The organism is Pseudomonas sp. HMSC063H08 (assembly GCF_001813645.1).
Classification (GTDB): Bacteria; Pseudomonadota; Gammaproteobacteria; order Pseudomonadales; family Pseudomonadaceae; genus Pseudomonas; species Pseudomonas aeruginosa.
Genome location: NZ_KV813388.1, coordinates 1 through 57,671, shown reverse-complemented (window position 1 = coordinate 57,671; position 57,671 = coordinate 1). Strand labels below are relative to the sequence as shown.

Genomic DNA, 57,671 nt, shown 5'->3' with positions numbered 1-57,671 from the left:
CGTTGGGGACCAGGTAGTCCACCAGCGGCAGCCAGTCCGCCGGCACGTCGCGGGTGGCCGGCGCCGGGTTGAGGATCACCGTCTTGCCCAGCGCATGGGCCCGGCGCAGCACATGGCCAACCGTCTCCAGCGGGCTTTCCAGCTGGCAGACCACCACCTGCGCCTGCTCCAGCAAGTGTTCGTGGCGCGCCAGCACGGCCGGCGACAGGTGGCCGTTGCCGCCGGCGACGATGACGATGGCGTTCTGGCTGCTGTCGTCGACCACGATCAGCGCCACCCCGCTGGACTCCCCGGCCACCCGCTCGACACCCTGGCAGTCGATGCCCTCGGCCTGCAGCGCGCGGTACAGCTGGTCGCCGTAGGCATCGTCGCCAAGGCAGCCGATCATCGCCACCCCAGCGCCGAGACGCGCCGCGGCGACCGCCTGGTTGGCGCCCTTGCCGCCGGGAATGGTGGTGAAGGACTGCCCGGCGAGGGTCTCGCCGCCCCGTGGCAGGCGCGGCGCGCGCACCACCAGGTCCATGTTCAGGCTGCCCACCACCAGTACTTTCGCTTGCATCGTTGCGTCCTTGTTCCAGCCTCTCTCTAGCGAGGGCGCCCCCGGCGCCCGGTTCAGACCCGCACCAGCGGCGGCGCGGTGGATTCGCGCAGGACCAGCGCCGGCGCCACCACCCGCCGCTGCATCGGCTCCTCGCGCTCGGCGATGCGTTGCAGCAGCAGTTGCGCGGCGATCTCGCCGAGCAGGCGGATCGACTGGCCCACGGTGGTCAAGGCGGGAAACACGAAGCGGCTCAGCTCGATATCGTCGAAGCCGATCACCGACAGTTCGTGCGGCACCCTGATATTCAGCTCGGCCGCGGCGCGCAGCACGCCGATGCCGATCATGTCGTTGCCGGCGACGATCGCCGTCGGTCGCTCGCCCTCGCCGCCCAGCAGGCCGAGCGCCGCGTGGTAGCCGCCGGGGCTGCTGAACTCGCTTTCCAGCAGCCACTGCGGGCGCACCTCCAGGCCGGCCTTGGCCATCGCCCGCCGGTAGCCCTCGACCCGCAGCGTCGAGACCTTGGTCGACAGCGGCCCGCCGATGCAGGCGATGTCGCGATGGCCCAGTTCGAGCAGGTGGCGGGTCGCCAGGTAGGCGCCCATCTCATGGTCGATCTGCACCCGGTCGGCTTCCACGCCTTCCACCTCGCGGTCGACGATCACGGTCGGCGTGCGCATGTTCGCCAGCCCCTTGGCCAGCGCGCCGTCGCCGCCGGCGGACGCCAGGACCAGGCCGTCGATGCGTTTCTCCTGGAGCACGCGCAGGTAGTTGGCCTGCTTCTGCGGGTTGTCGTCGGAGTTGCAGAGGATCACGCAGTAGCCGTTGCGCTCGCAGCAATCCTCGATGCCCCGCGACAGCTCGGCGAAATACGGGTTGGTGCTGTTCGGCACCAGCAGGCCGATGATCGAGGTGGTGCGCACCTTCAGCGAGCGCGCCACCGCGCTGGGCACGTAGTGCAGCTGCGCGATGGCGTCCTCGACCTTCTTGCGCACCGCGTCGCTGACCGGCCGCGTCCTGTTCACCACATGCGATACGGTGGTGAAGGAAACCCCCGCCATCGCCGCCACGTCCTTCATTGTCGCCATCGTTCAGCCCTGTCTGCGGGCGCGATGGCTGCGGTAGGTATCCAGCACCACCGCTACCACGATCACCGCCCCGGTAATGATTCGTTTGGTCGGCTCCGACGCACCGATCTGCGCCAGCCCCGCCGCCAATACGGAAATGATCAGCACGCCGAAGAAGGTGCTGACCACCGAACCTCGCCCGCCCATCAGGCTGGTGCCGCCGATCACCACCGCGGCGATGACCTGGAGTTCCAGGCCGACCCCGGCGTTGGGATCGGCCGCTTCCAGACGCGAGATCTGGAACAGCGCGGCCAACCCGGCGAGCAGCCCCATCAGGGCGAATACTGCAATCTTATAGGGTTTCGGGTTCACACCGGCCAATCGCACCGCTTCTTCGTTGGTACCGATGCCGATCAGGTAGCGGCCGAACACCGTGCGGGTGAGCACCGCCTGGGCGGCGAACATCACCAGCAGGGCGATCACGAAGGCCGGCGAGATGCCGAACGCCAGCGGATTGGACAGCCAGGCATAGGCGTCGCCGATATAGGCCGTGCGCGAGTCGGTCATCTGGTAGGCCAGCCCACGGGCCATCTCCAGCACCCCGAGGGACACGATGAACGAGGGAATCCGCCAGGCCACCGTGATCGAACCGGTGACGCAGCCGGCCAGGGTCGCGCAGGCCATCCCGAGCATCGCCGCCGGCAGCACGCCCCAGCCCCAGCCGAGCGTCGCCAGGCTTACCGCCGAGGCCGCCAGGGCCAGCACCGAACCTACCGAGAGATCGATGCCGCCGACGATCAGGATGAAGGTCATGCCCACCGCCAGCACCACCAGGTCGGGGATCTGGTTGGCGATGGCGAGGAAGGTGCCATAGCTGAGGAAGTGGCTGCTCAGCGCCGAGAACAGCGCGATCATCGCCAGCAGCGCGCCGGCCAGGCCGAGGTAGGTGCCCAGGCCGAAATAGTTGCCGCGTCGCAGGGTTGGCGCTGCGGCGGCGGTAGCGGAAGACGTCGGGTCGCTCATTTCTGGTTCCTTGCGTTGCGTATTCACGACGTCGCCAGCAGCGCGTCGCGTTTCTTGTAACCGGCGAAGGCCGCCGCCAGCAGCGCGTCCTGGGTCCAGGCATCGCGCTCGAAGGTGTCCACCATACGTCCCGCCGAGAGCACGCCGATGCGATCGCAGATCAGCATCAGCTCGCGCAGGTCGCTGGACACCACCACCAGCGCCTTGCCCCGGCGGGTCAGTTCGGCGAGCAAGGCATAGATGTCGAACTTGGCGCCGACGTCGATGCCCCGGGTCGGCTCGTCGAACAGCAGCACCTGGCAGTCGCGTTCCAGCCAGCGGCCGATCACCACCTTCTGCTGGTTGCCGCCGGACAGTTCGCCCACCGCCTGCGCGGTGTCCGCGCAGCGCACCCGCAGCGCCTCCACCTGGCGCCGCGCCAGGGCCTCCTCGCGGCGCCGGTCGATCACCCCGTGGCGCGCCAGCGCCGGCAGGTTGCCCAGGGCCAGGTTGGCGCTGATCGACTGGTCCAGCAGCAGGCCCTCGCCCTTGCGGTCCTCGGTGATCAGCGCCACCCCCTGGCGCACCGAGTCGGCCGGCGAACGCAGGCTCAGGCGCTGCGGCGGATCACCAAGCAGGACCTGACCGCCGTCGGCACGGTCGGCGCCGTAGATCAGGCGCAACAATTCGGTGCGCCCGGAGCCGATCAGTCCGGAAATGCCGAAGATCTCCCCCGCGCGCACCTCGAACGACACCTCATGCACCTTGCCGCGCCGGCTCAGCCGCTCCACCCGCAGCAGCGGCGCACCGGTCTGCCGTGGGCCCAGGTCGAAGCGCTCACCCAGGTCACGGCCGACCATCAGGGTCACCAGTTGGTCGGCGTCGTAGCGCTCGATCGGCTCGACGCAGACCAGGCGGCCATCGCGCAACACCGCGATGCGCTGCGAAATCCGCGCCAGCTCTTCCAGGCGATGGGAGATGTAGACGATCGCCACGCCGCGTTCGCGCAGCCGCTCGACCTGCTCGAAGAGCATGTCCACTTCGCGCGCGGTAAGCATCGCCGTGGGTTCGTCGAGGATCAGCAAGCGGCAGTCGCCGATCAGGTTGCGGGCGATCTCGACCATCTGCTGGTGGCCGATGCCGAGGTCGCCGACCAGCGTGTCGGGATCGATCGCCTCCAGGCCGACCTGGGCCATCGCCTCGCGGGCCGCCGCGCGCAGGCGCCGACGGTCGATCCAGCCGGCGCGCCGGGGCAGGTCGTGGAGGAACAGGTTCTCCGCCACCGACAGGGTCGGCAGCAGGTTCAGTTCCTGCATCACCATGCGCACGCCCAGCGCCTCGGCCTCGCGGCGGCTGCCGGGGGCGTAGGGCCGGCCGAGGAGTTCCAGGCTGCCGGCGCCGGGACGCTCCAGGCCGCCGACGATCTTCGACAGGGTGCTCTTGCCGGCGCCGTTCTCGCCGGTCAGGGCCAGCACCTCGCCGCCGAACAGTTGCAGGTCGATCTCCGCCAGCACCGGCTGCGCGTAGGTCTTGCCGACCCCGCGGATGCTCAGCAGCGGCAATGCGTCGCTAGACATGGGAAGGCTCCATCGGACGGCTCAGGGCGCGGTCACCAACTCGACAGGCGTCTCGACCACGCCGTCCTTCTCATGTTCCGGGGCTTGCCCAGCAAGCAGCTTGAGCGCGGTCTGGATACCGAACACCGCCTGCTTCGCGGCGAACTGGTCGGCAGTGGCCAGCACCCGGCCATCCTTGAGCATCGGCTTGATCGCCTGGATATTGTCGTAGCCGACCACCTTCACCTGCCCGGCGCGGCCCGCCGCGCGCACCGCCGATACCGCGCCGAGGGCCATGCTGTCGTTGCCGGCGAGCAGCGCCTTGAGGTCCGGATGCTCGTTGAGCATCGCCGAAGCCACCGCGTTGCCCTTCTCGATTTCCCAGTTGCCCGACTGCAAGGAGACGATCTTCATCCCCGCCGCGTCCATCGCATCCTTGAAGCCGGCGGTGCGCTGCTGGGCATTGGTGGTCGTGGAGACCCCTTCGATGATGCCGACCTCGTCACCGGCCTTCAGTCGCTTCGCCAGGTACTCGCCGACCAGCCGCGCGCCCTTGCGGTTGTCGGGTCCGACGAAGGGCACGCCGATCTTCTTCGCCTGCAGCACCTGCGGGTCGAAGCGGTTGTCGATGTTGACCACCACGATGCCGGCGTCCAGCGCTTTCTTCACCACCGGCACCAGCGCCTTGGAATCGGCCGGCGCGATCACCAGTGCGTCGACCCCGGAAACGATCATCTGCTCGACGATGCGGATCTGGCTGGAGGTATCGGTCTCGTCCTTGATGCCGTTGGAAACCAGTTCGAACCGGTCGGCATGCTCCTTCTGGTAGGCCTTGGCGCCGTCCTCCATGGTCAGGAAGAACTCGTTCGCCAGCGACTTCATCACCAGCGCGATCCTGGGCTTCTCGGGAGTTTCCGCGTGGACGGCGGACAGGGGCAGGAACGAGGAACAGGCAGTCAGCACAACGGCAGCCAACAGGCGCCGGGAAGCGACCCGCTTCATGGTGTATCCTCCAGCTTTTCTTATCGTTGTATTGAGGCTTTTCCAGGAGATTATCCAGACGCAAACGTTTGCGTTAGGTGAATATGCGTCGATCTGACAGATTCTGTCAATCGCCATGAGCAACTGTCGCGAACCGGTCGGGATCGGTTGGATTCTAGTTCGCTACGGCTGGGAAACGCAGGATATTTTGCTTGGCCGGCAGATCTCCCGCCGGCCGCTCAGCGCAACCGGTGCTTGTGCAACAGGCGGTAGAAGGTCGGCCGCGACACCCCGAGCATCCGCGCGGCCACGCTGAGGTTGTCGCCGTAACGGGCCAGCGCGTCGCACATCGCCTGGCGCTCGGCGCAGAGCTTGTAGACCTCCAGGCTGGACAACGGCGGGCCGTCGCCGCGCGCGCACTCCAGGCCGAGGTCCTGGGCCTCGATCTGCCGCCCCTCCGCCAGGACCAACCCGCGACGCACCCGGTTGGCCAGTTCGCGGACATTGCCCGGCCAGGCGTGCATCGCCATCGCCGCCAGCGCGTCCTCGCTGAAGCGGCGCGGGCGGCGGCCGGTCTCCAGGCTGTAGAGCCGGGAGAAATGATTGGCCAGCAGCGGCAGGTCCTCGCTCCGTTCGCGCAACGGCGCGGTGCCGACCTGCAGGACATTGAGCCGGTAGTAGAGGTCCTCGCGGAACGTCCCGGCGTCGATCGCCGCCTCCAGGTCGACATGGGTCGCCGCCAGCACCCGCACGTCCACCTCGACCGGCCGGTTACCGCCGACCCGCTCGATCTGCTGTTCCTGGAGAAAGCGCAACAGGTTGGCCTGCAACTCCAGCGGCAGGTCGCCGATCTCGTCGAGGAACAGAGTGCCGCCGTCGGCCGCCTCGATCCGTCCGACCTTGCGCTGGTGCGCGCCGGTGAAGGCGCCCTTCTCGTGGCCGAACAGCTCGGACTGGATCAGGTGCTCGGGAATCGCCCCGCAGTTGATCGCGACGAACGGCTTGTCCACGCGCCGCGACTGCCGGTGCAGGGTACGCGCGACCAGTTCCTTGCCGGTGCCGCTCTCGCCCCGGATCAGTACCGGCGAGTCGGTCGGCGCCAGCTTCGCCAGCAGCCGGCGCAGGTCGCGTACGGCCAGGCTCTCGCCGAGCAGTTCGTGCTCGCCCTCGGCATCGCCGGGCACCGTGCCGCGCCCGCGCAGGCGGGCCATGCCAAAGGCGCGGCCGAGGGTCACCTGCACCCGCGCCATGTCGAACGGCAAGGTATGGAAGTCGAAGAACCATTCGCAGACGAAATCGCCGACGCCATTCAGCGGCAAGGTGTCCGGGCTGAGCACGGCGATCCACTCGGTGCCGCTGCGGCTGATCAGGTCCTTCACCGTCTCCGGCCGCTCCAGGTGGAACGGCCGCAGGCGCAGCAGGCCGACGTCGCAAGCGCGTTCGCGCGCCGTTTCCAGCGCGCAGCTGTCCACTGCCCAACCCGCCTCGCGAAGGCCCGGCAACAGGCGCCGGCAATCGTCGCACGGGTCCACCACCAGCAGACGGCGGAGGTTCGATGCATCTAACATGTGTGCTCCTTTGCGGCGCCAATTCTTTGAACCGTCATAAAAACGGCATGTTGGCGCTCTGAAAGGAAAATCTAGCAATTTTTTGACGCGCGAAAGTGAATCTTTGTTTATATCGCCAATGCCGAAATCGTCTTATCAGTCGTAGCCGCGACGCTTGACTTCCAGGCGCCGGACGAACTCCTCCAGGACCAGCTTGTAGAGGTCGTCGCCGAGGTAGACATCCTCCACCCCGCAGTCGATGTTCGGGTTGTCGTTCACCTCGATCACCACCACCTTGTCGCCGGCCTGCTTCAGGTCCACCCCGTAGAGGCCGTCGCCGATCAGGTTGGCGGTCTTCACCGCCAGCTCCACCACCTTGCGCGGCGCCTCGTGCACGGGCATGGTGCGGAAATCGCCGCTGACCTCCTCGGCGTCCGGGCTGTGGTCGTAGATCTGCCAGTGGCCCTTGGACATGAAGTACTGGCAGGCGAAGATCGGCTTGCGGTTGAGCACGCCGATACGCCAGTCGTACTCGGTATAGAAGAACTCCTGGGCAAGGATCAGCACCGAGCGCTCGAACAGCTCGGCGCTGGCCGCCAGCAACTGCTCCTGGTCCTCCACCTTGATCACCCCGCGCGAGAAGCTGCCGTCGGGAATCTTCAGCACCAGCGGGAAGCCCAGGCGCTCGCCGACCTTCTCCAGTTCCTGCGGGTTCTCCTTGTAGAGAATCTCCGTGGCCGGCATGCCCAGCTTGTGGCTGCGCAGCAGGTCGGCCAGGTACACCTTGTTGGTGCAGCGCAGGATCGACACCGGGTCGTCCATCACCACCAACCCTTCGCTCTCGGCCTTCTTGGCGAAACGGTAGGTGTGGTCGGCGACATTGGTGGTCTCGCGGATGAACAGCGCGTCGTACTCGGCGATCCGCGAATAGTCCTTGCGCTCGATCAGGTCGACGTCGATGCCGAGGCTGCGGCCGACCCGCACGAAGTTCTTCAGCGCTTTGGCATCGGACGGCGGGAACGCCTCGCCGGGGTCGTGGAGGATCGCCAGGTCGTAGCGGAACGGCTTGCGCGAACGCGGCTTGCGCCAGATCTGCCGGCTGAAGCTGTCCAGGGCGTTGGCGAAGAGGTCCTCCTGATCCTCGCGCAGCTTGTGGATGGCGCCGGGCTTGATGCCCTCGATGTGCCAGGTGCGGTTGCGCTTGAACTCCACCAGCAGCAACGGGCAGGGAAACGCCTCGAACAACTGTCGCGCCAGGTCCTGCAACGGCTCGATGTCGGTACGGCCGAAATACAGGGTCAGGGTGAAACCATCGGTGCTGCCGTAGGGGTGCGCGGCCAGGGCCTTGTCCAGGGTGCGGTCGAGGTCCTCCAGGACCAGGCTGTACAGCGACTTCCTGGCCAGCTCGCTGATCGTCCGCACCGAGGGGATCACCTTGTGCCCGCGCGCCTCGGCGAGCAGCGAGCAGTAGTAGCCATGGCGCAGGTACTTGTAGTGCCGGCACAGGTTGATCACCTGGACCCGCTTGCCAGTGTCGTCGTCGATGGGCAGTTCCAGGTATTCCTGGGCGGTGACCACATCCTCGCTGGGGTAATAGGACGTCCAGTCTTCCTTGCGTTCCACGATGATGAACAGCTTGCTCACGACACCTCCCGGGGGGACAGCGAAACCACGGCGCATTCGGAACCGGCTTGCCGGCGCACGCATCCCGGCCAATACTCGGCGGGAATCCCTTGCGAAACCGCTCTATGGCGCCTGCCAGCAAACCGAAGCGTACAGCACCCATTACAGCACGCCCGCGCGGAAGTTCCCGCCCGCGGCCGTGGAGACCGCTATGAACCTGACCCTCCGCCCGGCCGGCGCGGACGACCTGTCCGCCCTGGTCGAGCTGGAAAACCGCTGCTTCGACTACGATCGCCTGTCCCGCCGCAACTTCCAGTGGATGCTCACCCGCGCCCACGCCAGCCTGACGGTAGCCGAGGGCGACGGCGGCGTGCTCGGCTACGCCCTGGTGCTGTTCCACGAAGGCACCTCGCTGGCCCGCCTCTACTCCATCGCCATCGACCCGCGCGCCCGCGGCATCGGCCTCGGCCAGAAGCTGCTGGAAGCCGCCGAGCAGGCCGCGCGGGACAACGACCGCGCCTACATGCGCCTGGAAGTGCGCCCGGACAACCGTGGCGCCATCGCCCTCTACGAGCGCAACGGCTACCGTCCCTTCGCCACCGTGCGCGACTACTACGAGGACCACAGCGAAGCGCTGCGCTTCGAGAAACGCATCCGCAACCCCGGCCACGACCAGCGCCGCCACGTGCCCTTCTACCGGCAGACCACCGATTTCACCTGCGGCCCGGCCTGCCTGCTGATGGCCATGGGCGCGCTGCAACCGGAGCGCCAGTTGACCCGCCGCGAGGAACTGCGCCTGTGGCGCGAGGCGACCACCATCTACATGACCGCCGGGCACGGCGGCTGTAGCCCCCAGGGCCTGGCGCTGGCCGCCTGGCGGCGCGGCTTCCGGGTCAAGCTGGTGCTGTCCGCCAGCGGCCCGCTGTTCCTCGACGGCGTACGCAACGAAGACAAGAAGGCGGTGATGCGCCTGGTCCACGAGGACTTCTGCGAGGAACTGGACGCCTCGGGCGTCGAGCAGAAGCGCTCGGCCAGGCTCGACATCCCGCGCCAGCTGGCCCGGGGCGGCCAGCCGCTGGTGCTGATCAGCAGCTACCGCCTGACCCGCTCCAAGGCTCCGCACTGGGTGCTGGTCACCCACTACGACGAGGACTTCGTCTACCTCCACGATCCCGACGTCGACCACAGCCAGCACCGCCAGCCGCTGGACTGCCAGCACATCCCGGTAAGCCACGCCGAGTTCGACAAGATGAGCCGCTTCGGCCGCAGCAAGCTGCGCGCGGCGGTGATCCTGTTCAACCCGGAATGATCCGCATCGCCCCGCCTTCCGGCGGGGAGATGTTCTCGCCTATCAATCAATTCCATCGATAGTGGCTAGTGAGACTATCCATTTTTCATTCGCCAACGCCGATGTTTACATAGTCGCCAGATCCCCGAATAACCAGAACGGAACTGGAGACGACACCATGAGCTACTCCGCCAAATCCTTCTCGGCCCTGATCAATGCCATGCGCGCCGACGGCATCACCCGCCTGGAACAACTGGCCCGCCAGCCCTTCCGCAACGCCCAGGGCTTCTGGAGCGCGGAGGCGAAGAAATGAAAGCCCTGCTCGACCGCCGTACCGATCCCACCTGGATGCTCTACGCCGCAATCATCGCCTGGCTGGCCTTCTCCGGTCTCTGACCGGCAGGCCACCGGCGCCTCGCCCTGCCGTTCCACGACGCTCCGGCGTCCACCTTTCTCCGGTGAAATACCGAGCTTTCGTCGCCAACATCGCCAGGCGAGGCCTGCGCAAACGTTTCACCCGTTCGCTGTCAAGAAAACCTTGTCAAAAAAGCTGATAGCAGCTTGCCAATATGCCAACGCCTTGGCATAACGGTGCCCAAAAAAGGCCTACAAGGACGTTCCTGATGCGCACCGTGAAAAAGGCTCTGCTGGTTGTCGGCGTGATCGTGCTGGCGGTCGTCGGGGTGGTGGTCTACTACGTCGCCAATCCCAACCTGCCCCACTACCAGGCGCCGAGCGAGGTACGCTACCTGCCGCAATGGAAGGACGAGGCCCGCCAGCGCTTCTACTACACGCCCCAGGGCACCCTGGTGAAGGGCCTGCACTACGACTGGTTCACCGCCCTCGAACTGCCCTTCTCCGAAGAACCCTTCGCCGCCCCCGAATACCTCGCCCGCTTCGGCTTCCTCGTCGATCCGCAGCAGAAGGCCAGCGACCTCAACCCCGGCAACCTGCCGGTGGGCTTCAGCCAGCACCGCGACGAGAAGACCGGCACCCGCTACCTGGACATCACCTGCGCCGCCTGCCACACCGGCGAACTGCGCTACCAGGGCAAGTCGCTGCGCATCGACGGCGGCGCCGCCATGCACTCCATCGCCGCCACCGTGCCGACCCTGCGCGGCGGCGCCTTCGGCCAGGCGCTCGGCGCGAGCATGGCCGCCACCTACTACAACCCGTTCAAGTTCAACCGCTTCGCCAGGAAAGTCCTCGGCGAACGCTACGAACAGGACAAGTCGCAACTGCGCGCCGACTTCAAGGCCGTGCTCGACACCCTCCTGCGCACCGCCTGGAACGACACCCGCCGCCACCTCTACCCCACCGAGGAAGGCCCCGGCCGCACCGACGCCTTCGGGCGCATCGCCAACAGCGTCTTCGGCGATGCCATCGACCCGGGCAACTATCGCGTCGCCAACGCCCCGGTGAGCTATCCGCAGGTCTGGGACATCTGGAAATTCGACTGGGTGCAATGGAACGGCTCGGCCATGCAGCCGATGGCGCGCAACATCGGCGAGGCCCTCGGCGTCGGCGCGCGCCTGCAGATCTTCGACGAGCACGGTCAGCCGCTGCGGGGCGAGCAGCGCTACGCCTCCAGCGTACGCCTGCATGACCTGCACGCCCTGGAAGAAACCCTGCAACAGCTGAAACCGCCGACCTGGCCGGAAGACCTCTTCGGCCGCATCGACCTGCAACGCGCCTCCCAGGGCCGCGCCCTGTTCGAAGCCAACTGCGCCTTCTGCCATGCGCCCAAGGTGCAACCGGCGGAATACGCCGCCCCCGGACGCAATCCCGAGTGGCGCATGCACATGGTGCCGACCGAGGTGATCGGCACCGACCCGACCACCGCCGACAACATCGCCGACCACCGCTACGACCTGCGCAAGCTCGGCTGGAGCGTCGACGAACTGGCGCGGATGAACGTCCAGCTGATCGGCGCCGATCCGCAGCAACTCGACCTCTCGCAACTGTCCTCGGCCAAGGGCCTGGCCTACATCACCGCCTTCGTCGAGCAGCGCGCCTACCGGGACGCCGGCATCCCGCCGGAACAGCAGAAGACCATGAACGGCTTTGACCTGCCGATCGGTGTACAGGAACTGCGCGCCTACAAGGCCCGCCCGCTGGACGGCGTCTGGGCGACCCCGCCATTCCTGCACAACGGCTCGGTGCCCAACCTGTTCCAACTGCTCTCCCCGGCCGCCGAACGCTCGCCGCAGTTCTACGTCGGCACCTTCGAATTCGATCCGAAATTCGTCGGATTCCGCACCGAGAAATTCCCCGGCGGCTTCCTCCTCGACACCCGTCTCACCGGCAACCGCAACAGCGGCCACGAATTCCGCGACGGCTGCCGGCAGAACGGCGTGATCGGCCGCGCCCTCAGCCCGGAAGAACGCTGGGCGCTGGTGGAATACCTGAAGGTGCTCGGCAACCCCGAATTCGAGCGCCGCCTGGTCCCGGCCCAGACCCCACCCTGGACGCCCGGCCCGAAATGCCCGGCGCCGGAGCAACGGACCGCGCAACGCTGAACCTGGGAAATGGAGAAGCGCGAGGCATGGCGCCGCCGCCCCTCTCCACCCCGAGCAGCCCCTCTCCCTTCAGGGGGGACGCCTAGCCAGAGGACGGGGAGAAGCAATCGTGGCGCACTCCCCGCCCAAGAAGAATAAAAGCCCACAGCCAACGCACACCACCAAGGACACCCACTCCATGCGCGCACTCCTCACCCACGCCTGGCTGTTCCTCGGCAAATGGCTCGGCCGCCTGCTCCTCCTGCTGCTGGCCGTCGGCCTCGGCGGCTGGGCCATCGGCAGCCTCTACTACGCCTGGAAATTCTCCGGCCCGGTGTCCGCGGAAGAGCAGATCGCCCCGGACGAAGCCCGCATCACCCAAGCGATCATCCAGGACGCCATCCGCGTGGTCGAACAGCACCGCGACAACACCCGCGTCCTGCGCGATGCCCACGCCAAGGCCCACGGCTGCGTGAAGGCCGAGTTCAAGGTACGCGCCGACCTCGACCCGACCCTGCGTCGCGGCGTGTTCGCCGAAGCGGGCAAGAGCTGGAACGCCTGGGTGCGCTTCTCCAACGGCAACGCCTACCCGCAGTTCGACAGCAAGAACGACGCGCGCGGCATGGCCATCAAGCTGCTCGACGTGCCCGGCGAAAAACTCCTGCCCGGCCGCGGCCATGACGGCGAGCAGGACTTCGTCATGTTCAACCAGCCGGTGTTCTTCATCCGCGACATCGCCGAATACCGGCAGAACTTCGCCGCCCAGGCCGACGGCAAGAAAGCCCTGGCCTTCTTCCCCAACTGGAACCCCGCCAGCTGGGAACTGCGCCACCTGCTGATCGCCCTGCGCACCCTCGCCCCCGCCCCGGACAGCCCGCTGCACGCCGGCTACAACGGCATCTCGCCGTACAAGCTGGGCGAACACAACATCAAGTTCCGCGTCGTCCCCGCCCCGGAGAAATGCCCGGCCTACCAGCTACCGAAGCAGAACCAGGACCTGCCCAACTTCCTCCGCGCCGCCCTGTACCAGCAACTCTCTATCGACCGCACCCCCGCCTGCTACGCCTTCCAGGTGCAGCGCCAGGACCCGGCCAAGTACATGCCCATCGAAGACACCAGCGTCGAATGGAAGGAGTCGGACGCGCCCTTCGCTACCATAGCTGACATCATTGTGCCAGCTCAGGATTTTGATAGCCGGGAACAGAACCTGTTCTGTGACAACCTCTCGTTCAACCCCTGGCACGCGCTGCCGGAGCATCGGCCGATCGGCGGGATCAACCGGTTGCGGAAGGCGGTTTACGAGGCGGTCAGTGGGTATAGGTTGGGGAGAAATGGGTGAGGGGTTGGGTGGAAGGTAGCTGCGTATGGAGGCTCTTATTGGTATGGATTTCGCCAATCTGGACTGGCAGAAAACGGCCAGAAGCGGCCGTTCGGAACAGACTTCTTACTACCCATAGTTGCCGGTCATTTACGTCTACAGAGTCAAGGGAGATATAGAGTTAGGATTGAGGAAATATAGATTCGCGTACAATATTCGATTGATAACTGGGTGCTCTGTCTGACGGAAAAATGAGGTGAGCGCATCAATTTCCTCAGAAATAATGTCATTTTTTATTGCGCCGCCTCGGCAGCTGAGGCAGATTGCCATCAGCAGCAGGTCGCGGGACAACTCTGTATACTGCACCACTTCATTTATAAATAGTAAGGAGTGCGGCAGTAATATTTTGGAATGGAGAGACACATGAGCGGCTTCAAGGTTATCGAACAAAAGAATATATCAGATTCGCTTGTTTCGAGTATTGAGACTCGCGATGTTGCTCTCTGGATCAGAGAGCTAGGCGATATTGAATCTACTGATCCGATAATTGCCTTTGCAAGCTTGCCGTGGCGCGCGATCTTTATTGAGAATTACAATGCTAATTTAGTTAGCGCGCTAGAAAACGCTTCCGATTTTGATTCTATAGAAACAAGAAGGCGAGGATTTGTACAGATAATCGATAACGATCCAACGGCCTCTCAATTGCCTCATCGTTGCCTGCCGGTATATCTGCTGAACGGCAAAAATGAAGCTAACGCAACCGATTTCAAAAGTAGACTGCGACACCTGTCCATGCTGAACGTCTTACAAGAGTCTCAAGTAAGAAGTGTCGTCGTGATAGGTGACGGTGAAGATATCATACCTCCGTCACTTACAGAGCTTTGGAAAGCTGGTTTCCAGTCTTACTTAACTGTTTGCAGTCAGCGCCAAGACGCAACTGATTTACTTACAAAATGGGTGGAAAGTCACTCGCGTGCAAAAGTCGTAAACTTATTATCTTTAGATATAACTAGCGCAGCCATCGAAACCGTCTCCAAGTATCGGCAGACGTATCCTGAGCATGCAACAATTGTAAGAATGAAAGATAGGAGGGGGGATTTCAAAAATATCGACCTATCATTTGTCGATGATTTGCAACGTCCAATTACAGAAAACTATAAATTAATTCAGCTTCAAGATCTCTCCCCGTTGCTCCCGGAAGAGCTAGCTGAAAAAGATTTTATCGAATTTTTTCAAAATACAGACTCTTCATGGAGACCGTACAGAGCCGGTTTACCGTGGATCAAGGATAAAACTTCAGGAAAAAAACTTCTTTCTTTAGTTAGCCGGCTTGATACCGTTGGGGCTGATGAAAACTGCATCGCTTATATAACAGCAGAATCAGGAGCCGGCGGGACTACATGTGCTCACGCTCTCGGCTGGGAGTTGGCTAGCAAAGGTTATCCTGTCCTTGTCGCTAAGCAATTTCCGTTTATTCCAGATGCACTTAGTATCTCAAATTTTTTAACGAGGGCTCATCAAGCTTTTTCTGCAGATCATGGAGAAGAGTCTGAGCCAATTGGGATAGAGTCTTCAAAAGGGTCAGGGTCAAAAAAATATGAAACACCTTGGATCATAATTTTTGACGTTATTCATTGGCAAGGGCGCGACGGAGAACTATTAAGATTCAATCAAGAATTGATCAAGTCTGGCAGACCAGTATGCACGCTCATAGTAAGTAGCCCTGTGGTTGGATTGGCATTCTATACCTCTCCTACATTTAAGCGTATAGCTGAACTGAATCATGCACTCGATGAACGAAGCACGCTTGAACTTGGTCAGCACTTAAATCGCTATCTTAAAGTTTACGGGAAAGCTAGAAGTCAAAGCCAGTGGAATAGTTTCTACCGAGCTCACAGCATTGAGAATCTGGAAGGTCTTGCATCATTCTGGGTCATACTTTCCTTCTGGATTCAAGGAGAATATGACTTAAACGAGTCGATCCAATCATGGATGTTCAGAAAATTCTGTGAGAATACTGAAAGTAAAAATATCCGCCTGGCAGTGTTAGAAATTGCAGCACTGAGTTCTGAAAGAATACCGATGCCTGAGGGCTTGCTACTAAAATCCGATAGTGAATGGCCAATGTCACATCTTCTAGAGGACCGAAGAACAGAATTGGCGTCGCTAGGGCTAGTAAAGGTTGCAGCTAATGGAGAGCGCTATTGGGCATTAATTCATGACATATTGGGTCGTTATTTAATTAATGCTCTTTTTTTTGATAACGAAAAGCGCAATGATCTGGGCTTTTCCGAAGCCCGCGATGCAGAGCATTTAAGATTCTTACTACTGGAAAGAGTTTCTAAGAAGCCTCAACTTGGAGAGATTCGCTATCGAGCCGTGGGCGAAGATTTCGCAAAATCGATATTTAAAATTGACCCTGCACATGGCCGCGCAAATTTTATGTTTTTTTGGCGATCAGTTCTCAAAGCCTTAGACAATATGCCAGCGGGCCTTAAGAATACAAGTCGTGTATTTCGTCACCATAGCGCCATCTCACGTCGGCGTATTGCGAAGTTTGACGAAAAAGCAAATCTTGTCACTCCGAACGAACGAAAGTCGTTGCTCAATGCGGCCATCGTAGATATCCGCTACGCATTAGAATTTATTCAATTTGAATCAGGATCTGAGCCTGACATTAATCTTTATAACTCTTTAGCAAACGCTTACTTAGATTTTGCCAAGATTGAAGCTGCGCAAGGTGCATCTAGAGATATAGTTCTTGAGTATATGCAAGCGGCAAGCCAGGCAACTCGAAAGGCATACGAACAAAATCCGAGCAGTCCCTTTGTTATGGAAACTTATGTTAAGCACTTGCTGGAGGAAACATCATTAGAAGCTCCAGATAAAGCAATCGCTCACTGCATCGAAGTGTTGGGGGTCATATTTTCCGCGCTCACATCTAATGCGCACACTGCTCGAAACATGCAATGGCAAGGCCTTGCCGATGAAGCAATAAAAAAATTATTTAACCTCACACCTCTAGACTCCCTTTCGGCTGATCCCGTAAACAGTACAGACTTACTAATAAATGCATGGAAACTCTTGGCCGGCGGAAGCGAAAGCGGCCAATTGGACTTGGCGAATGCGAGTACCACCCAACAAAATGCCGCGCTTAAAATGTTGGACCATCCTATAGGAAGAGGTAACATTCAAGTTTTACGATTAAAGTACGAGCTTGTATGCATTACATCTCCGTTTGATTTCAAAAAACAACTAGAGCTAGTTGAGGAGGTGGTCTTATCTACATATCAAGAGCCTTTGCAGATAAGGCTAGAGTATGCCATTCTTTTATTTCAAGAAAATAGACCTGTCGAAGCTGATAAAATATTCCGTGGCTTACGGCAACTTTGGAGAACTACTGAGCATTATGTCCAAGTGCCATCGAGACTCAGGTGGCTCCGTGTACCAGGAACTGAAAATCTTCAAGTGGTCCATGCCGTCGCAGGATCCGATTACGAGCGTCGCGGGCTAGCTACTGTTAAGGAATTTGTCAATATAGGCGTGCCTTTTAGGGTTGAGGAGTTCGGATATCGGCAGCTCCGCCCCGGGATGCAGTTTGTTGCTCAGGTATCGTTTGGACATAATGGTCCGTTTTTACGTCCTGTTTTGGTAGCAAACTCTCAAGAAGAGCTCGGGATATGAGTGATGATATCGCGAGCTATGCAGGTAAACTCGGGATGCAAATAAAACGTCGCAACGTTTTAGTTGAGGGCACATCAGACGTCGCTTTAATACATCTCGTTGGCCAGCTTGAAAAGCAGCGCTCCGGATTGGATTTTTTGGAGGACCTAGCATTTCTAGCTGCTGGAGAAAGAGAACAGGGTGGAGTGGACGGGCTTCTTAGAGAGTTGATAACTTTTAGAAGCCTAGGTCGAAACGTGATGGACGCCAATGGGAAGCAGATCTATAGATTCGTAGGGCTATTTGATAATGATCATGCTGGTCGGAGGGCAATCGCGACAGCAAAAAGTGTAGGTGGTTTGTTAGAGTATAGAGATGTATTCCGGCTTATGCCTATTATGCCACTACCCGGGAATCTAGACCAAAAAACAGTCGAAGCTGCATTTAAAAAGAATAATGAATCTTACAGGGGGATGGATTGGGAGATTGAAGATTTAATATCCGAAGAGCTAGCACTTGCATTTATTGAAGAATTTGGGGGAGCGGTAAAAACCAACATAGCGAAAGCAGATAAAACACATCGCGAATTTACCAAAGATGGAAAGGCTAAATTTCATCGGTACATTAAGGAAAATGCTATACGACAGGATTTAGAAGAGGTTTTGAAATTGATTTCTGCGTTGCGGTACTACTTCAATTTGCCTATTCCTAATTCCCACCATACCTAAATGGCTCGTTAGGCTGAGATTAAAATTTTAACCGTGAGCAAGGAACCTAGGCTCGGTTCCTGTAGCGGTGTGTAAAAAGGCGTTTCCAACGGTCAGTATGTGGGCATTTTGGCAGGACCGAATTCTTCAACAGAACCGGCCGAAAGCACCCCTAGATTTAGCGTCTGCTTCTGGCCGTATACAGCCGTTCCCTCCCTAAGCCATAGCATCTCCCATACCTGGTCGGCACACCTATTGCCACCCGCAAAACCACAACCTCCCCCGCTGCTAACCGCAATAGCTGCGGCTTGAGTGTCGCGGATCGGTTTTTGAAATGTGGTGTTGGCGGCCCTCACCCCAACCCTCTCCCGCACACGGGAGAGAGGGCCGGGCGTGCCTTGTGGGTCGAGCGCCTCGCTCGGGCGCAGCCTGGAGCGATGTCTACCCTCCCCTAGCCCCGGGCATCTGGAAACTGGAATTCGGCCCCCAGCCCAGGCAACCAGAAGCACCGGAAACGCGCCCTGAATGATTTCAGATTCGCGCCGAAACCTTCGAAAGCCGTTTCCTCGCACCCGAAAGCCGCCGAGGCTGCCCTGCGGCTTTCGCTGCGCAACGGCTAGTCGCCTACTTGCACCGGTCGCTCAGCCTGACCAGCGATGCGCCGTACACCGCGTCGTCTTCGGAGGCGAAGATCGCGTCGCCTTCGACGGTGGCCCCCGGCTTGAGGGTCTCGGCGGTGAGTTCCTCGTCCACGGTATCCAGCCTGAAGGACTGGCCGGCGGCGGACTGCGCCACCAGGCAGCTGTTCTTCAGGCTGATCTCGCTCTTCGCCGCATTCACCAGGCGGACCTTGAAGGCCTGGGTGCGGAAGTGCTTGTCGCCGACGGACACGCTGCCCTTGTCGCCCTGGCGGGCGAAGACCATCACTGCGTCCGGCGCGGCGGCGAAGCCGAGGGAAGGAGCGGCCAGCAGGCCGGCCAGGGTCAGGGCCATTGCGTTCTTCATACTGATTTCCTTTGGCAAAGACTGAACGACCCGGTGATTTTCCGTGGGTCTTTTCGCCGCGATCAAGCGCAGTGCCAAGGAATGCGGGGCGCCTCGTGTTCTGCAAGTCGGAGGGTTTCCAGCGGAACTTTTCCCGCAACCGTGCTTCCAGGCGAAAACCGCTCGCTACGCGGAACGCCGGTCTTCGAACCCGCACGATCCTCGCGCCCGCCAGGCTGCCCTCGAACGCTTGCAACCACAGGCCGGACGCTCGGCCCAGGCGATGGCCCAATGGGCGCCGGGCAGGTTCGCTTCGGCGTGGCCGCGATGCAACAAGTGCGCCTGGACCGGCATCGCGGTAGCGCTCGGCGAGGGCGTCACCGAGGCTGTCGGCGGCATGTCGTGTTCGACTCCGTTGCGGGTGGCGAGCGGGGCCTGCGATCTTCCCCTTGGGGGAGAGTCAAGCCCGGCGACCCGGCGGGTGGCCGCCAAGCTGCTTGCGCAGGCTGCCGGGCTCAGCCGAGCAACTTGTCGACGGTCAGCGGGAAGTCGCGCAGGCGGCGGCCGGTGGCGTGGTACACGGCATTCGCCACTGCGGCGGCGACGCCGACGATACCTATTTCGCCGACGCCCTTGGAGCCCAGTTCGTTAACGATATCGTCGGGTTCGTCGACGAAGATCACCTCGATATCGCCAATATCGGCGTTAACCGGGATGTGGTACTCGGCGAGGTTGTGGTTCATGCAGCGGCCCAGCGCATGGTCGACCTGGGTTTCCTCCTGCAAGGCCATGCCCAGGCCCCAGACCACCCCGCCGAGTATCTGGCTGCGAGCGGTCTTCGGGTTGATCACCCGCCCCGCCGCGACCGCGCTGACCACCCGGCTCACACGCAGGGTACCGAGGGCTTCATCGATCCGCACCTCGACGAATACCGCCGAATGGGTCGCGGTGGCGTAGCCTTTGCGCCGCGCCGAGGGTTCAGCTTCCACCTCCACCTGCAACGCGTCTTCCGGCAGCCCTTGCAGCAGGTCGGCCAGGGCGTATCGCGTATCGCCCGCTTCCAGATGGCCACGGCATATGCGGAAGCGCTCTTCGGCGGCGCCGGCCAGCTCCGGATGGCGGGCCCTGGCATGGGCGACCAGGGCCTGGCGCAGGCGCAGGCAGGCCAGGCGGACGGCGGAACCGACCGACGAGACGGTGAACGAGCCGCCCTGCAATGGAGCCTTGGGCAACGCACTGTCGCCAAGCTGGAAGCGCACCTCTTCCGGCGCCATGCCAGCGGCGTCGGCGGCGATCTGGGTCATCACCGTGTAGGTGCCGGTGCCGATATCCGTGGTCGCGCTGGCCACCCGCAGCAGGCCGTCCGCCTCCAGCCGCGCCCTCGCGCTGGCCTTGCTCTGCATGGCCTCCCAGACGCCGCCGGCCATGCCCCAGCCGAGCAACTGGCGCCCTTCGCTCATGCTCCGTGGCCGTGGGTCGCGGGCCTGCCAACCGAAGCGCCGGGCGCCCTCCTCGTAGCAGGCCAGCAGCGCCTTGCTGGAGTACGGCTTGTCCTCGTTGCCGTTGCGCTCGGCGAAGTTGAACCGGCGCAGCGCGATGGGGTCCATGCCGAGCCGCACCGCCAGTTCGTCCATCGCGCATTCCAGCCCGATCAGCCCCAGCGCCGCGCCGGGGGCGCGCATGTCCAGCGGGGTATAGACGTCCAGCGGCACCAGACGGTAGGCCAGGGAAAGGTTCTCGCAGCGATAGAGCATGCCGCTCCACTCCACCACGTGCTCGGTGAAGTCTTCGAAGCGCGAGGTCTGCGCTGTCGCCTGGTGGCCCAGCGCAAGCAGGCGCCCCTCGGCATCGGCGCCCAGTTGCAGGCGCTGCAGGGTGCGCGGCCGGTAGCCGAAGGTGAACATCTGCTGGCGGGTCAGCACTACGCGCACCGACCGCCGCAGTTGCAGCGCCGCCATCACCGCCAGGGCCAACTGGTATTGCGGACGCAGGCCGGAGCCGAAGGCGCCGCCGACGTAGGCGGCACAGACCCTTACCTTGTCGGCGGGCAGGCCGAAGACCTTTTGCAGGTAGGCCTGGCTGTTCTGCGTCCCCTGGGTCTTGTCGTGCACCAGCAGGCTGCCGTCGGGCTGGACGATGACCGTGGACGCGTGCGGTTCCATGGGATTGTGGTGCTCGATCGGCGTGCTGTAGCTGGCCTCGACCCGAATCGGCGCGGCGCGGTAGGCGGTGTAGAAATCGCCGCGCTCGGCGGGCAGTTCGGCGGGAGCCTCATGGGCCTGGTCGAGGGCGGCCAGCAGGTCGGTCTGGTGCGGCTCGGGCTCGATATCGATGCGCAGCAGCGAGCCCGCGTAGCGGGCCAGTTCCAGGCTCCGTGCCAGGACCAGGGCAAGGGGCTGGCCGCTGTACAGGACGCGGTCGTCGAACAGCGGGCGGAAGGGTTCGCCTTCGGCGGCATCGGCGTCCTTGTAGGGCTCGTCGTCGCCCGCCATCGGCGGCCGGTTCAGGTGATGCAGTACCGCGACCACCCCGGGTACCGCCAGGGCCGCCGCACAGTCGATGCCGCGCACCCGGCCGCGGGCGACGTCGCTGCTGACCACGCTGCCGTGGAGCAGGTCGGCGGCAGGATATTCGGCGGCGTAGCGAGCCTGGCCGGTGACCTTGGCTTGCCCGTCGACGCGATCCAGGGCTTGCCCGGTGCTGTGTGGCAGGCTGCTCATTGGCCGATCCCTCCCGAGTGGGCTTCTTCCAGTGCGCGAACGATGGCGTTGCGCGCCAATCCGATCTTGAAGGCGTTGTGGGCCAGCGGCCTGGCGTCACGCAGCAGCGCTTCGGCGAAGCGGACATAGCTGTCCCGGTTCGCCGGGTGGCCCCTGAAACGTTCCTCCAGCTCTGCGACGCGCCATGGCTTGTGGGCCACGCCGCCGAGCGCCAGGCGCAGTTCGCCAATGCGCTCGCCGTCCGGTTCCAGGGCCGCCGCCACCGAGACCAGGGCGAAGGCGTAGGAGGCCCGGTCGCGCACCTTCAGGTAGTGGCAATGCCGGGCGAAGCGCGGCGCTGGCAGCTCGATGGCGGTGACCAGTTCGTCGACGGCCAGGCAGTTGTCGCGCTCGGGCGTGTCCGCCGGCAGGCGATGGAAGTCGGCGAAAGCGACCCGCCGCTCGCCAGCGCGGCCGCGCACCCGTACCTGAGCCTCCAGCGCCGCCAGCGCCACGCACAGGTCGGATGGATGTACCGCCACGCAGTGTTCGCTGGCGCCGAGGATCGCATGGTTGCGGTTCAGCCCGCTGCGCGCGGGGCATCCACTGCCCGGCTCGCGCTTGTTGCATGGCGTGCCGGTGTCGTAGAAATACTGGCAGCGGGTACGCTGCAACAGGTTGCCGCCGGTGCTGGCCATGTTGCGCAACTGCGGCGAGGCGCCGGCGAGGATCGCCTGGGCTAGCAAGGGATAGTCCGCCTCCACGGCGGGATTCCAGGCCAGTTCGGCGTTGCTGACCAGGGCTCCGACCAGCAGGCCGCCGGTGGGCGTCCGGCGGATGTCGCGCAGCGGGAGGCCGGTGATGTCGATGAGTCGCCGGGGCCTGGCAACGTTTTCCTTCATCAGGTCGAGCAGGTTGGTGCCGCCGGCGATGTAGCGCGACTCCGGGCCGGCGAGGCCCAGCGCCTGCTCGATGTCGGCCGGCTTGGCATAGGCGAAGGGCGTCATGCGCGCTGCCCTCCCTGCCCGTCGCGATCGAGCAGCGGCAAGGCGTCTTCCACGGCGTCGAGGATATTGCCGTAGGCGCCGCAGCGGCACAGGTTTCCGCTCATGCCCTCGCGGATCTCCGCCCGCGAGCGCGCCCGCCCCTCGCTCGCCAGGCCAAGGGCCGAACAGATCTGTCCGGGCGTGCAGTAGCCGCACTGGAAGGCATCATGGCGGATGAACGCCTGTTGCAGGGGATGCAGGCGATCACCCTCGGCCAGACCTTCGATGGTAGTCAGTGCATCGCCGTCGCACATCACCGCCAGCGTCAGGCAGGCGTTGATCCGGCGACCGTTGCGCAACACCGTGCAAGCGCCGCATTGGCCGTGGTCGCAGCCCTTCTTGCTGCCCACCAGGTCGAGCCGCTCGCGCAGCAGGTCGAGCAGCGTCAGCCACGGGGGTACTCTCAGCTCTCGGCGCTGGCCATTGATCAGCAGGCTGATCGGCAGGTCCGCCGGCTCCGGATTGGTCATGGTACAAGCCTCACGGTCGGTGCATCGGCGCGGCGGATGCCGCTTTTTCAGGTCCGACCGAACGGCTCGAAGATACGTTCAAAGTAAATGACGGCCATGGCCATGCCACAAAGGCGGGCGGATGCTCGACGCCTGCGCCGCTATCGGCCGCCGGAGCCCTGCGCCGAGGTCACTTGAACAGGCTCGACACCACCCGCGCCACGTGCTCGGCGCCCTTGCTGATCTCCTGCATGATGCCGGCCACGGTGGTGATCTGGTTGTTGTTCTCCTGGGCGCTGGACTCGATGGTCTGCATGTTGTGGTTGATCTGCTGGGTCAGCTTGACGTTCTCGGTGACCACGTTCTTGATCTCCACCGTGGCGCCGCTGGTGCGCGCCGCCAGTTGCCGCACCTCGTCGGCGACCACCGCGAAGCCGCGCCCCATGTCGCCGGCGCGAGCCGCCTCGATGGCGGCGTTGAGGGCCAGCAGGTTGGTCTGTTCGGCGACGCTCTGGATGGTGGTGACGATGTTCTCGATGTCCTTGGTCTGGTGGGTGAGCTGGGAAATCAGGCCGACGGCGGTGTTGACCATCGACAGGGTCTTGGCCGACAGGGCGACGGACTGGTCGAGGGAGTCGATGCCGCGGGTGGAAATCTGCGCGGTCTCTTCCGCGGTGGAGAACGACAGCTCGGCGGCGCGCCGTACTTCCTCGTTGCGATTGACCTGTTCGGTAACGTCGATGGCGAACTTGATGACCTTGATTATCCGCCCCGAACCGTCCTTGACCGGGTTGTAGGTGGCTTCGATATGTACCCGCTCACCGGCGGCTGTGCGGCGCTCGAAATGCCCGCGGGAGAATTCGCCGTGCCGCAACCGGGCCCAGAAATCCGGGTTCTCCCGATAGAACTCGTCGAAGCAGAGCATGCGGTGGTGCTGGCCCTTGAGCGACTTGAGGCTGTAGCCGAAGAGACGCAGGAAGTTTTCGTTGGCATCGAGTATCTCGCCGTCCGGGGTGAACTCGATGACGGCCATGGACTGGCGTATGGAGTCGTTGATCGCGTTGAGCAGGAGCAGTTCGGAATGGTTGCGGGTCACGTCGGCGGCGATCTTCAGCACCTCGACGACCGCCCCTTCGGCATTCTTCACCGGGAAATAGGTGGCCTCCAGCCAGATCGGCGACCCGTCGCGTCGCAGGCGCTTGAACACGCCGCGCTGGGGCGTGCCGCTGGCCAGTTCCTTCCAGAAGCGCACGTAGGCGGCAGAGGCCTGGTAGTCCTCTTCGCAGAAGATCCGGTGGTGCTTGCCGACCAGTTCGTCCGCCGAATAGCCGACCGCCGCGAGGAACAGCGGGTTGGCGGACAGTATCTGGCCATCGGGAGTGAATCGGATGGTGGCGACGTTCTGCCCGATGGCCTCGAGTCGCCACGCTACATCTTCATCCTTGGCGGCGCTTTCGACCGCCCTGCTTTTTCTGCCGAAGAGCATCGCGCACGACTCCTTGATGGCACCTGTCCATCGCGAGGGAGTGGAGAACCGGAGATAGTCGTCCTGCCGCTACACGCCAGTGTAGATCGGGGTCCGGCAATTTTCCTCGGCGCCCGCGGCACCGTCCGTCCCCTGCCGGGCGTGGCCCCGCGTCCGCGCCATCAGCCACGCAAGCGCCGGCCCGCGCTATGATCGCTACGCCCTGCCGATCGCGGTGGCCAAGGCCGGCATTGGCCAGAGGCGCCCGGCCTGACCGCGCTCCGACCTCGCGCCGTCGTATCCCGAAACCCACTTCCAGGAGGAAGCACATGGCAACCGATCTCTACGCGCTGGCCGAACAGGTCGAGGACGAAGCGGGTTACCTGCGCTTCCTCGCCGCGCTGGCGGCGGACTGGGAGGAAGACCGCCGCCTCGCCGCCGCCAACCCGCCGAAGCCGTTCGGCCCCAGCCCGCTGGGTTGGGAGAACGGCAGCATCGGTGGCTTCCTCGATGCCGCCGCGACCTGGGGCGAGGACTCCCGCGACGGCCTGCCGGGCTATTCCAGGCCGGAGAATGCCTGGCGGCGCGCGGCGCAACTGATGCTGGCGGGCAAGTTCTATGAATGACTTCAAGTCTGCCCTGGCGCCCTTCCCGCCCAGCTACCCGAGGGGCTTGCCGGGCAACCGGCGGCAGGTGCCGATACTGCATCGCGACGCAGACTTCCTCCTGCGCGCGCTGCAACCCGACGATTTCGTCCGGACCAGCCGCTACGAGAACGCCAACCGCGAGCACCTGGCGCCGTGGGAGCCGCTGCGCGACCCGGGGTATTTTTCCGTGGACAACGCCCGCGCCCGCACCCTGCTACAGGTGGCGAGCATGGACGAAGGCGAGGCGCTTCTCCTGCTGTTGCTCGATCCCGACGACGGCGAGGTGCTGGGGCGCTGCAGCTACACCAACATCGTCCGCGGGGTATTCCAGGCCTGCCACCTGGGCTTTTCCCTGGCCGCTGCGGCTCAGGGCCGCGGCCTGATGGCGCGTGCCCTGCGGGTAGCCAACCGGTATTGCTTCGAGCAGCTCGGCCTGCACCGGATCATGGCCAGCCACCTGCCGCGCAACGCACGCAGCGAGCGCCTGCTGGAAAGCCTCGGCTTCGAGAGGGAGGGCTACGCCCGCGCCTACCTGAAGATCGCCGGGGTCTGGGAAGACCATGTGCTACGGGCGCTGGTGGACGCTCCGCGCTGAACCGACGTGCAAATGCGCAACGGGACGCCAGGCGTCCCGTTCCGCTCACCAGGCCTACCGGTCAGCCGCGGGCGAGGTCGCCACGCAGTTCGCGGGCGGCGGCGACCATGTTCACCAGCGCTGCCTCGGTTTCCGGCCAGGCGCGGGTCTTCAGGCCGCAGTCCGGGTTGACCCAGAGCCGCTCGGCGGGTATCCGCCGGGCCGCCTTGCGCAGCAACGCGACGATCTCTTCCCGGCTCGGCACGCGCGGCGAATGGATGTCGTAGACGCCCGGACCGATCTCGTTCGGGTAGTCGAACTGCTCGAAGGCCTCCAGCAGCTCCATGTCCGAACGCGAGGTCTCGATGGTGATCACGTCGGCGTCCATGGCGGCGATGGACTCGATCACATCGTTGAACTCGCTGTAGCACATGTGCGTATGGATCTGGGTTTCGTCGCGGACTCCGGAGGCGCACAGGCGGAAGGCCTCGGTGGCCCATTCCAGGTAGTGCGGCCAGGCGTTGCGGCGCAGCGGCAGGCCTTCGCGGAAAGCCGCCTCGTCGATCTGCACGATCCTGATGCCGGCCGCCTCCAGGTCGACCACTTCGTCGCGGATCGCCAGGGCCAACTGGCGCGCCTGCACCTCGCGAGACACGTCCTCGCGCGGGAAGGACCACATCAGCATGGTCACCGGGCCGGTCAGCATGCCCTTCATCACCTTGTCGGTAAGGCTCTGGGCGTACCTGATCCACTCCACGGTCATGGCCCGCGGACGGCTCAGGTCGCCATAGATCACCGCCGGCTTCACGCAGCGCGAGCCGTAGCTCTGCACCCAGCCGAAGCGGGTGAAGACGTAGCCGTCCAGTTGCTCGGCGAAGTACTCGACCATGTCGTTGCGCTCGGCTTCGCCGTGTACCAGCACGTCCAGCCCCAGTTGTTCCTGGATCTGCACCGCATGGCGGATCTCGCTGTGCATCGCCTCGATGTACTCGGCCTCGCTCAGCTTGCCCTGCTTGAACGACTGGCGGGCCAGGCGGATCGATGAGGTCTGCGGGAAGGAGCCGATGGTGGTGGTCGGGAACGCCGGCAGGTCGAGCCCGGCACGCTGCCTGGCGATGCGTTCGGCGAACGGCGAGCGGCGCTGGGCGTCGCTGGCCTTGATCGCGGCCAGGCGCGCCTGCACGGCCGGCTTGTGGATTCGCGGCGAGGAAGCGCGGCTGGCCTGGACCGCACGGCTCTCTTCCACGGCGGCAAGCACCTCGGCGGCTTCCGGCTCAGTGGCGGCACGGGCCAGCACCGCGACTTCGCGGCACTTCTGCACGGCAAAGGCCAGCCAGCTCTTCAGCTCGGCGTCCAGCCCGTCTTCGCGTTCCAGGTCCACCGGGCTGTGCAGCAGCGAGCAGGACGGCGCGACCCACAGCCGCTCGCCCAGGCGCTCCCGGGCATGGCGCACCACCTCCAGGGCTTTCTCCAGGTCGCAGCGCCAGACGTTGCGCCCGTTGACCAGGCCCAGCGAGACGACCTTGTAGGCCGGCAGGCGGTCGAGGATGCTCGGATACTGTTCCGGCGCTCGCACCAGGTCGATGTGCAGGCCGTCCACCGGGAGGTTGGCGGCCAGGCCCAGGTTGTCTTCCAGGCCGCCGAAGTAGGTGGCGACCAGCTTCTTCAGCGGTTCGCTCTGTAGCAGGTTGTAGGCGCGCTCGAAGGCGTTCTTCCATGCCTGCGGCAGGTCGAGGACCAGGATCGGCTCGTCGATCTGCACCCACTCCACGCCCTGGCCGGCGAGACGACGCAAGATCTGGCCGTAGAGCGGCAGCAGGCGGTCCAGCAGGTCGAGCCTGTCGAACTCGGCGCCCTTGGCCTTGCCCAGCCACAGGTAGGTCAGCGGACCGATCAGCACCGGCTTCACCTGGTGGCCGAGGGCCCTGGCCTCGTCGACCTCCTCGAACAGTTGTTCCCAGCTCAGCTGGAACTGCTGGTCGGCGCTGAACTCGGGGACCAGGTAGTGATAGTTGGTGTCGAACCACTTGGTCATTTCCTGGGCATGGGCACCGCCGCAACAACTGTCGTCGCTGACGCCACGGGCCATGCCGAACAGGGTATGCAGGGTCGGCCCGGCCTCGCCGTGCGCCCGGAAGCGCTCGGGGATCACGCCGAAGGTCAGCGAATGGGTCAGCACCTGGTCATACCAGGCGAAATCGCCGACCGGCAGCAACTGGATGCCGGCGTCCTTCTGTACCTGCCAATGGGTGGCGCGCAGCTGCCGGCCGACGGCCCGCAGGCCGGCCTCGTCCAGCTCGCCCTTCCAGAACGCTTCCTGGGCTTTTTTCAGTTCGCGATCGCGTCCGATGCGTGGGAAGCCGAGAGTGTGGGCCAGGGCCATGGGTGTTCCTCCAGTCGAAAGGTCGATGGAGGGATTCTCGGGAGACTCATGCCATGAGACAAACTCAATTTCTTCGTGATGAAATCAAGTTTCCCTCATGATCATCCTCGCGCCCTGACCTCGACGCCCTCCTCACTTGCGCTTGCGGATCGCCATGCGCCGAGGCTTGAGACCGCCAGCCGCGGCAGCGCCGGCCTCGCCGCCCACCACGGGCTGCATCCTGGCTCGCGCCGCGTGCAGTTTCTTGTAGCTGTCGATCAGCCGCAGGTGCCGGTCGAGCCCTTCCAGCTTCATGCTGGTCGGCGTCAGGCCGAAGAAGCGCACGCTGCCGTCCACCGAGCCCAGCGCGGCGTCCATCCGCGCGTCGCCGAACATGCGGCGGAAATTGGCCTCGTAGTCGGCGATCTCCAGCTCGTCGTCGAGGACGACCTCCAGCACCACGTTCAGCGCCTGGTAGAACAGGCCGCGCTCGACGCTGTTGTCGTTGTACTGGAGGAACGCCTCCACGCCTTCCTTGGCGTCTTCGAAGCGCTTCAGGGCGAGGCCGATGAGCACTTTCAGCTCGAGGATGGTCAGTTGGCCCCAGACCGTGTTGTCGTCGAACTCAACGCCGATCAGCGTGGTGATGTCGGTGTAGTCGTCCACCTCGCAGTCTTCCAGGCGCTCCAGCAACGCCCCGAGCGCGGCGTCGTCGAGGCGGTGCAGGTTGAGGATGTCCTCGCGGAACGCCAGGGCCTTGTTGGTGTTGTCCCAGATCAGGTCTTCCACCGGATAGATTTCCGAGTAGCCCGGCACCAGGATCCGGCAGGCCGTAGCGCCGAGGTGCTCGTACACCGCCATGTAGACCTGCTTGCCCATGGCTTCGAGGATGCCGAACAGGGTCGCGGCTTCCTCGGCGTTGGCAGCCTCGCCCTGCCGGGTGAAGTCCCACTCGACGAACGGGAAATCGGCCTTGGCGCTGAAGAAGCGCCAGGACACCACGCCGCTGGAGTCGATGAAATGCTCGACGAAGTTGTTCGGCTCGGTCAGCGCATGGCTTTCGAAGGTCGGCTGGGGCAGGTCGTTCAGGCCCTCGAAGCTGCGCCCCTGGAGCAGCTCGGTCAGGCTGCGCTCCAGGGCCACCTCGAAGCTCGGGTGGGCGCCGAAGGAAGCGAACACGCCGCCGGTGCGCGGATTCATCAGGGTCACGCACATCACCGGGAATTCGCCGCCCAGCGAGGCGTCCTTGACCAGTACCGGGAAGCCCTGCTCTTCCAGGCCGCGGATCCCGGCGAGGATGCCCGGGTACTTGGCCAGCACCTCCGGCGGCACGTCCGGCAGCGCCAGCTCACCTTCGAGGATTTGCCGCTTGACCGCACGCTCGAAGATCTCCGACAGGCACTGCACCTGCGCTTCGGCCAGGGTATTGCCGGCGCTCATGCCGTTGCTGAGGTAGAGGTTCTCGATCAGGTTGGAGGGGAAATACACCACCTGGCCGTCGGACTGGCGCACGAAGGGCAAGGCGCAGATACCGCGCTGCACATTGCCCGAGTTGGTGTCGTACAGGTGCGAGCCGCGCAGCTCGCCGTCGGGGTCGTAGATCGCCAGGCAATGGCCGTCGAGCAGTCCCAGCGGCAGCGCATCGTCGCGGCCGGGCTTGAACCAGCGTTCGTCCGGGTAATGGACGAACGCCGCATTGGCGATCTCTTCTCCCCAGTACTGGTCGTTGTAGAAGAAGTTGCAGTTCAGCCGCTCGATGAATTCGCCCAGCGCCGAGGCCAGCGCGCTTTCCTTGCTCGCGCCCTTGCCGTTGGTGAAGCACATCGGCGACTGCGCATCGCGGATGTGCAGCGACCAGACGTTGGGCACGATGTTGCGCCAGGAGGCGATCTCGATCTTCATGCCGAGGCCGGCGAGGATGGCCGACAGGTTGGCGATGGTCTGCTCCAGCGGCAGGTCCTTGCCCGGAATGCGCGTGCAGCCGGCGGCATCGGTGCCGGGCATCAGCAGCGCCTGGGCGTCGGCATCGAGGTTATCGACCTCCTCGATGACGAACTCGGGCCCGGTCTGCACCACCTTCTTCACCGTGCAGCGGTCGATGGAGCGGAGGATGCCCTGGCGGTCCTTCTCCGAGATGTCGGCCGGCAGTTCCACCTGGATCTTGAAGATCTGCCGGTAGCGGTTCTCCGGGTCGACGATGTTGTTCTGCGACAGGCGTATGTTGTCGGTGGGAATGTTGCGCGTCTGGCAGTACAGCTTGACGAAGTAGGCGGCACACAGCGCCGACGACGCCAGGAAGTAGTCGAACGGCCCCGGCGCGGAGCCGTCGCCCTTGTAGCGGATCGGCTGGTCGGCGATCACCGTGAAATCATCGAACCTGGCTTCCAGTCGAAGGTTATCGAGAAAATTGACCTTTACTTCCACGGCGAGCACCAAGAGAAACGGAAACCGGCCATTATCCGGGAACTCCGGGCAAAAGTCCCAGCTCTCCGCCGTACGCGTCGCTACTTGCCGGCCTCCCCGCCGCTCTCCGGCACGTAGATCATCCGTCCGTCGGCCAAGCGGTAGGTCACCCCGGCGCGGCTGCCCTGCCCTTCGCCGATCTCGCCGCTGGCCTGGTAGCGCTTCAGCTCCTTGCCGTCCTTGACCAGCATGCGCATGTCCGCCTCGCCGGGATTCTCGACCACCACCACCTTGTCCTGGCTGAACGGGTTGAGCGGGTTCTGCACGATGACGATCAGGAGGATGCCGATCACCACCAGGAACAGGTCGATCAGGTTGACCATCGAGAGGATCGGGTCGTCCGCCTCGTCGTGTTCGAGGAAGCGCATCAGCCGGCCTCCCGCGCGCGTTCGACGGCGCGCAGTTCCTGGAGCAGCCAGCGGCGACGCACGGTAAGGATGAAGAAGGTGATGCTGGCGGCGACCAGGGCCAGGATCACCGCGGAAAACGCCACCACCAGGTTCTCGCCGATCCCCTGGGCGTCGTTGCGGGTCAGCGCCAGCAGTGCCGGTCCCATGGGGATCATGGTCGCCACCAGGCCGAGCATCGGCGCGCTGCGCGAGGTGATCCGCAGCCATTCCAGGCGCTGCATGATCCACAGTTCGAGGTCGTCGCTGTTGCCGCCATGCAGCGCCTGCCAGGCCGCCAGGCGCGAGCGGTAGCGCCCACGACGGCGCTGCCAGGCTTCCATGGCGAAGCCGCCGAGGGCGACGAAGGCGTAGGCCAGCGCGGCGAGGATCAACAGCAGCACCGGCAGCAGGAACAGGCGGGTGAGTTCGTAGAGGCTGGTTTCCAGACCATTCATGAGCGATTTTCCATCGGACGACGATTGACTACGGATTGCCGGACGGCGCCGGCGGCGAACAGCGCGAGCAGCACGGCGGCGGCCAGCCGGAGCCACGGCTGCGGCTCGCCGGACGGCGGCGGCGCGACTTCTTCGAGGACGCGGCCGCTGACCGTTTCACCGGCACCGGACGCGGCCGCGCCCTCTGCCTGCGCCGCGGCCTCGCCGAAACCGCCGGCCATCCGTTCGATGAATTCACGGGTGGTCGCCGCGCCGACCTCGCCGGCGCCGGCGGCCGCCAGTTGCCGCCAGCGCTCGGCCAGTTCGCGGCGGGTCTGCTCGCTGGCGTCCCAGTAGCCCTTGCGGATGGCCTCGGCCATGCGCGCGATGATCTGCGCCTGGGCGGTCGGATTGTGCGTTTCGAACCACTCGGCGAGACCCAGCTCGCGGCGGTCCATGACGAAGGTGTCGTGCAACGCCTGCCACTGGTCGGCGCGGACCATGGTGCGATCCGCCGCCTGCCAGCCCCACAGGTTGTTGGCCAGGTCGAGCATTTCCAGGCTGCCGGCGTAGCCCTCGCGCTGCATCGCGGCGATCCACTGCGGGCTGAGGTAGCGCCCGCGCAGCTCGCTGGCGAGGAACTGCGCGGCGGCCGTGGTGCGCGGCTGGCGCTGGCGCAGGTCGGCGATGTACAGCGCCGGGCTGGCGCCGTCGAGGTGGCGTACCGCCAGCGACAGGCCGCCGAGGTACTCGAACGGGTGGTCGGTGGAGAGCACGCCGTTGAGCGTCGAGGAGCGCGAGAGGATCGCCGCCTGTACGCCCTTCAACTGTTCGGCGAACAGGTTGCCGCCATCCAGCTTCACGCCCCAGTCGCGACTGCCATAGGCGTATTGCAAGCGCCCGAGGAACTGCTCGGCGAGCGCCGAGTCGTCGTCCCAGCGGGTGGAGTCGAGGGTCAGTTGCGTGACCCCGGTGCCGTAGTCACCCGGCGCATTGCCGAACAGCCGCAGGCGCGACAGGCGCTGCGCCAGTGGCGCTTCGACGCCGCGTTCGCGCAGGCGCCGCTCCAGCGCCTGGCTGTTGCGCGCCAGCGGGTTGCCCGGCTCGTCCAGCGCGGCGAGGCGCTCGATGGCCTCGGCGAGCAGGCGCATGAAGCCGTCGAACTGGTCGCGGTAGACACTGGTCACCTGTAGCACCACGTCCACCCGTGGACGCCCCAGTTCCGCCGCCGGCACGATGTCCAGCGCCAGCAGGCGGCCACCGGCGTCCCAGCGCGGGCGCAGGCCGAGGGCGTGCAGCGCCTGGCTTTCGACGATGCCCAGGTGGCGCATGGTTTCCGACGACCAGAGGCTGAAGGCGAGCTTTTCCGGCGCCCTGCCCTGGTGCTCGGCGCGGTAGCTTTCCAGCAGTTGGCCGAAGACCTCGGCGCCGGCTTCGTAGGCGGCGCGGGTCGGTACCTTGTCGGCCTCGAAGGCGAACAGGTTGCGCCCGCTGGGTACCTGCGGATTGCGGATCGGATCGCCGCCCGGCCCGGGCGCGACGAAGCGCCCGGCGAGGCCGGCGAGCAGCGCCTCCAGTTCGCCGGTGTCGGCGAGCTGGCGGTCCAGTTCGCGGGCGCGCAGCAACTGCTCGCGCAGGCGCGGATCGGCCACCTTGGCGATCTCGCCGCCGTCGCGCAGGTAGCGTTGCAGCGTGCGGTAGGCACGACCTTCCCGCAGCGCCCTGAAATCGGCGGCGAACAGTTCGTCGGGGTCGAGACCGAGCGCGCGGTAGTAGGGCTCGCCGAGCTGCTGCATGACGGTACCCAGGCGCAGCTCCGGCGAGGCGGCGACACCGAAGGTGTGCAGCCCCAGCGGCATCGCCGAGCCGGCCAGTCGGTGCAGGTGGTCGTGGAGCACACCGAGGAACGCCGGGAAATCCTCGCGCATCGCTGCCTCGCTCCAGCCCAGGTCGTCGTTCATGTGCGCCGCCCGCACCGCCGCGCGGATCTGCTCGGCGCTGCGTTCGCGCACCGCGCCCTCGTCCAGTTGCTGGTATTCGTGGATCAGCTGGTGCAGGTCGCGCAGTTCGTCGTACAGCCCGGCCGGGGCGAACGACGGCGTCTGGTGGCTGACGGTGACCGCGCGCCCGCGCCGGCGCGCCTGGATCGCCTCGCCAACGTTGTCCTGGATGTACGGGTAGAACACCGGCAGGTCGCCGAGCGCCCGCAGCGGGTAGTCGCCCACCGCCAGCCCGCGGTCCTTGCCGGGTAGCCATTCCTGGGTGCCATGGGTGCCGAAATGGATCAGCGCGTCGGCGCCGAAACCCTCGCGGACGAACTGGTAGACCGCCAGGTAGAGATGGTCCGGCGGCACCGCGCTGTCGTGGTAGGCCTCGCCCGGACGGCCGGCGCGCGGCGGCTGCGGCAACAGCAGCAGATTACCCAGGCGCGCCGCCGGGAACACGAAGCGTCGCTGGCCGTCGATATCGCGCAAGGCCCAATGTCGACGCGGGTCGCCCCAGCGCGCGCGCATCTCCTCGCGCAGATCCGCCGGCAGCGCCTCGAACCAGTGCAGGTAGGCGTCCAGCGGCAGGCTCGCGGCGAGGCCGTCGCGATACAGCGCGTCCAGGGTCTGCGGCCGGTAGTAGCCGCCGAGCAGGCGCTGGGCAGTATCGATCAGCGCGCTTTCGTCGCTCGTCGCAACCCGGTAGCCGGCCGCCCGCAGCGCTTCGCCGAGACGGGCCAGGCTGGCCGGTACATTGAGATGCGAGGCGGCGACGTTCTTCTCGCCCTCCGGGTGGTTCCAGAACATCAGCGCCAGGTGCTTGTCCGCCGCCGGCAGGCGACGCAGGCGCAGCAGCCGGTCGAGCTTGTCCAGCAGGGCCTCGGCCTGCCCGGCCATCAGCTTCGGCTCGCCGTTCTCCAGGGCGCTGATCACCAGCGGATCGCTCATTCCCCAGGTTTCCGGCATGCCGAGGAAGGCCGCCGCGGTACGCGGCGCCACCCCGCTGGAGGCGGCCAGCCAGTCGGCCTCGTTGCCGTCGCGGTAGCCGAGGGTCTGCAATACCGGCACGTCCAGCGCGAGGAACTCGGCACGGCGCGCCGGGCCGTTCTGCAGGTGCTGCAGGTTGACCAGCGCCTGGACATCGGCGCCAGCGAAGGACTTCCTCAACGCTTCCGGATCGCTGTCGTCGAACCACACCGCCAGCGGCGCCTGGCCGTGCCGCTCGCTACGCCGCAACAGTTCGTCGATGGCGCCGGTCTGGGCATCGGCGATGGCGCCGCGCGGGATCAGGAAGGCGATGCGCGGGGCGTCGCTGGCCCAGCGCGAGGCGCCCCAGGCCAGGTAGTCGGCGAGGCCGGCGAACGGCGCCGGTGCGTCGGGATGATAGAAGCCGGCCTGCGCCAGGGGCTGCGGCGCCGGCAACGCGTCGACGGGCAGGCCGGCATGCCAGCGTCGGACCGCCTCGAACAGCCGGCGCAGGTTGGCTTCGCCGCCGTTCGCGTAGTAGCCGACCAGGCGCCCGCCCAGCGCCGCCGGCAGGTTGCCGAAGCCCGGAGGACCGCCGCCGACGCGGATCCAGGGTTGCGTCCCGCCTTGCAAGCGCTCGCCCAGCGCCTCCTCGACCTGGGCGCGATCGGTCGGCCGCGGTGTGTCGAGGATCAGCAGGTCGCCGCCGTCCAGCCAGTCGCCGGGCGGCGCCTCGCCGATGCCGAGGCGCAGGCCGCGCAACTCGACACCGGCCTCGCGCGCCCAACCGGCTAGGCGCTGGTGCTTGCCCGGGAGGACGAAATCGCTGCTGAGCAGACGCACCTGGGCCGGCTCCGCCCAGGCACAGAGACTGGCCAGCAGCGCGCCGCAGAAGAGTAGCGAACGGCGCATCAGAAGCTCGCCACCAGACCGAGATGGAAGGTCCGCCCAGGTTCGGCATAGGTGAAGTGCGTGTCGTCGTCGGCCAGGCGCTGGTCGCCGAGGTTCTCGATGCCGCCGCGCAGCGTCAGGTTCTCGTTGAGTTTCTGGCTCAGCTCCAGGTGCCACAGGCTGTAGGCCGGCAGGGCATAGCCGACGTTGCTGCTGTAGGCCACCTGGCTGCCGACGTATTCGGTGCGCAACTGGGCGCTGAAGCGCGCATTGGGGCTCCAGCGCAATTGGCTGTTGGCGAGGTGCCGGGAGCGGTCGCCGAGGCGCTGGCCGGCGGTGCGGTTGCGCGCGTCGAGGTAGGTGTAGTTGAGTTCCCAGCGCAGGTCCGCCGGCAGGTCCACGCCGCCGCCCAGCTCGAGGCCGCGGATCCGTGCCCTGTCGACGTTCTCGTAGTTGCGTACCTCGCCGCCGCGCACCCCGCAGCGCGCTACGCAGACGGTCTGGATCAGGTCGCGGACATCGTTCTCGAACACCGTGCCCTTCAGCGACCAGCCGTCGCCCTGGTAGTCGGCGCCCAGTTCGTAGGACGTATTGGTCTCCGGCTTCAGGTCGGGATTGCCGTAGATGGTGAAGCGCCCGCCGCCGCCGACCGCCGCATACTCCGGCGATAGCTGCTTCAGGCTCGGCGCCTTGTAGCCGCGGCCGACGCCGGCGCGCAGGGTCAGCGCATCGGAAAGGTGGTGCAGCAGGTACAGGCGCGGACTGCTTTCCCAGCCGAACGCCTCGTGCTTGTCGAAGCGGCTGCCGAGGGTCAGCGACCAGTCCGGGCCGAAGGCGATCTCGTCCTGCAGGAACAGCGCCTTGTGTCGCGCGCTGGCGTCGCCGGCGGTATTCACCGAGCGATCCTCCAGTTCTTCCTTGCGCCATTCGCCGCCGAGGGTGAAGAGATGCCGCTCGAAGGCCGGCATGCTGAGGTGGCCGTCGACCACGCTGTCGGTAAGGCGCTGCGGGTTGCTCGGCGGTTGTCCGTCGGAACGCGCGTTGTGCCGCTCCAGGCGGTTGCGGTAGGTGCGCAGCTGGCTGCTGCCCCAGTCCCACTGGCCATTGTGGGCGAGCGACCAGCGCTCGCGTTCGATCACGTCGCGCGACTCGTAGTAGCGCGAGCGCGGCCCCCCGGTCTCGCTGTTGCGCCAGCGTCGTTCGCGCCCGCGCTGGTGGCCGAGGTCGATGCGCTGGGCGTCGTCCGGGGTCCAACTGAGGTTCAGCCCGCCGCTGTCGGCGTTGCCGCCTTCCAGCTCGGAGAGCCGGCGCTCGTCGGCGTCCGGGGTTTCCTGCTGGCGGCGGCTCTCGCCGTTCAGGGCGAGGCCCAGCTTGCCGGGCACCAGCGGCCCGGCGAGATAGGCGCCGAGCTGGTGGCTCTGCCCGCCGAGGCCGTCCTCGCGCACGCCGCCATCGAGCAGGCCGCTGCCCGTCCAGGTATCGGTGGCGCGCCGGGTGATCACGTTCACCACTCCGCCGAGGGCTTCCGAACCGTAGAGCGAGGACATCGGTCCGCGTACCACCTCGATGCGCTCGATGCTCTCCACCGGCACCCAGCCGAGGTCGAAGTCGGAATGGGCGATGGCCCCGGACGAGGTGGAGATCCGCTGGCCGTCCACCAGCACCAGGGTGTGCTCGCTGGACATGCCGCGAACGCTGATGCCCCGCCGGGACATGCCGACGCCGTTGAACTGCAGGCTTTCCGAACCGCGCAGGGCTTCCTGCAGGTCGCGCACCGGGCGCCGCCGCAGGTCCTCGGCGGTGATCAGCGAAACGCTGGCCGGGGCGTCGCGCAGCTTGCGCTCGGTAGTGGTGGCGCTGACCACCGTCGGCTCCAGGTCGACCGGCGCGGCCAGCGCCAGGCAGGGAAACAGGTAGAGGAACGGCACGGCGCGGGCCAGCCGCAGCGGAGGAAGACGGTGCGGGGAGGAATGGGGGGTCATGGTCGGCAGGTATGAATTATGAATATTTACAAGTTATAACATAACATTTAATCGAATGAAGAATGCCCGCCGTTTCTTCTTCATCGAGGCGAGGGAACGTCTCGCTCGCCGTATCCCTCGAAGCACAGGACCCCACTCTCAACCGGGCATGCCCCCCAGGAGGATAGATGACCGCAACCGATCAGATCATGGCGCTCCTCGAACGCTGGGACCGCCAGCAGGAGGGCTACATCCGCCAGCGCGAGGAGCGCTACGAGGCGATGTTCCAGTTGCTCGAAGACCTCTTCGGCCGCGACGGGCGCTTCACCGCCATCGACGCCGCCTGCGGCCCGGGCTCCCTCGGCCGGCGCCTGCTCGAACGCTTCCCGGCGGCGCGGGTGGTGGCGCTGGACGCCGACGTCATGCTGCTGGAGATCGCGCGTACGGCGCTGGCCGGTTTCGCCGAGCGGGTCCGCGTGGTGGAGTGCGACCTCACCGATCCAGGCTGGACCGAACGTGTCGCCGAAGCGCGCGAGTCCCTCGCCGGCGAACGGCCCGCGGCGCTGCTCTCTTCCACCGCGTTGCACTGGCTGTCGCCCGCCGAACTCGCCGGGTTCTACGCCCAGGCCGGCGAGCTGCTCGCCCCCGGCGGCGTGCTGCTGAACGCCGACCACATGCGCTACGACCGACGCTGGCCGGGACTCGCGGAATTGTCCCGGAAGCACCGCGAGCGGGTCCTCCAGGCTTCCGTGGCCAGCGGCGCGGACAGTTGGGAAGACTGGTGGCAACGCGCCGCGCAGATCCCCCGGCTGGCCCCGCTGAAGGCGCAGCGCGACGCCCATTTCGCGCGGCGCCCGCTCAGGCGCGCCAGCGAAGACGAAGACTGCTCGCTCGATTTCCATCTCGCCGCCCTGCGCCAGGCGGGTTTCGCCGAGGCCGCCACGGTCTGGCAGCAGTTGGACAACTACGTCGTCTTCGCCCGCCTCGCCCAGGCCTGATACGCCGTCACCCGGGCGCGGGGAATACCTCCAATGGAACCCGGGCAATCCGCCGGACGTTGACGCAGATCAACGCCGGCTCGGCGTCGCTCGCCAGAATCCACAACATCTTGTTGTTTTGCAAAATCAAAACACATCATGTTGTGGAGAAATTGAAATGACCCAGCCCCGGAAGGCTACCTGGCCGGCCACCCTGCTCAAGCGCAACGGACGTGAAGTCCCCTTCGATCCCGGCAAGATCGAACGCGCCATCGCCGCCGCCGGCCAGGCCACCGGCGAGTTCGACCCGCAGCAGGCGCAGGCGCTCGCCGAACGCGTGGTGGAACGCCTGCCGGAACGCGCCTGCCTGGATATCGAACGGGTCCAGGACCTGGTCGAACGGGTGCTGATGGAGGCCGGCCACTACCCCACGGCGCGCGCCTACGTGGTCTACCGCGAACGCCACGGCCGGCTGCGCCGCGAGCGCAAGACCCTGGTGGACGTCGCCGCGTCGATGAACGAATACCTTTCCCGCGAGGATTGGCGGGTGCGCGCCAACGCCAACCAGGGCTATTCCCTCGGCGGGCTGATCCTCAACGTATCCGGCAAGGTCACCGCGAACTACTGGCTGGACGAGGTCTACGATGCCGACATCGCCGCCGCCCACCGCGACGCCGACCTGCATATCCACGACCTCGACATGCTCGCCGGCTATTGCGCTGGCTGGTCGCTGCGCACCTTGCTGAACGAAGGCCTGAACGGCGTGCCGGGGCGGGTCGAGGCCGGTCCGCCGAAGCACCTGGGCAGCGCCCTGGGGCAGATGGTCAACTTCCTCGGCACCCTGCAGAACGAATGGGCCGGGGCCCAGGCCTTCAGTTCCTTCGATACCTACCTGGCGCCCTACGTGCGCAAGGACCGCCTCGACTACGCCAGCGTGCGCCAGGCCCTCCAGGAGTTCATCTACAACCTCAACGTGCCGTCGCGCTGGGGCACCCAGACGCCCTTCACCAACCTGACCTTCGACTGGGTCTGCCCGGACGACCTGCGCGACCAGGTGCCGCGCATCGGCGGCGAGGAGATGCCCTTCGCCTACGGCGAGCTGCAGGCCGAGATGGACCTGATCAACCGCGCCTACATCGAGGTGATGCAGGCCGGCGACGCCCATGGCCGGGTGTTCACCTTCCCGATCCCGACCTACAACATCACCCACGACTTCCCCTGGGACAGCGACAACGCCACGCGCCTGTTCGAGATGACCGCGCGCTACGGCCTGCCCTACTTCCAGAACTTCCTCAACTCGGACATGCAGCCCAACCAGGTGCGCTCGATGTGCTGCCGCCTGCAACTGGACGTGCGCGAACTGCTCAAACGCGGCAACGGCCTGTTCGGCTCGGCGGAGCAGACCGGCTCGCTGGGCGTGGTGACGATCAACTGCGCGCGCCTGGGCTATCGCCACCGTGGCGACGCCGCCGGCCTCTACCGCCAGCTCGACCACCTGCTCGAACTCGCCTTCGCCAGCCTGGAGCTGAAGCGCAAGGTGATCCAGCAGCACATGGATGCCGGCCTCTATCCCTACACCCGACGCTACCTGGGTACCCTGCGCAACCATTTCTCCACCATCGGCGTGAACGGCCTGCACGAGATGGTGCGCAACTTCAGCGACGACCGCGAGGGACTGCACAGCGAAGCCGGGCGCGAGATGGCCCTGGCCCTGCTCGATCACGTGCGCGCGCGGCTGGTGGCTTTCCAGGAGAACAGCGGGCACCTCTACAACCTGGAAGCCACGCCCGCCGAGGGCACCACCTATCGCTTCGCCCGCGAGGACCGCAAGCGCTATCCGCGCATCCTCCAGGCCGGCACGCCGGAGGCGCCCTACTACACCAACTCCTCGCAACTGCCGGTGGGCTTCACCGACGACCCGTTCGAGGCGCTGGAGCTGCAGGACGCCCTGCAATGCAAGTACACCGGCGGCACCGTGCTGCATCTCTACATGGCCGAGCGGATTTCCTCCGCCGAAGCCTGCAAGACCCTGGTGCGCACCGCCCTCGGTCGCTTCCGCCTGCCGTACCTGACCGTCACCCCCACCTTCTCGATCTGCCCGCGGCACGGCTACCTGGCCGGCGAGCACGAGTTCTGCCCGAAGTGCGACGAGGAGCTGCTGCAACGCTCCACGCCCAAGAGCTGTTGCGGCGGCTGCGGCGGTTGAGTCGCCTGTCGTTCCTTTCATCCACCAGCAAGGAGTACCACCGATGAACCCCAACCAGTTGCCCGAAGGCCAGCGCCAGCGCTGCGAAGTCTGGACCCGCGTGATGGGCTACCACCGTCCCGTGGCAGCGTTCAATGCCGGCAAGCAGTCCGAGCATCGCGAACGCCGCCATTTCCGCGAGACGCGATGAGCGCCACGCTCAGGGTCGGGGGCCTGGTGCCCCTGACCACCCTCGACTACCCCGGCCTGCTCGCCTGCGTGCTGTTCTGCCAGGGCTGCGCCTGGCGCTGCCGCTACTGCCACAACCCGGAACTGATCGCGCCGCGCGGCGCGGAGGAAATCCCCTGGCCACGCCTGCTCGACTTCCTCCGCCGACGCCAGGGCCTGTTGCAGGCGGTGGTCTTCAGCGGCGGCGAGGCGACCCTGCAGGCGGCCCTCGGCGACGCCATGCGCACGGTCCGCGAACTGGGCTTCCGCGTCGGCCTGCACAGCGCCGGCATCCACCCCCGCGCCTTCGCCCGGGTGCTGGCGCAGAGCGACTGGGTGGGCTTCGACGTCAAGGCGCCGGCCGAGGACGTCGCCGCCATTACCGGCGTGGACGGCAGCGGCGCGGCCAACTGGCGCAGCCTGGAATGCCTGCTGGACAGCGGCGTGGCCTACGAATGCCGGACCACGGTGCACTGGGGCTTGTTCGATAGCGAACGCCTCTGGCGCCTGGCGACGCGCCTGCGCGCGATGGGCGTGGAGCGCTTCGCCGTACAACTGGCGCGCCCGGCCCGCCAGCTCGATCCGCAGCTTCTCGCGAAGCCCGCGCCGCAGGGCGCTGCGCAGCTATGGCGAGAACTGGAAGAGCTGTTTCCCGCCTTCGAACTGCGCGACGCCTGAGCCTCCGGTTCAGCGGCGCCGCTCGGGCCTGCCAGCTCGCTCGGACAGGGCGGGCAGTCCCGACCAGGCCTGCTCTTCACAAGACTCATACGATCGTACGAGAGCACCTTCTCGATTCCTAGTTGCGTCCAATTGTCGCGGACGGCGCCGCTCGCCACCCTTGCTCCAGATTCAGCGACCCCGGACCCGCGCCATGAAACTCACGCTCACCCCTCCCCTGACCCCCAGCCACTGGATGCGCTCGACCGACCTGGCCGACGCCGCCTGCGCCCCCCTCGTCGGCACCCACTCGGCGGACGTGGCGATAGTCGGCGGCGGTTTCGTCGGGCTCTGGACCGCCATCACCCTCAAGCAACTGGAGCCGGACGCACGGGTCCTGCTGCTGGAGCAGGACGTCTGCGGCGGCGGCGCTTCCGGCAGGAACGGTGGTTTCGTGATGTCCTGGTGGCCGAAGATCGGCACCTTGCTGGGCTTCTGCAGCGAGGCGCAGGCGCGCTTCCTTGGCGAAAGCGCGGAGCGGGCGATCCAGGAACTCGGGGAGTTCTGCGCGCGGCATGACATCGATGCGCACTTCCAGCAGAAGGGCTGGCTGTGGACCGCCACCACGGCGCACCACCTCGACGCCTGGAACGATACCCTCGCCGCCTGCGAACGGCTCGGCGTCAGTCCCTTCGAACGCCTCGACGCCAGCGAAGTGGCACGCCGGACCGGTTCGCCGGTGCATCTCGCCGGGGTCTTCGAGCGCAGCAATGCCACCGTGCAACCAGCCTTGCTGGTGCAAGGCATGCGCCGCGTAGCGCTGGTCCTCGGCGTGGAAATCCACGAGCGCTGTGGCGTCAGCCAGATCGTTCCCGGCCAGCCGGCACAGCTGCTGAGCGCCGGGGCCCGGGTCCAGGCCAAGGCGGTGGTTCTCGCGACCAACGCCTGGTCGGCCGCCCTGCCCAGGCTCTCCAGGCTGATCGTGCCGGTGAACAGTTCCATCGCGGTTACCGAGGCGATACCGCAACGGCTGGAGCGAATCGGCTGGACCGGCGGGGAAGCCATCACCGATTCCCAACTGATGGTGGACTACTACCGCACCACCCGCGACGGGCGCATCGCCTTCGGCAAGGGCACCGGCGCCATCAGCTACGGCTCGCGCATCGGCCGGGTATTCGACGTCGACCGGGAGAGCCTGGCCCTGACCGAGGCCGACTTCCGCCGCACCTATCCCTCGCTAGGCGACGTCCCGCTGGTCGACGGCTGGTCCGGCCCCATCGACCGTACCTACGACAGCCTGCCGGTCTTCGGCCACCTGCACGAGAACATCCACTACGGCATCGGCTGGAGCGGCAACGGCGTGGGACCGAGCCGCCTGGGCGGGCGGATCCTCGCCAGCCTCGCCCTCGGCCGCGACGACCCGTGGAGCCGTTGTCCGCTGGTAGAACGCCGCTGCCGGAGCTTCCCCCCCGAGCCGCTGCGCTACCTGGGTGGCTCCCTGGTGCGCAACGCCGTCCTGCGCAAGGAACGCGCGGAACTCGCCGGTACCGCGCCCTCGGCCACCGACCGCTTTCTCGCGCGCTTCGCCCCCGCCGGCCTTGAAGACAAATCCTGAGGAGCCCATGGCATGAACCCTTCGCTCATCCGTCTCGACGACGAAAGTCCTTTCACCTCGCCCACGCCCGTCGGCCAGCCCCTGGGCGAACCGGTAGCCCTGACCCGTACCGCGGCCCACCGCCCGCTCGCCGACGGCAACGGCGTGACCGGCATCTGGGAATGCACCCCGGGGCGCTTCCGCCGACAGGTCGAGCAGGCCGAGTACAGCTACATCGTCAGCGGTGAAGGTCGCTTCACCCCGGACGAAGGCCAGGCCGTGGAGTTTCGCGCCGGCGACGCGCTCTATTTCGCCGCTGCCACCCAGGGCACCTGGGACATCCGCCAGACCGTGCGCAAGACCTACCTGATCTTCGACTGACCCCGAAGAACCGAACTCCACCGCCCTGACAGAGGAAACAAGAAATGGGTATGCGAGAAGCGAACGACAACGCATCGGGCCTCAAGGCCCATCCCCTGGGCTCGCTCGAGACGATCGCGATCATCATCGGCACCAACATCGGCGCCGGCGTGCTGAGCATGGCCTACGCCGCCCGCAAGGTCGGCTACGTGCCGTTGCTGGTATGCCTGGCCCTGACCTGCCTCTTCTGCATCGTCACCATGCTCTACGTGACCGAAGCCTGCCTGAGAACCCGCGGCAACAACCAGCTCAGCGGCCTCTCCCGGCGTTACCTGGGCCCGCTCGGCGGCTGGCTGATCTTCATCGCGGTGGCGGCCAACAGCTACGGGGCCCTGGTCGCCTACATGACCGGCAGCGGCAACATCATGCTCGAGTTCTTCGGCCAGTACGGCCTCACGCGCCAGGTCGGCAGCCTGATCTTCTTCGTCCCCTCGGCGCTGGTGCTCTACCTGGGCCTGAAGGCGCTCGGCGTGGGCGAGAAGCTGATCAGCGCCGGCATGGTGGCCATCGTCTGCATCCTCATCGGCGCTACCCTGATGCACGACGACGCCCGTCTCGCCCACCTTTGGCAGAGCCAGTGGCAATACGTGGTTCCAGTGTTCAACCTGGCGGTCTTCGTGTTCGGCGCGCAGTTCCTGGTTCCGGAGCTGGTGCGCGGCAACCTGGCAACCCCCGCGCGCGTGCCGCGCCTGATCGTGGTCGGCATGCTGCTGACCTTCCTGCTGGTGGCGGCCATTCCTGCCTCGGTCATCGCCCTGGTCGGCCCCGGCAACCTCAGCGAGGTGGCGACCTTGAGCTGGGGACGCTCCCTCGGCCAATGGGCCTACTACGTGGCGAACACCTTCGCCTTGCTGGCGATGCTGACCTCCTACTGGGGACTCGGCGGGTGCCTGTTCACCAATATCTTCGACCACTTCCGCCTGGGCAGCGAAACCAACCGGCGCAAACGCCTGGCGGTGCTCGCCGCAGTCTCGGTCCCGCCGTTCCTGCTGGCCTATGCGGGGCTCGGCGGCTTCGTGAACGCGCTGTACTTCGCCGGTACCTTCGGCGGCGTACTGATGGGCATCATCCCCATCCTCCTGCTCAACGCGGCGCGGCGCCACGGCGACCAACTGCCGGCATTCAGCTGCGGCTGGTATGCCCATCCGCTGATACAGGGGCTGATCGTCCTGGTGTTCGCCTCCAGCGGGGTCTACGCGATCGCCTCGGCACTGGGGATGCTGCCCGCCAGTTGGTGACAGGGCGCGCTGCCTGCGCCCGGGGCGATTACACTGAAGGCCCATGCCTGGAGTTTCCTGGACATGCCGCAGAGCATCCGCCACCTGATCGCCCTCCCCGAACTCCGTTCACGCCTGCTGAGCGGAGCCGGCGGCCTCGACCGCCCGGTTCGCTGGGCGCATGTCTGCGAACTCGACGACCCCACCGAATGGCTCGGCGAGGGTGACCTGCTGATGACCACCGGGCTGGGCATACCGAGCGAGGCCGAGCGGCAACGGCGTTACGTCCGAAGACTGGCCGAGGCCGGCCTGGCAGGCATGATGATCGGCGAGAACATGGAAGCCCCGAGCGACCTCGATGCCCTACGCGAGACGGCCGAGGCCCTGGGCTTCCCGTTGATTCTCACCCACTACGGCGTCCCTTTCGCCGCCGTGACCCGGGCCATCGTCGATGCGGGGCAGAAAGACGAATACGAGCGCCGCAACGCCCTGGCCCGGATATACGAAAGCGCCCGGCTGAGCATGCAGGGACTGGGCCTGCCGGCGCTGCTGCAACGCCTCGGCAAGGACGTGCGGAGCAGCCTCTACCTCATCGTTCCCGACACCCTGGCGGCTTGGCAGCCAGGCCTGCCAGGGCTGCCCGTGGAGTTGGCCGACGCGCTGCGCAACCGCCGTCGCGAGCAGGCGGAGCCGCAGCCGATGGTCCTTCGCCATCCGCTCGCGGAAGGTGAAGCGCTCAGCATCGGCATTCCTTCCGACCGGAACTGCCTGCTGATAGCCCTGGGCGAGCGGCTGCCGGACTACAGTCTCCTGCACCACCTGACGGCAGTGCTCGGCATAGAGATCGAACGGCTGCGCGTCGAAAGCGAACGCCACCTGCGCCTGGGTTCGGAATTGCTCGACGACCTGCTGCAACGACGGCTATACCGGGAACAAGCCGAGGAGCGGCTGGAGGAACTGCTGCCCGGGCTCGATCTCGACGATGCAGTCGTTTCCGTGGCAAGTTCCGAGGGGCTCGCGACCGACCCTATCGGTCTTTTCCGGGGCCACGACTCACGCCTGCTGGTTCGCGCGCAAGGCCAGGAAATCATTCTGCTGCACCAGGCCGGCCTCGCCTCGACACTGCAGGAAGCCCTGGACAGCTCGCTGGGAGTGAGCGCTCCGCTCCGTCGTGCCGAACGTTGCGCCGAGGCCTTGCGCGAAGCGCGCCTGGCCCTGGCCCACAGCCATTCCCGGCGGCCGTTGTGTCGCTACGCGGAACTGGACGACGAGGCGCCCTGGCTACCCAGAAGCCTCGCCGAGGCCGAGCGGGCGTTCCGCCTGGTCCTCGGCGCCCTCCACGACTATGACGCGGCCAATGGCTCCGCACTGCTATACACGCTGCAGGTCTTTCTCGAGGAAAACAGGTCCTGGTTGAACGCCGCGCAGCGGCTACACATACACAAGCAGAGCCTGGTCTACCGGATACGCCGCATCGAGGAAATCAGCGGTCGCTCGCTGGACAGCACCGCCGATGTGGCGACCCTCTGGTTCGCCTTGCAGGCAACCCGGCTGTCGCCGGAAGCGAGGGGCAGGACGGCGAAGAGCAGCCTCCTGGAGCAGTCCGCGCACCATGGCGGCGACATGGACTGACGGCGGAGCCCGATACCTGGCGCTTGCAGGGCGACGCCGCCGCCAACAGGCGCGGCCAGGAACGGTTGCCCGGCAGGGGCGTGGCCTGTGGATGCCGGACCACGGTGCATCGCAGCGAGCGCCGTTGCGAATGCATTAATCCCCCTTGCTAGCTAGCCACCCCGCCGCTGGAGCGGCGCGGCCCGCGCTTCTAGGCTCGAACGGTAAGACGGAAGCCCATCGGCGCGGCGCAAAGGAGGCCTGCGATGCGTAACGGAATCGACGCTGTATCCGCCCCGCTACCCACCCTGTTCGTATCTCCGCCGGCGGTCTTCACCGCCTCCCTCGAGCGACTTCCCCCACGCGCTCGGCAGGCCCCCGCCGCCCAGCGCCCGCCGGGGTCGCCCGGCATTCCCGGCAGCGCCCGGTTGCAGACTGGCGCCACCACGTCCCGCTGACGTCCCAACGCCGACGGCCATACCGTCGCAAGCACTTCATCCCCCGCGATCCGCCCGTCGCGCTCGTCCCCATCGGGACCAACCGGGCCGCCCCCGGCCCGCTCCTTCGAACCTGCGTGGAGTCCATCCCATGAACGGAAGCAGATCCACCTTTCTCTACCTTCTCGCCGCCGCCGGCCTGGCGCTGACACCCGCGGCCCAGGCCGACCGGGGCAACGACGTGGTCGCCCGGCTCAACCAGTTGTACAACGACACCCGCCAGGATTGCGGCGGACCGTCGAAGCCGGCATTCCTCTGTTCCGGCGTGCTGTTCCGCGCCACCTGGCCTTCGACCGACTACATGTTCTACAGCATCAGTCCGAAGAGCCAGAAAAGCGGCGGCGTCTCCGCCTCCTACCTGCGCAAGGACGCCAAGTACCGCAAGCTCGCCTATGGCCTGAAGAGTGGCTTCATCTTCGACACCATCTTCGGTAATCCGAAGGACCACCAGGACTATGCGGTGCTCTGTTCCTTCCCCATCGACGCCGCCACCGACGACCGCGCCCAGCAGGGTTGCACCGATTCGCGGCGCACGCCGAACAGCGTCGAGAAGTCCTGCCAGGACATCAACGTCAGCACCGCCGAGCAGTGGGCGGCGAACTACCGGCAGAACCGCGGCGACCATTCGCGGCAGTGCTCCTTCGACGTCCGCGACGAGCGCAATACCGCCGCCGGCCCGGCCTTCTACCAGAGCATCCGGGCGATGGCGCAGATCGCCGACGAATCCTTCACCACCCAGAACGAACTGCGCCTGGCCAAGTGGGAGGAAAACCCGCCGAAGTCGCCGTCGATCCTCGCCGCGTTCTACACCGAGGACGCCGGCCTGGAGGGCGCTCGGCTCAACCAGATCCAGTGGTACCAGTCGGTCCAGGCATTCCTCCCGATCATCAACATGCGACTGCCGCAGACCCGCCAGCAGGACGCGCAGTTCGCCTACGACGGGCGTAAGCAGGCGATCTACCCGACCAGCGAGAAGAATGCCTGCGAGCGCTATGTGGAAAGCGCCACCTGGGTGGAGCGCGACGATCCGGGCTTCAGGAAGAAGATCATGACCCTGGAAGTGGTACCGACCGATTGCGGGCGCAAGATCCAGGACAACCAGACCAACAATTTCTTCAACGAGCTGGTGGTCGACCACTACCTGGACAGCGAATGGAAGGACAACCCGGACAACCGCGACAGCAATATCGGCAGCATGCGCCGACAACTGGTCTGCCACTTCAACGTCGCCCGCAACAAGCCAGAGTGGAACCTGGAACCCTCGCGGCCGTACACCTCCAACGAGGACTCCATCGCCAAGGGCTGCAATAACACCTGAGGCCGCTCCGCGGGGGCGCTACGGCGTCCCCTGCGAACAGCGATATGGCCTTTTGATATCACACGCTCTACCATGCCGTCTTTCCAAGCCGCCAGGGAACGAACGCATGGCTTTCGATGCCGCCCGCTATGTCCACCGCTACTACGCCAGCCTGGCGCCCGCCCCGGGCAACGAATACCCGCGCCTGAGGGCCTGGGAGTACCTCTGGGAGTATGTCTGGGACCCCAGTCGCAGCTGGGACGACCTGACCGCCCCCGAACAGCTCGACACCACCGCCCTGCACCTGGGTTTCTACCTGGCCAACTGGGGTATGTTCCGTGGCTCCTCGGGACTGCTGCAGAACAGCAACCTGGACCTGATGAAAGCGCTGGCCCGGCAGCTCTTCAGCGGTGCCGGAGCGGAACTGTTCGAGCTGTCCCTGGTGGATTTCGCCGGCAACGGCGCGCGCCTGGCGCACAACCGCAAGCTGCTGGAAACGGTGCTCGGGTCGATGGATGCCCTCAGCAGCCGGGTGAGCTGGACCGACACCCTGAAGAGCAAGATCCTGCTCGGCGTCTGGGGCGAGTTTCCCGCCCTCGACCGCCACTACCTGGCCGCCTGTCGCGCGCTGTATCCACGCCGGGGCCTGACGAGCGTCAACGGCGGCACCCTCACCGCGCTGCACCGCCTGATCGGCGAAGAAAGGCTGTCGTTCCCGCGCCTGGAGACCGCCCGCAAGGGGCTCCTCTATCCCACCGGACGCCTGGCCGACATGGCTTTCTTCCAGTACGGCCTGGAAAACGCCTGAGGCGCTGCGCCGCCGATCCGGGGGACTTGTAGGCATGCCCTCGCTGTAAGTAGTATGAGACTCATTCTCAATTACAACAGCGATCCCCTCCATGCCGCCGGCCGACGCCTCCCTGCACGACGCTGTGAGCCATCTCTACCAGGACCACCATGGCTGGCTGCAAGGCTGGTTGCGGCGACGCCTGGGCTGCGCGGAAAACGCCGCCGACCTGGCCCAGGACACCTTCGCCCGCCTGCTCGCCTCGCGCCGGGTACTGGATGCGCGCGAACCGCGCGCCTACCTGACCACCGTCGCCAAGGGGCTGATGATCAACTGGTTCCAGCGCCAGTCGCTGGAGCGCGCCTACCTCGATGCCCTGGCCAACCTCCCGGAAGACCTCGCGCCGCCGCCGGAACAGCGGTTGATGGTGCTGGAAACCCTGCATGAAGTAGACGCCCTGCTCGGCAGCCTGCCGGACAGGGTCCGCCAGGCGTTTCTCCTGGCGCAGATCGAAGGCCTGAAGTACGAAGCCATCGCCGAGCGCCTGGGCGTGTCCCTGGGCTCGGTCAAGCGCTACATGCAGCAGGCCTTCCGCCAGTGCCTGGAGCTGATGGAATGAATTCCGCGGGCGAAGGCCGGATTCCCTCGCCGATCCTCGACGAGGCCGCCGAGTGGCTGGTGCGCCTGCAGGACAGCGGCTGCACCGACGACACGCGCCAGGCGTGCGCCCAGTGGCGGCAGCGCAGCCCACAGCACGCCCATGCCTGGGAGCGCGCCGAGCGCCTGCTGCAATGCCTCGGCCGACTGCCGCCGGCGCTGGCCCTGCCGACCCTCGGCCGCGAGCGCGGGCTGGACCGGCGGCGCGCGATCAAGCACCTCGCCCTGGTCCTCGGCGGCGCCTCGCTGGGGCTCGCCACCTGGCAGGCCGAGCCGTTGCGCGACTGGCTGGCCGACCAGCGCACCGGCGTCGGCGAACAGCGCCGCTTGACCCTGCCCGACGGCAGCCTGCTGACCCTGAACACCGACAGCGCCGTGGACCTCGCCTTCGACGCCAGCCAGCGGCTGGTACGCCTGCTGCGCGGCGAGATCTTCGTCGATAGCCGCGCCGACCCGCGTCCGTTCCGCGTCGCCACCGCCGAAGCGCGGCTGCATGCCGGTGCCGCCCGCTTCAACGTACGCCAGGAGATGGCCGCGACCCGGGTCGCGGTACTCGCCGGGCGGGTCGAACTGAGCCCGCTCCACGGACGCGGGCGCTGGCTGGAAAGCGGCGAGTCGGTGCGCCTGGGCGCCGACGGCGAAGCGCGCCGGCTGGCCTTCGACGGCCTGCCGGACGCCTGGACCCGCGGCATGCTGATGGCCGACCGGATGCCGCTGGCCGAGGTGCTCGCCGAACTCGCCCGCTACCGTCGCGGCGTACTGCGCTGCGACCCGCAACTGGCCAGGCTGGCGGTGTCGGGCGCCTATCCGCTGCTGGACCTGCGGCGCACGCTGGGCATGCTGCAGGCCACCTATCCGCTGAAGGTGCGCGGGGTGACCGACTACTGGATCAGCCTGGTGCCGGCGTGACGGCGCGGCCACCATCCCCGTGGCAAGCGCCCCTCGCGTCCACCCCGGCAGGCCGTCCGCCGTTGCGCCGGAACAGGCGTTGCCATCGACATACCGTGCTCCGCAGAAAAATAACCGCCTCGACCTGAGACCTTTTTCCTTCTCGGCTGGCAAGTAGAGGAATCCGCCCCGACCCAAGGTCCGCAGAGACCACGAGGAACCCTGTACATGCCCGTACGCACGCTTCGCCCCCGTTCGCTGTCCCTGGCCATCCACGCCGCCGCCATGACCCTCGCCCTCGCCGGAGCGGCCCCCGCCCTGCTTGCCGCCGAGGCGCCCGCCGCCAGCTCGGCGCGCAGCTATGACATCGCCCCCGGCCCGCTCGGTCGCACCCTGTCGGCCTTCGCCAGCGACAACGGGGTGTCCCTGGCGTTCGACCCGGCGCTCACCGAGGGTCGCCGCAGCGCCGCCCTGCGCGGCCGCTACGCGCCGGTCGAGGCGCTGCACCGCCTGCTGCTGGGCAGCGGCCTGGAGTTGCAGCAGCGCAGCGACGGCAGCTACACCCTGGTGCCGGCAACCACCGATGGCGCGCTGGAACTGCAATCCTCGCTGATCACCGCCCAGGCCGCCGGTGCCGAGACCCTGCCCGCCGAGTACGCCGGCGGCCAGGTAGCCCGTGGCGCGCGCCTGGGCATGCTGGGCAACGCCGACGTGATGGACGCGCCATTCAGCATCACCAGCTACACCGCCAGAACCATCGAGCAGCAGCAGGCGCGCAGCGTCGCCGACCTGCTACAGGCCAACGATCCGTCGGTGCGGGTGGTCGGCGGGCGCGGCGACCTGGTGGACAGCTACACGATTCGCGGCTTCAGCGTGCAGAACGCCGACGTCGCCTTCAACGGCCTCTATGGCCTGCTGCCGTTCTGGCGGGTACCGATCGAATTCGCCGAGCGCGTGGAAGTGCTCAAGGGACCGAACGCCCTGCTCGGCGGGATTTCCCCCGGCGGCAGCGTCGGCGGCACCATCAACCTGGTGCCCAAGCGCGCCGACGACCAGCCGCTGACCCACGTCAGCGTCGACTGGACCCAGCGCAGCCAGCTCGGCACTCACCTCGACATCGGCCGGCGCTTTGGCGAGAACAACGCCTTCGGCGTGCGCTTCAACGGCGTCTACCGCAACGGCGATACCGCCGTCGACCATCAGAGCCGCGAGTTTCCCATGCTCTCCCTGGGCCTGGACTTCCGTGGCGAGCGCCTGCGCCTGTCCAGCGACCTGCTGTACCAGAAGGAAAGCCTGGAAGGCGTGGTGCGCCCGCTGCTGACCGGCCCGGGAACCACCCACATCCCCCACGCCCCGGACTCGAAGACACGCTTCGGCCTGCGCGATTCCTACCTGGACCAGGAGGACTACTCCATGGTCAACCGCGGCGAGTACGACCTCGCCGACAACCTGACGGCGTTCGCCAGCATCGGCGGCCGCCAGAGCAACTACGAAACCATCGCCGCCAACAGCATCCTCATCGGCAACCAGGGCGATATCGTCAACAGCCTGGCACGCCAGCGCGGCGACCGCCGCACCTATTCCGCCGAGGTCGGCCTGCGCGGCAACTTCGACACCGGCCCGCTCCGCCACGACTGGACGCTCAGCGCCAACCGCCTGCACGAACGGCTGGGCATGGTCTATGCCTTCACCGGGATGCAGCCGGGCAACCTCTACCAGACCTCGCCGCATACGCCGCTGCCGGACTTCTCCAGCCTCGACGGGAGCATTCCGAAGACCAATGAAACCGACCTTGGCGGCGTGGCGCTGGCCGACAGGCTGTCGTTCCTCGAGGATCGCGTGCAGGTCACCCTGGGCGTGCGCCGCCAGCAGATCGAGTCGCGCAACTACGACCAGACCAGCGGCGCGCGCACCAGCCACGACAAGCGGCACGTGTGGACGCCGATGGCCAGCGTGCTGGTCAAGCCGCTGCAGGACCTGTCGCTGTACGCCAACTACATCCAGGGCCTCAGCCAGGGCGAGGCGGCGCCGATGACCGCGGCCAACGCCGGCCAGGTGCTGGCGCCATACAAGGCCGAGCAGTACGAGATCGGCGCCAAGTACGACCTGGGCGGCTTCACCACCACCCTGGCGCTGTTCGAGATCAGGAAACCGAACGCCTATACCGACGCCAGCAACGTCTTCCGCGCCGACGGCGAGCAACGCAACCGCGGCGTGGAGCTGAGCCTCTATGGCGAACCGCTGGACGGCGTGCGGGTGATGGCCGGCGCCACCTACATCAAGCCCGAGCAGAACAAGACCGGCGACCCTGCCAGCGAAGGCAAGGACGCGCCCGGCGTGGCCCGTCGCCAGGCCAACCTGGGGGTCAGCTGGGACACCCCGTTCGTCGACGGACTGACCCTCGACAGCCGCTGGATCTACACCGGCTCGGCCTATGTGGACAGCGCCAACGCCCTCGCCGTGCCGCACTGGAACCGCGTCGACCTCGGCGCCGCCTACGCCTTCCAGGTCGCCGGCAAGCCGCTGGTGGCGCGCGCCAACCTGGAGAACGCGCTGGGCAAGGACTACTGGACCGCAGCCAACGGCTACCTGTCGATCAGCTCGCCGCGCACCCTTTCCCTTTCCCTCACGGCGGACTTCTGAGTCCGCCCCACCATAACCAGAAACCGCCGATGACCAGCCTATGACCGCGAAAACCCTGCGCACCTGGTACCTGGTGCACAAATGGACCAGCCTGATCTCCACGATCTTCCTGCTGATGCTTTGCCTCACCGGGTTGCCGCTGATCTTCCACGAGGAGATCGAGCACTACTTCGAGCCGCATCCGCAGCTCGAGCCGCTCACCGCCGAGTCGCCGCGCATCGACTACGACGACGTGATCGCCCGCGCCCTGGCCGCCCGGCCGGGCGAAGTGGTGCGCTTCCTGGTATTCGAAAAGGACGACCCGCTGGGCCTGGTGATCAGCGCGCCGAGCCTGGTACCGCCGCCGGAGAACGGCCACATGCAGCCGTTCGACGCGCGTACCGGGGAATTCTTCGACGCGCTGCCGCCGCCGGGCGGCTTCATGTACCTGATGCTGAAGCTGCACACCGACCTGTTCCTCGGCCTGCCCGGCTACCTGTTCCTCGGCCTGATGGGCCTGCTGCTGGTGGCCTCGCTGGTGTCCGGGGTGGTGGTATACACGCCGTTCATGCGCAAGCTGGACTTCGCCACGGTACGCGCCGAACGCAGCCGTCGCCTGAAGTGGCTGGACCTGCACAACCTGCTGGGCATCGTCACCCTGTCCTGGGTACTGGTGGTCGGCGTGACCGGGGTGATCAACACCCTGGCCCTGCCGATCCTGATGCTCTGGCAAGGCGGGCAGTTGGCGGAAATGACCGCGCCCTACAAGGACGCGCCGCCGCTACAGCGCCTCGGCTCGCTCGACGCGGCCCTGGCCACGGCACGCCGGGCGGCGCCGGACATGGAGGTCAGCTTCGTCGGCTTCCCCGGCACCCAGTTCAGCAGCCAGCATCACTATGCGGTGTTCATGCGCGGCAACACGCCGCTCACCGAGCGCCTGCTGAAGCCGGCACTGATCGACGCGCAGAGCGGCGAACTCACCGACATGCGCGAGATGCCGCTGTACGTGAAGACGCTCCTGCTGTCGCAGCCGCTGCACTTTGGCGACTACGGTGGCATGCCGCTGAAGATCGTCTGGGCGCTGCTCGACCTCGTCAGCATCGTCATCCTCGCCAGCGGTCTCTACCTCTGGCTCGGCCGACGCAAGACGCCATTGGAGAAGCGCCTGGCGGAACTGCCGGGCGGCAGCCTGGCGACGGAGGGCAAGGCATGAGGCGCGGTCTCTGGATGATCTTCCGCTGGCCCCTGCTGCTGGCCCTGCTCGGCCTCTTCGGGCTGCTCTCGGCGCTGCTCGGCGACGGCCTCTACGACCTGCTCTCCTGGCTCGCCCTGGGCACTCCGCTGGTGCTGGTCGGCTGGGTCTGGCTGCGCCTGCCGCGAACCCGAAGGAATCCCTGAGATGACCACCCCGCCGCCCTCCGCCAACACCCTGGACCTGCGTCCGCTGATGTTCGAGACCTTCGTCTGCACCCTCGCGGTGATGTCCTTCGTCGCCCTGGTCGGCCCGCTCGCCCGCAAGCTCGGCCTGGCGCCCTGGCAGGCCGGCGCCGCGGTGACCGTCGGCGGCATCGCCTGGATGCTCGCGGCGCGGCCCTGGGGCATCGCCAGCGACCGGCATGGGCGACGGCGGATACTGCTCGGCGGGCTGGCCGGCTTCGCCCTCTCCTACGCCTCGCTCTGCCTGTTCATCGTGCTCGCCTTGCACTGGACGTTGCCGACCCTGCTCTCCTTCGCCGGTATCGTTCTCCTGCGCGGCCTCGCCGGCGGTTTCTACGCCGCGGTGCCAGCCTGCACGGCGGCACTGGTGGCCGATCACGTCGAGGCGCAACGACGCGCCGCGGCGCTGGCCGGACTCGGCGCGGCCAGCGCGATAGGCATGGTGATCGGGCCGGGGCTGGCCGGACTGCTGGCGACTCACGGGTTGGTCCTGCCGTTGCTGGTCACCGGCGCGCTGCCCCTGGTCGCCCTGCTGGCGCTCTGGCGCTGGCTGCCGCGCGAGGAGCGTCGCCAGCCGAACCGCGGCGCCGCCCTGGCGATCGGCGACCGCCGCCTGCGGCGGCCGCTGGCGGTGGGCTTCGTGGCGATGTTCAGCGTCACCGTGGCGCAGATCACCGTGGGCTTCTTCGCCCTCGACCGGCTGCGCCTGGATTCCGCCGACGCCGCGCGGGTGGCCGGCATCGCCCTGACCGCCGTGGGCGTCGCGCTGATCCTGGCCCAGCTCCTGGTGCGCCGCCTGGACTGGCCACCGCCGCGACTGATCCGGGTCGGCGGGCTGGTCGCCGCCATCGGTTTCGCCGCCGTGTGCTTCGCCGACTCGCCGCCGCTGCTCTGGCTGGCCTTCTTCGTCGCCGCGGCGGGCATGGGTTGGGTGTTCCCGGCAGTCTCGGCGCTCAACGCCAATGCCGTGCGCGCCGAGGAACAGGGTGCCGCCGCCGGCACCCTGGTGGCCGTACATGGCTTCGGCCTGATCAGCGGGCCGCTGCTCGGCGCGCTGCTCCACCAATTGGACAGCCGCGCCCCCTACGCGCTGGTCGGTCTGCTGCTGGCGCTGGCGGCGTTCTGGCCGAGCCAACCGACGCGCCCCGTGGAAACGAGGAGCGAAGCACCATGACCGCTGTCGACCTGCTGCTGGTCGCGACCCTGCTGGCGGCCCTGCTCGCCTGGTGGATACCCGCCCTGCCCGGCCGCCGTGGCCTGCTGGCGCTCGCCTCGACGCTGGCGCTCGGCGCCGGCCTGTACGCTGCATGGGACGACCGCTGGCAAGCCGCCGTCGGCGCCTTCGCCGGTTTCTCCCTGCTGCTCGGCGCCTGTCTGCGCCGGAAGCCCGTGCGCGGCCTGCCGTTCCGGACCGGTTCGCTGTACGGCCTGCTGGTGCTGCTGGCAATCGCCGCGCTGTACCTGTTCCCGGTCGCGCCGCTGCCGGCGCCGAACGGCCCCTATGCGGTCGGCGTGCGCGATTTCGAACTGGACGACCCCAGCCGGCCCGGCCTGCTCGGCGCCCCGGCCGGGCAGCCGCGGCGCCTGCTGGTACGCGCCTGGTACCCGGCACGCCCGATCGCCGGCGCCGCGCCGCGTCACTATTTCGACCCAGGCGAGGCGCGCAGCACCGCGCGGGGCTTCGGTGAAATACTCGGCTTTCCGCCGTTGCTCGCCTACCTCAAGCACCTGCGCACCAATTCCTATCCGGACGCCCCACTGCGCGACGACTCCGCTCGCCTGCCGGTGGTGTTCTACAGCCACGGCTACAGCGCCTTCGCCGGTGGCAACTGGACCCTGATGGAAGAGCTGGCCAGCCACGGCTACGCGGTCTACGCCATCCAGCACAGCGGCGACGCGTCGCCGACCCGCCTGCCCGACGGCACGCTGCTGCCCATGGACCCCGGGCTGGTCGAACACCTGCGCCGGGCCGCCCACGACGGCTTGCCGCAGGCCATGCGCCAGGGCTATGTCAGCGACGATCTCGACCAGCGCCTCGACGGCCAGTTGCACACCGCCCTCGACCTGCCCGCCCCGGCCAACCGCGCCGTCAACCTCAGCGCGCCGGTATGGCTGGCCGACCGCCTGTTCGTCCATGACCGCCTGCAGGCCGGCGAGGTCCCGGACAGGGTCGCCGACCTGGTGGCCGCCAGCGACTTCGCGCACACCGGCGAGATGGGCATGTCCTTCGGCGGCTCGACCACCGGCGCGGTCTGCATGGTCGACCGACGCTGCGCGGCAGCGGTCAACCTCGACGGCGGCGACTTCGACTTCGCGCCCTTCGATAGCGATTTCCCGGCACCGCTGCTGATGCTGCACGCCGACCTTGGCAACTTCTACCGGCTGTTCGGCATCGAACCGCCGGCCCGCCCGAGAAGCTTCAACGACTTTTCCTACGAACGCTTCGAGCACGCAGGCCAGCGCCAGGACATTCATCGCCTGGTACTGCGCGATTCGGCCCATGCCGGGCTTACCGACAATCCGCTGTTCATCCGCCGGCCGCTACGCGACGGGCTGCTCGGCTCGGCACCGACGGAAGTCCTCATCCAGGCTCCCAACGCCCTGGTGCTGGGTTTCTTCGATCACTACCTGCGCGGCCGCGCCAACGACTTTCCGCAAGCGCAGATGGCGCGCTTCCCCGCCTGGCTGACGCGCTACGACAACTCGGCGGTGCGCGACTGGTGGCTGGCCAAGCCGGAAGCCCAGCGCCTGGCGCTGCGACAACGCATCGACGAAATGAAACGGCGCAAGACCGGGCTGGATCTTCCCTGACGACGGGTTACAGTGGGCGCCCCATCTGCGGAGCGCCGCCCCATGCATATCCCGCCCGAGCTGATCATCCACCAGACCCGCCACTGGACGCTGAACCAGCGGATCGACTCGGCCCTGCCCGGCTACTGCATGCTCGGCTCGCGGCAACCGGCGACGGCCTTCCACCAACTGCCGGAACAAGCCCTCGCCGAATTCGGGCCGCTGCTGGCCAGGGTCGAGCGCGAAATGGACGCGCTGCTGCGGCCGCGACGCATCTATGTCGGTCGCTACGGTCACATGCCCGGCCTGCCGGTGCATTTCCACCTGATTCCACTGTACGACTGGGTCGAGGAACTGTTCTGGGAGGACACGCGCTACCGGACGCTCCAGCAGTTCGGCGTGCCGACCGCCGAACCCCTTACCGATGGCGCCGAGCTGACCCTGTTCGTCTGGCGCGAATTCTGCGAACGCGCCGATCCACCGGCCGTGCGCGGCATGGATCGGCAACAGGCGATCGCCGGATTGCGCCGGGCCTTCGGCCACGGCGTCCAACCCCGAACATCGCCTGGGCCGGACTCCGAGCCCGCGCAGGGCGCATGACCGCGTGCGGTTGGATGGGCTCCAAGGCCGCGTAGGGCGAATAACCGCGTGCGGTTATCCGCCATGAAACGCCGGCGCAGCGGTGTCGTCACGGTTGCAGGTAG

44 protein-coding genes and 2 pseudogenes (1 of these 46 running past the window's edge) are annotated in these 57,671 nt (G+C 66.2%); 27 read left to right on the top strand and 19 right to left on the bottom strand.

What is annotated here, in order from left to right:
• From rbsK to HMPREF2924_RS07990, 7 genes are all read right to left on the bottom strand, one after another.
• Window positions 1-559: the 5' portion of a ribokinase gene (gene rbsK, locus HMPREF2924_RS08020; RefSeq protein ID WP_003088307.1), read on the bottom strand. It extends 368 nt beyond the left edge of the window; only the first 559 of its 927 coding nucleotides appear in the window; the start codon lies at window positions 557-559; the stop codon falls past the left edge of the window.
• Between the two features lie 53 nt (window positions 560-612).
• Window positions 613-1,626: a LacI family DNA-binding transcriptional regulator gene (locus tag HMPREF2924_RS08015; RefSeq protein ID WP_003119158.1), complete on the bottom strand. Its 1,014-nt coding sequence runs from the start codon at window positions 1,624-1,626 to the stop codon at window positions 613-615.
• Between the two features lie 3 nt (window positions 1,627-1,629).
• Window positions 1,630-2,628, bottom strand: coding sequence for an ABC transporter permease (locus tag HMPREF2924_RS08010; RefSeq protein WP_003088303.1), 999 nt, complete (start codon window positions 2,626-2,628; stop codon window positions 1,630-1,632).
• A 23-nt stretch (window positions 2,629-2,651) separates the two neighbouring features.
• Window positions 2,652-4,184, bottom strand: coding sequence for a sugar ABC transporter ATP-binding protein (locus tag HMPREF2924_RS08005; protein WP_004363670.1), 1,533 nt, complete (start codon window positions 4,182-4,184; stop codon window positions 2,652-2,654).
• Between the two features lie 21 nt (window positions 4,185-4,205).
• Window positions 4,206-5,165 carry a sugar ABC transporter substrate-binding protein gene (locus HMPREF2924_RS08000; protein WP_003160123.1) on the bottom strand — a complete coding sequence of 320 codons (960 nt, stop codon included), beginning with the start codon at window positions 5,163-5,165 and terminating at the stop codon, window positions 4,206-4,208.
• A gap of 218 nt (window positions 5,166-5,383) precedes the next feature.
• On the bottom strand, window positions 5,384-6,712 hold the full coding sequence (locus HMPREF2924_RS07995) for a sigma-54 dependent transcriptional regulator (RefSeq protein WP_004363675.1): 1,329 nt from the start codon (window positions 6,710-6,712) through the stop codon (window positions 5,384-5,386).
• 135 nt (window positions 6,713-6,847) lie between these two features.
• A complete protein-coding gene (locus tag HMPREF2924_RS07990) occupies window positions 6,848-8,335 on the bottom strand; it encodes a RimK family protein (protein WP_003088294.1) in 1,488 nt (495 codons plus the stop codon).
• Window positions 8,336-8,525: 190 nt separating this feature from the next.
• On the opposite strand from HMPREF2924_RS07990, the gene HMPREF2924_RS07985 reads away from it, so the two are divergent.
• The 6 genes from HMPREF2924_RS07985 (at window position 8,526) to HMPREF2924_RS35440 (ending at window position 17,809) form a co-directional block, all read left to right on the top strand.
• A complete protein-coding gene (locus HMPREF2924_RS07985; RefSeq protein WP_003088292.1) occupies window positions 8,526-9,623 on the top strand; it encodes a GNAT family N-acetyltransferase/peptidase C39 family protein in 1,098 nt (365 codons plus the stop codon).
• A gap of 157 nt (window positions 9,624-9,780) precedes the next feature.
• Entirely contained in the window at window positions 9,781-9,915 is a 135-nt protein-coding gene (locus HMPREF2924_RS36355) for a hypothetical protein (protein ID WP_003088290.1), read from the top strand.
• 310 nt (window positions 9,916-10,225) lie between these two features.
• Complete coding sequence (locus tag HMPREF2924_RS07980; protein WP_003139800.1) at window positions 10,226-12,121, top strand: di-heme-cytochrome C peroxidase; 1,896 nt, start codon at window positions 10,226-10,228, stop codon at window positions 12,119-12,121.
• A 178-nt stretch (window positions 12,122-12,299) separates the two neighbouring features.
• Entirely contained in the window at window positions 12,300-13,439 is a 1,140-nt protein-coding gene (locus HMPREF2924_RS07975; RefSeq protein WP_003088286.1) for a catalase family protein, read from the top strand.
• Window positions 13,440-13,841: 402 nt separating this feature from the next.
• Entirely contained in the window at window positions 13,842-17,102 is a 3,261-nt protein-coding gene (locus HMPREF2924_RS35445; RefSeq protein ID WP_023094765.1) for a hypothetical protein, read from the top strand.
• Complete coding sequence (locus tag HMPREF2924_RS35440) at window positions 17,099-17,809, top strand: hypothetical protein (RefSeq protein ID WP_023094766.1); 711 nt, start codon at window positions 17,099-17,101, stop codon at window positions 17,807-17,809. Before HMPREF2924_RS35445 ends, HMPREF2924_RS35440 begins: the two co-directional genes overlap by 4 nt.
• Before the next feature lie 603 nt (window positions 17,810-18,412).
• Here HMPREF2924_RS35440 and HMPREF2924_RS07965 read toward each other — a convergent pair.
• The 6 genes and pseudogenes from HMPREF2924_RS07965 to HMPREF2924_RS36920 form a co-directional block, all read right to left on the bottom strand.
• A complete protein-coding gene (locus HMPREF2924_RS07965) occupies window positions 18,413-18,793 on the bottom strand; it encodes a DUF4354 family protein (RefSeq protein ID WP_004363688.1) in 381 nt (126 codons plus the stop codon).
• Between the two features lie 494 nt (window positions 18,794-19,287).
• Window positions 19,288-21,492 (bottom strand): xanthine dehydrogenase family protein molybdopterin-binding subunit, encoded by a 2,205-nt coding sequence (locus HMPREF2924_RS07960; RefSeq protein WP_004363690.1) that lies wholly within the window; start codon window positions 21,490-21,492, stop codon window positions 19,288-19,290.
• The gene (locus HMPREF2924_RS07955) at window positions 21,489-22,478 is read right to left on the bottom strand and encodes an FAD binding domain-containing protein (RefSeq protein ID WP_003088273.1); all 990 of its coding nucleotides are present in this window, start codon (window positions 22,476-22,478) and stop codon (window positions 21,489-21,491) included. Before HMPREF2924_RS07955 ends, HMPREF2924_RS07960 begins: the two co-directional genes overlap by 4 nt.
• Window positions 22,475-22,987, bottom strand: a complete 513-nt coding sequence (locus HMPREF2924_RS07950; protein ID WP_003088271.1) for a (2Fe-2S)-binding protein — start codon at window positions 22,985-22,987, stop codon at window positions 22,475-22,477. Before HMPREF2924_RS07950 ends, HMPREF2924_RS07955 begins: the two co-directional genes overlap by 4 nt.
• 169 nt (window positions 22,988-23,156) lie before the next feature.
• Window positions 23,157-23,501: pseudogene (locus tag HMPREF2924_RS36925) on the bottom strand (methyl-accepting chemotaxis protein); the annotation flags it as partial.
• 183 nt (window positions 23,502-23,684) lie between these two features.
• Window positions 23,685-24,452 (bottom strand): annotated as a pseudogene (locus HMPREF2924_RS36920) (PAS domain-containing protein); the annotation flags it as partial.
• 308 nt (window positions 24,453-24,760) lie between these two features.
• Between HMPREF2924_RS36920 and HMPREF2924_RS07940 the strand changes: the two are divergent.
• Both HMPREF2924_RS07940 and HMPREF2924_RS07935 read left to right on the top strand, forming a co-directional pair.
• Complete coding sequence (locus HMPREF2924_RS07940) at window positions 24,761-25,057, top strand: DUF7660 family protein (protein WP_003088248.1); 297 nt, start codon at window positions 24,761-24,763, stop codon at window positions 25,055-25,057.
• Between the two features lie 46 nt (window positions 25,058-25,103).
• Window positions 25,104-25,673: a GNAT family N-acetyltransferase gene (locus tag HMPREF2924_RS07935; protein WP_003121997.1), complete on the top strand. Its 570-nt coding sequence runs from the start codon at window positions 25,104-25,106 to the stop codon at window positions 25,671-25,673.
• A gap of 61 nt (window positions 25,674-25,734) precedes the next feature.
• Here HMPREF2924_RS07935 and metE read toward each other — a convergent pair whose 3' ends face one another.
• The 6 genes from metE to HMPREF2924_RS07905 all read right to left on the bottom strand — a co-directional run bounded on the left by metE (window position 25,735) and on the right by HMPREF2924_RS07905 (window position 37,124).
• Window positions 25,735-28,035 carry a 5-methyltetrahydropteroyltriglutamate--homocysteine S-methyltransferase gene (gene metE / locus HMPREF2924_RS07930; protein ID WP_004363697.1) on the bottom strand — a complete coding sequence of 767 codons (2,301 nt, stop codon included), beginning with the start codon at window positions 28,033-28,035 and terminating at the stop codon, window positions 25,735-25,737.
• 132 nt (window positions 28,036-28,167) lie between these two features.
• Window positions 28,168-30,438: an OsmC domain/YcaO domain-containing protein gene (locus HMPREF2924_RS07925; protein WP_031627705.1), complete on the bottom strand. Its 2,271-nt coding sequence runs from the start codon at window positions 30,436-30,438 to the stop codon at window positions 28,168-28,170.
• Window positions 30,439-30,518: 80 nt separating this feature from the next.
• Entirely contained in the window at window positions 30,519-30,845 is a 327-nt protein-coding gene (locus HMPREF2924_RS07920) for a DUF2149 domain-containing protein (RefSeq protein ID WP_003088238.1), read from the bottom strand.
• Window positions 30,845-31,321, bottom strand: coding sequence for a MotA/TolQ/ExbB proton channel family protein (locus HMPREF2924_RS07915; RefSeq protein ID WP_003088234.1), 477 nt, complete (start codon window positions 31,319-31,321; stop codon window positions 30,845-30,847). The genes HMPREF2924_RS07920 and HMPREF2924_RS07915 overlap by 1 nt, the downstream gene beginning before the upstream one ends.
• Window positions 31,318-35,163, bottom strand: a complete 3,846-nt coding sequence (gene cobN / locus HMPREF2924_RS07910; protein WP_004363700.1) for a cobaltochelatase subunit CobN — start codon at window positions 35,161-35,163, stop codon at window positions 31,318-31,320. The genes HMPREF2924_RS07915 and cobN overlap by 4 nt, the downstream gene beginning before the upstream one ends.
• The gene (locus tag HMPREF2924_RS07905; protein ID WP_004363703.1) at window positions 35,163-37,124 is read right to left on the bottom strand and encodes a TonB-dependent receptor domain-containing protein; all 1,962 of its coding nucleotides are present in this window, start codon (window positions 37,122-37,124) and stop codon (window positions 35,163-35,165) included. The genes cobN and HMPREF2924_RS07905 overlap by 1 nt, the downstream gene beginning before the upstream one ends.
• Before the next feature lie 167 nt (window positions 37,125-37,291).
• Here HMPREF2924_RS07905 and HMPREF2924_RS07900 point away from each other — a divergent pair, with 167 nt between their 5' ends.
• The 19 genes from HMPREF2924_RS07900 to HMPREF2924_RS07815 all read left to right on the top strand — a co-directional run bounded on the left by HMPREF2924_RS07900 (window position 37,292) and on the right by HMPREF2924_RS07815 (window position 57,567).
• Window positions 37,292-38,101, top strand: a complete 810-nt coding sequence (locus HMPREF2924_RS07900) for a class I SAM-dependent methyltransferase (RefSeq protein WP_004363704.1) — start codon at window positions 37,292-37,294, stop codon at window positions 38,099-38,101.
• A gap of 157 nt (window positions 38,102-38,258) precedes the next feature.
• Window positions 38,259-40,286, top strand: coding sequence for a ribonucleoside triphosphate reductase (locus tag HMPREF2924_RS07895; RefSeq protein ID WP_003161722.1), 2,028 nt, complete (start codon window positions 38,259-38,261; stop codon window positions 40,284-40,286).
• Window positions 40,287-40,329: 43 nt separating this feature from the next.
• Window positions 40,330-40,476: an anaerobic ribonucleoside-triphosphate reductase gene (gene nrdD, locus HMPREF2924_RS07890; RefSeq protein ID WP_003088212.1), complete on the top strand. Its 147-nt coding sequence runs from the start codon at window positions 40,330-40,332 to the stop codon at window positions 40,474-40,476.
• A complete protein-coding gene (locus tag HMPREF2924_RS07885) occupies window positions 40,473-41,171 on the top strand; it encodes an anaerobic ribonucleoside-triphosphate reductase activating protein (RefSeq protein WP_004363707.1) in 699 nt (232 codons plus the stop codon). Before nrdD ends, HMPREF2924_RS07885 begins: the two co-directional genes overlap by 4 nt.
• Before the next feature lie 193 nt (window positions 41,172-41,364).
• Window positions 41,365-42,765 (top strand): NAD(P)/FAD-dependent oxidoreductase, encoded by a 1,401-nt coding sequence (locus HMPREF2924_RS07880; protein ID WP_004363709.1) that lies wholly within the window; start codon window positions 41,365-41,367, stop codon window positions 42,763-42,765.
• Between the two features lie 12 nt (window positions 42,766-42,777).
• Window positions 42,778-43,125: a cupin domain-containing protein gene (locus HMPREF2924_RS07875; RefSeq protein WP_003088200.1), complete on the top strand. Its 348-nt coding sequence runs from the start codon at window positions 42,778-42,780 to the stop codon at window positions 43,123-43,125.
• Between the two features lie 44 nt (window positions 43,126-43,169).
• Complete coding sequence (locus HMPREF2924_RS07870) at window positions 43,170-44,402, top strand: aromatic amino acid transport family protein (protein WP_004363711.1); 1,233 nt, start codon at window positions 43,170-43,172, stop codon at window positions 44,400-44,402.
• Between the two features lie 63 nt (window positions 44,403-44,465).
• Entirely contained in the window at window positions 44,466-46,013 is a 1,548-nt protein-coding gene (locus HMPREF2924_RS07865) for a PucR family transcriptional regulator (protein ID WP_004363713.1), read from the top strand.
• A gap of 245 nt (window positions 46,014-46,258) precedes the next feature.
• The gene (locus HMPREF2924_RS34105) at window positions 46,259-46,450 is read left to right on the top strand and encodes a hypothetical protein (protein ID WP_023094768.1); all 192 of its coding nucleotides are present in this window, start codon (window positions 46,259-46,261) and stop codon (window positions 46,448-46,450) included.
• Window positions 46,451-46,580: 130 nt separating this feature from the next.
• Entirely contained in the window at window positions 46,581-47,807 is a 1,227-nt protein-coding gene (locus HMPREF2924_RS07860; RefSeq protein WP_003112111.1) for a DUF2599 domain-containing protein, read from the top strand.
• Between the two features lie 106 nt (window positions 47,808-47,913).
• Window positions 47,914-48,594, top strand: a complete 681-nt coding sequence (locus HMPREF2924_RS07855) for a hypothetical protein (protein WP_003088189.1) — start codon at window positions 47,914-47,916, stop codon at window positions 48,592-48,594.
• 91 nt (window positions 48,595-48,685) lie between these two features.
• Window positions 48,686-49,192: a sigma-70 family RNA polymerase sigma factor gene (locus HMPREF2924_RS07850; RefSeq protein WP_003088185.1), complete on the top strand. Its 507-nt coding sequence runs from the start codon at window positions 48,686-48,688 to the stop codon at window positions 49,190-49,192.
• On the top strand, window positions 49,189-50,139 hold the full coding sequence (locus HMPREF2924_RS07845) for a FecR domain-containing protein (RefSeq protein ID WP_003132698.1): 951 nt from the start codon (window positions 49,189-49,191) through the stop codon (window positions 50,137-50,139). The genes HMPREF2924_RS07850 and HMPREF2924_RS07845 overlap by 4 nt, the downstream gene beginning before the upstream one ends.
• Before the next feature lie 207 nt (window positions 50,140-50,346).
• Window positions 50,347-52,761: a TonB-dependent receptor gene (locus HMPREF2924_RS07840; protein ID WP_003132700.1), complete on the top strand. Its 2,415-nt coding sequence runs from the start codon at window positions 50,347-50,349 to the stop codon at window positions 52,759-52,761.
• Between the two features lie 40 nt (window positions 52,762-52,801).
• A complete protein-coding gene (locus HMPREF2924_RS07835; RefSeq protein WP_003132702.1) occupies window positions 52,802-53,953 on the top strand; it encodes a PepSY-associated TM helix domain-containing protein in 1,152 nt (383 codons plus the stop codon).
• Complete coding sequence (locus tag HMPREF2924_RS07830) at window positions 53,950-54,138, top strand: hypothetical protein (RefSeq protein ID WP_003088166.1); 189 nt, start codon at window positions 53,950-53,952, stop codon at window positions 54,136-54,138. Before HMPREF2924_RS07835 ends, HMPREF2924_RS07830 begins: the two co-directional genes overlap by 4 nt.
• 1 nt (window position 54,139) lies before the next feature.
• Entirely contained in the window at window positions 54,140-55,351 is a 1,212-nt protein-coding gene (locus tag HMPREF2924_RS07825) for an MFS transporter (protein WP_003132704.1), read from the top strand.
• Window positions 55,348-56,988 (top strand): alpha/beta hydrolase, encoded by a 1,641-nt coding sequence (locus tag HMPREF2924_RS07820; protein ID WP_003132706.1) that lies wholly within the window; start codon window positions 55,348-55,350, stop codon window positions 56,986-56,988. The genes HMPREF2924_RS07825 and HMPREF2924_RS07820 overlap by 4 nt, the downstream gene beginning before the upstream one ends.
• A gap of 42 nt (window positions 56,989-57,030) precedes the next feature.
• On the top strand, window positions 57,031-57,567 hold the full coding sequence (locus tag HMPREF2924_RS07815) for an HIT family protein (RefSeq protein ID WP_003112074.1): 537 nt from the start codon (window positions 57,031-57,033) through the stop codon (window positions 57,565-57,567).
• Window positions 57,568-57,671: the final 104 nt, after the last annotated feature.

Excerpts from the sequence above, each read along its gene's own strand:
- HMPREF2924_RS07965 (WP_004363688.1), bottom strand. The coding sequence starts at position 18,793 with ATGAAGAACGCAATGGCCCTGACCCTGGCCGGCCTGCTGGCCGCTCCT.
- HMPREF2924_RS07880 (WP_004363709.1), top strand. The coding sequence starts at position 41,365 with ATGAAACTCACGCTCACCCCTCCCCTGACCCCCAGCCACTGGATGCGC.
- HMPREF2924_RS07950 (WP_003088271.1), bottom strand. The coding sequence starts at position 22,987 with ATGACCAATCCGGAGCCGGCGGACCTGCCGATCAGCCTGCTGATCAAT.
- HMPREF2924_RS07985 (WP_003088292.1), top strand. The coding sequence starts at position 8,526 with ATGAACCTGACCCTCCGCCCGGCCGGCGCGGACGACCTGTCCGCCCTG.
- HMPREF2924_RS08010 (WP_003088303.1), bottom strand. The coding sequence starts at position 2,628 with ATGAGCGACCCGACGTCTTCCGCTACCGCCGCCGCAGCGCCAACCCTG.
- HMPREF2924_RS07905 (WP_004363703.1), bottom strand. The coding sequence starts at position 37,124 with ATGACCCCCCATTCCTCCCCGCACCGTCTTCCTCCGCTGCGGCTGGCC.
- HMPREF2924_RS07895 (WP_003161722.1), top strand. The coding sequence starts at position 38,259 with ATGACCCAGCCCCGGAAGGCTACCTGGCCGGCCACCCTGCTCAAGCGC.
- HMPREF2924_RS07875 (WP_003088200.1), top strand. The coding sequence starts at position 42,778 with ATGAACCCTTCGCTCATCCGTCTCGACGACGAAAGTCCTTTCACCTCG.
- HMPREF2924_RS07940 (WP_003088248.1), top strand. The coding sequence starts at position 24,761 with ATGGCAACCGATCTCTACGCGCTGGCCGAACAGGTCGAGGACGAAGCG.
- HMPREF2924_RS36355 (WP_003088290.1), top strand. The coding sequence starts at position 9,781 with ATGAGCTACTCCGCCAAATCCTTCTCGGCCCTGATCAATGCCATGCGC.
- HMPREF2924_RS08000 (WP_003160123.1), bottom strand. The coding sequence starts at position 5,165 with ATGAAGCGGGTCGCTTCCCGGCGCCTGTTGGCTGCCGTTGTGCTGACT.
- HMPREF2924_RS07830 (WP_003088166.1), top strand. The coding sequence starts at position 53,950 with ATGAGGCGCGGTCTCTGGATGATCTTCCGCTGGCCCCTGCTGCTGGCC.
- HMPREF2924_RS07845 (WP_003132698.1), top strand. The coding sequence starts at position 49,189 with ATGAATTCCGCGGGCGAAGGCCGGATTCCCTCGCCGATCCTCGACGAG.
- HMPREF2924_RS07995 (WP_004363675.1), bottom strand. The coding sequence starts at position 6,712 with ATGTTAGATGCATCGAACCTCCGCCGTCTGCTGGTGGTGGACCCGTGC.
- metE (WP_004363697.1), bottom strand. The coding sequence starts at position 28,035 with ATGGCCCTGGCCCACACTCTCGGCTTCCCACGCATCGGACGCGATCGC.
- HMPREF2924_RS07860 (WP_003112111.1), top strand. The coding sequence starts at position 46,581 with ATGAACGGAAGCAGATCCACCTTTCTCTACCTTCTCGCCGCCGCCGGC.
- HMPREF2924_RS07835 (WP_003132702.1), top strand. The coding sequence starts at position 52,802 with ATGACCGCGAAAACCCTGCGCACCTGGTACCTGGTGCACAAATGGACC.
- HMPREF2924_RS08005 (WP_004363670.1), bottom strand. The coding sequence starts at position 4,184 with ATGTCTAGCGACGCATTGCCGCTGCTGAGCATCCGCGGGGTCGGCAAG.
- HMPREF2924_RS07920 (WP_003088238.1), bottom strand. The coding sequence starts at position 30,845 with ATGCGCTTCCTCGAACACGACGAGGCGGACGACCCGATCCTCTCGATG.
- cobN (WP_004363700.1), bottom strand. The coding sequence starts at position 35,163 with ATGCGCCGTTCGCTACTCTTCTGCGGCGCGCTGCTGGCCAGTCTCTGT.
- HMPREF2924_RS35445 (WP_023094765.1), top strand. The coding sequence starts at position 13,842 with ATGAGCGGCTTCAAGGTTATCGAACAAAAGAATATATCAGATTCGCTT.
- HMPREF2924_RS07855 (WP_003088189.1), top strand. The coding sequence starts at position 47,914 with ATGGCTTTCGATGCCGCCCGCTATGTCCACCGCTACTACGCCAGCCTG.
- HMPREF2924_RS07980 (WP_003139800.1), top strand. The coding sequence starts at position 10,226 with ATGCGCACCGTGAAAAAGGCTCTGCTGGTTGTCGGCGTGATCGTGCTG.
- HMPREF2924_RS07955 (WP_003088273.1), bottom strand. The coding sequence starts at position 22,478 with ATGACGCCCTTCGCCTATGCCAAGCCGGCCGACATCGAGCAGGCGCTG.
- HMPREF2924_RS07840 (WP_003132700.1), top strand. The coding sequence starts at position 50,347 with ATGCCCGTACGCACGCTTCGCCCCCGTTCGCTGTCCCTGGCCATCCAC.
- nrdD (WP_003088212.1), top strand. The coding sequence starts at position 40,330 with ATGAACCCCAACCAGTTGCCCGAAGGCCAGCGCCAGCGCTGCGAAGTC.
- HMPREF2924_RS07865 (WP_004363713.1), top strand. The coding sequence starts at position 44,466 with ATGCCGCAGAGCATCCGCCACCTGATCGCCCTCCCCGAACTCCGTTCA.
- HMPREF2924_RS07815 (WP_003112074.1), top strand. The coding sequence starts at position 57,031 with ATGCATATCCCGCCCGAGCTGATCATCCACCAGACCCGCCACTGGACG.
- HMPREF2924_RS34105 (WP_023094768.1), top strand. The coding sequence starts at position 46,259 with ATGCGTAACGGAATCGACGCTGTATCCGCCCCGCTACCCACCCTGTTC.
- HMPREF2924_RS35440 (WP_023094766.1), top strand. The coding sequence starts at position 17,099 with ATGAGTGATGATATCGCGAGCTATGCAGGTAAACTCGGGATGCAAATA.
- HMPREF2924_RS08015 (WP_003119158.1), bottom strand. The coding sequence starts at position 1,626 with ATGGCGACAATGAAGGACGTGGCGGCGATGGCGGGGGTTTCCTTCACC.
- HMPREF2924_RS07915 (WP_003088234.1), bottom strand. The coding sequence starts at position 31,321 with ATGAATGGTCTGGAAACCAGCCTCTACGAACTCACCCGCCTGTTCCTG.
- HMPREF2924_RS07850 (WP_003088185.1), top strand. The coding sequence starts at position 48,686 with ATGCCGCCGGCCGACGCCTCCCTGCACGACGCTGTGAGCCATCTCTAC.
- HMPREF2924_RS07885 (WP_004363707.1), top strand. The coding sequence starts at position 40,473 with ATGAGCGCCACGCTCAGGGTCGGGGGCCTGGTGCCCCTGACCACCCTC.
- HMPREF2924_RS07975 (WP_003088286.1), top strand. The coding sequence starts at position 12,300 with ATGCGCGCACTCCTCACCCACGCCTGGCTGTTCCTCGGCAAATGGCTC.
- HMPREF2924_RS07900 (WP_004363704.1), top strand. The coding sequence starts at position 37,292 with ATGACCGCAACCGATCAGATCATGGCGCTCCTCGAACGCTGGGACCGC.
- HMPREF2924_RS07825 (WP_003132704.1), top strand. The coding sequence starts at position 54,140 with ATGACCACCCCGCCGCCCTCCGCCAACACCCTGGACCTGCGTCCGCTG.
- HMPREF2924_RS07820 (WP_003132706.1), top strand. The coding sequence starts at position 55,348 with ATGACCGCTGTCGACCTGCTGCTGGTCGCGACCCTGCTGGCGGCCCTG.
- HMPREF2924_RS07960 (WP_004363690.1), bottom strand. The coding sequence starts at position 21,492 with ATGAGCAGCCTGCCACACAGCACCGGGCAAGCCCTGGATCGCGTCGAC.
- HMPREF2924_RS07870 (WP_004363711.1), top strand. The coding sequence starts at position 43,170 with ATGGGTATGCGAGAAGCGAACGACAACGCATCGGGCCTCAAGGCCCAT.